53 protein-coding genes, 1 tRNA gene and 3 pseudogenes (1 of these 57 only partly in view) are annotated in these 52,913 nt (G+C 29.9%); 39 read left to right on the top strand and 18 right to left on the bottom strand.

Annotation, left to right across the window (positions count from 1 at the left end; genetic code table 11):
• On the bottom strand, positions 1-795 hold the full coding sequence (locus H2277_RS01300; protein WP_337200604.1) for an AAC(3) family N-acetyltransferase: 795 nt from the start codon (positions 793-795) through the stop codon (positions 1-3).
• A gap of 122 nt (positions 796-917) precedes the next feature.
• On the opposite strand from H2277_RS01300, the gene H2277_RS01295 reads away from it, so the two are divergent.
• Positions 918-1,727, top strand: a complete 810-nt coding sequence (locus H2277_RS01295; RefSeq protein ID WP_337200603.1) for an AAC(3) family N-acetyltransferase — start codon at positions 918-920, stop codon at positions 1,725-1,727.
• On the opposite strand, the pseudogene H2277_RS01290 reads toward H2277_RS01295, so the two are convergent.
• The 4 genes and pseudogenes from H2277_RS01290 to dcd all read right to left on the bottom strand — a co-directional run bounded on the left by H2277_RS01290 (position 1,710) and on the right by dcd (position 5,790).
• Positions 1,710-3,030 (bottom strand): annotated as a pseudogene (locus tag H2277_RS01290) (DUF4910 domain-containing protein). The gene H2277_RS01295 and the pseudogene H2277_RS01290 overlap by 18 nt on opposite strands.
• Positions 3,023-4,153 carry a UDP-4-amino-4,6-dideoxy-N-acetyl-beta-L-altrosamine transaminase gene (pseC, locus tag H2277_RS01285; RefSeq protein ID WP_337200602.1) on the bottom strand — a complete coding sequence of 377 codons (1,131 nt, stop codon included), beginning with the start codon at positions 4,151-4,153 and terminating at the stop codon, positions 3,023-3,025. Before pseC ends, H2277_RS01290 begins: the two are co-directional and overlap by 8 nt.
• The gene (gene pseB / locus H2277_RS01280; protein ID WP_337200601.1) at positions 4,153-5,157 is read right to left on the bottom strand and encodes a UDP-N-acetylglucosamine 4,6-dehydratase (inverting); all 1,005 of its coding nucleotides are present in this window, start codon (positions 5,155-5,157) and stop codon (positions 4,153-4,155) included. The genes pseC and pseB overlap by 1 nt, the downstream gene beginning before the upstream one ends.
• Positions 5,158-5,229: 72 nt before the next feature.
• Positions 5,230-5,790: a dCTP deaminase gene (gene dcd, locus H2277_RS01275; protein ID WP_337200600.1), complete on the bottom strand. Its 561-nt coding sequence runs from the start codon at positions 5,788-5,790 to the stop codon at positions 5,230-5,232.
• 139 nt (positions 5,791-5,929) lie between these two features.
• Between dcd and accB the strand changes: the two genes are divergently transcribed.
• Both accB and H2277_RS01265 read left to right on the top strand, forming a co-directional pair.
• Complete coding sequence (gene accB / locus H2277_RS01270) at positions 5,930-6,385, top strand: acetyl-CoA carboxylase biotin carboxyl carrier protein (protein ID WP_337200599.1); 456 nt, start codon at positions 5,930-5,932, stop codon at positions 6,383-6,385.
• 2 nt (positions 6,386-6,387) lie between these two features.
• Positions 6,388-7,719, top strand: a complete 1,332-nt coding sequence (locus H2277_RS01265) for an acetyl-CoA carboxylase biotin carboxylase subunit (protein ID WP_337200598.1) — start codon at positions 6,388-6,390, stop codon at positions 7,717-7,719.
• Positions 7,720-7,749: 30 nt separating this feature from the next.
• Here the strand turns inward: H2277_RS01265 and H2277_RS01260 are convergent, their stop codons facing one another.
• The gene (locus tag H2277_RS01260) at positions 7,750-8,565 is read right to left on the bottom strand and encodes a hypothetical protein (RefSeq protein WP_337200597.1); all 816 of its coding nucleotides are present in this window, start codon (positions 8,563-8,565) and stop codon (positions 7,750-7,752) included.
• 64 nt (positions 8,566-8,629) lie between these two features.
• Between H2277_RS01260 and gltX the strand changes: the two genes are divergently transcribed.
• Genes gltX through H2277_RS01240 form a run of 4 tightly spaced genes read left to right on the top strand, consistent with a single transcriptional unit; the run spans position 8,630 to position 12,553 of the window.
• Positions 8,630-10,021, top strand: a complete 1,392-nt coding sequence (gltX, locus tag H2277_RS01255; protein WP_337200596.1) for a glutamate--tRNA ligase — start codon at positions 8,630-8,632, stop codon at positions 10,019-10,021.
• A complete protein-coding gene (locus H2277_RS01250; protein ID WP_337200595.1) occupies positions 10,018-11,253 on the top strand; it encodes a malic enzyme-like NAD(P)-binding protein in 1,236 nt (411 codons plus the stop codon). Before gltX ends, H2277_RS01250 begins: the two co-directional genes overlap by 4 nt.
• Positions 11,250-11,879: a uracil phosphoribosyltransferase gene (gene upp / locus H2277_RS01245; protein ID WP_337200594.1), complete on the top strand. Its 630-nt coding sequence runs from the start codon at positions 11,250-11,252 to the stop codon at positions 11,877-11,879. Before H2277_RS01250 ends, upp begins: the two co-directional genes overlap by 4 nt.
• A gap of 2 nt (positions 11,880-11,881) precedes the next feature.
• Positions 11,882-12,553, top strand: a complete 672-nt coding sequence (locus H2277_RS01240) for an MqnA/MqnD/SBP family protein (RefSeq protein ID WP_337200593.1) — start codon at positions 11,882-11,884, stop codon at positions 12,551-12,553.
• Here H2277_RS01240 and H2277_RS01235 read toward each other — a convergent pair.
• A complete protein-coding gene (locus H2277_RS01235) occupies positions 12,550-13,200 on the bottom strand; it encodes a TrkA family potassium uptake protein (protein ID WP_337200592.1) in 651 nt (216 codons plus the stop codon). The two genes, H2277_RS01240 and H2277_RS01235, sit on opposite strands and share 4 nt — an antisense overlap.
• A gap of 9 nt (positions 13,201-13,209) precedes the next feature.
• A complete protein-coding gene (locus H2277_RS01230) occupies positions 13,210-14,553 on the bottom strand; it encodes a TrkH family potassium uptake protein (RefSeq protein WP_337200591.1) in 1,344 nt (447 codons plus the stop codon).
• A 155-nt stretch (positions 14,554-14,708) separates the two neighbouring features.
• On the opposite strand from H2277_RS01230, the gene H2277_RS01225 reads away from it, so the two are divergent.
• The 8 genes from H2277_RS01225 (at position 14,709) to mnmH (ending at position 19,528) form a co-directional block, all read left to right on the top strand.
• Positions 14,709-14,784, top strand: a tRNA-Phe gene (locus tag H2277_RS01225).
• A gap of 93 nt (positions 14,785-14,877) precedes the next feature.
• The gene (locus H2277_RS01220; RefSeq protein ID WP_337200590.1) at positions 14,878-15,021 is read left to right on the top strand and encodes a hypothetical protein; all 144 of its coding nucleotides are present in this window, start codon (positions 14,878-14,880) and stop codon (positions 15,019-15,021) included.
• Between the two features lies 1 nt (position 15,022).
• A complete protein-coding gene (locus H2277_RS01215) occupies positions 15,023-15,727 on the top strand; it encodes a methyltransferase (protein WP_337200589.1) in 705 nt (234 codons plus the stop codon).
• Positions 15,717-16,091, top strand: a complete 375-nt coding sequence (locus H2277_RS01210) for a YkgJ family cysteine cluster protein (protein ID WP_337200588.1) — start codon at positions 15,717-15,719, stop codon at positions 16,089-16,091. The genes H2277_RS01215 and H2277_RS01210 overlap by 11 nt, the downstream gene beginning before the upstream one ends.
• Positions 16,064-17,341: an ATP-dependent nuclease subunit B gene (locus tag H2277_RS01205; RefSeq protein WP_337200587.1), complete on the top strand. Its 1,278-nt coding sequence runs from the start codon at positions 16,064-16,066 to the stop codon at positions 17,339-17,341. The genes H2277_RS01210 and H2277_RS01205 overlap by 28 nt, the downstream gene beginning before the upstream one ends.
• On the top strand, positions 17,326-18,039 hold the full coding sequence (locus tag H2277_RS01200; protein WP_407928548.1) for an indole-3-glycerol phosphate synthase TrpC: 714 nt from the start codon (positions 17,326-17,328) through the stop codon (positions 18,037-18,039). Before H2277_RS01205 ends, H2277_RS01200 begins: the two co-directional genes overlap by 16 nt.
• Positions 18,040-18,048: 9 nt before the next feature.
• On the top strand, positions 18,049-18,534 hold the full coding sequence (locus H2277_RS01195) for an HIT domain-containing protein (RefSeq protein ID WP_337200586.1): 486 nt from the start codon (positions 18,049-18,051) through the stop codon (positions 18,532-18,534).
• Entirely contained in the window at positions 18,524-19,528 is a 1,005-nt protein-coding gene (mnmH, locus tag H2277_RS01190; RefSeq protein WP_337200585.1) for a tRNA 2-selenouridine(34) synthase MnmH, read from the top strand. Before H2277_RS01195 ends, mnmH begins: the two co-directional genes overlap by 11 nt.
• Here mnmH and hemH read toward each other — a convergent pair.
• Genes hemH through H2277_RS01175 form a run of 3 tightly spaced genes read right to left on the bottom strand, consistent with a single transcriptional unit; the run spans position 19,518 to position 22,357 of the window.
• On the bottom strand, positions 19,518-20,423 hold the full coding sequence (hemH, locus tag H2277_RS01185) for a ferrochelatase (RefSeq protein ID WP_337200584.1): 906 nt from the start codon (positions 20,421-20,423) through the stop codon (positions 19,518-19,520). The genes mnmH and hemH overlap by 11 nt on opposite strands.
• Positions 20,420-21,280 (bottom strand): Gfo/Idh/MocA family oxidoreductase, encoded by an 861-nt coding sequence (locus H2277_RS01180; protein WP_337200583.1) that lies wholly within the window; start codon positions 21,278-21,280, stop codon positions 20,420-20,422. Before H2277_RS01180 ends, hemH begins: the two co-directional genes overlap by 4 nt.
• A 3-nt stretch (positions 21,281-21,283) precedes the next feature.
• Positions 21,284-22,357, bottom strand: coding sequence for a DegT/DnrJ/EryC1/StrS family aminotransferase (locus H2277_RS01175; RefSeq protein WP_337200582.1), 1,074 nt, complete (start codon positions 22,355-22,357; stop codon positions 21,284-21,286).
• Between the two features lie 114 nt (positions 22,358-22,471).
• On the opposite strand from H2277_RS01175, the gene alaS reads away from it, so the two are divergent.
• From alaS to H2277_RS01160, 3 genes are read left to right on the top strand one after another with little or no spacing between them, the layout of a single operon-like run.
• Complete coding sequence (alaS, locus tag H2277_RS01170; RefSeq protein WP_337200581.1) at positions 22,472-25,006, top strand: alanine--tRNA ligase; 2,535 nt, start codon at positions 22,472-22,474, stop codon at positions 25,004-25,006.
• Positions 25,000-25,551 carry a septum formation inhibitor Maf gene (gene maf / locus H2277_RS01165; RefSeq protein WP_337200580.1) on the top strand — a complete coding sequence of 184 codons (552 nt, stop codon included), beginning with the start codon at positions 25,000-25,002 and terminating at the stop codon, positions 25,549-25,551. The genes alaS and maf overlap by 7 nt, the downstream gene beginning before the upstream one ends.
• Positions 25,548-27,470 (top strand): penicillin-binding protein 1A, encoded by a 1,923-nt coding sequence (locus tag H2277_RS01160; protein ID WP_337200579.1) that lies wholly within the window; start codon positions 25,548-25,550, stop codon positions 27,468-27,470. The genes maf and H2277_RS01160 overlap by 4 nt, the downstream gene beginning before the upstream one ends.
• Before the next feature lie 23 nt (positions 27,471-27,493).
• Here H2277_RS01160 and H2277_RS01155 read toward each other — a convergent pair whose 3' ends face one another.
• On the bottom strand, positions 27,494-30,073 hold the full coding sequence (locus tag H2277_RS01155) for an AAA family ATPase (RefSeq protein WP_337200578.1): 2,580 nt from the start codon (positions 30,071-30,073) through the stop codon (positions 27,494-27,496).
• 125 nt (positions 30,074-30,198) lie between these two features.
• Positions 30,199-30,486: a metal-sensing transcriptional repressor gene (locus H2277_RS01150; RefSeq protein ID WP_337200577.1), complete on the bottom strand. Its 288-nt coding sequence runs from the start codon at positions 30,484-30,486 to the stop codon at positions 30,199-30,201.
• Between the two features lie 233 nt (positions 30,487-30,719).
• On the opposite strand from H2277_RS01150, the gene H2277_RS01145 reads away from it, so the two are divergent.
• The 10 genes and pseudogenes from H2277_RS01145 to H2277_RS01100 all read left to right on the top strand — a co-directional run bounded on the left by H2277_RS01145 (position 30,720) and on the right by H2277_RS01100 (position 38,460).
• Positions 30,720-31,976, top strand: coding sequence for a S41 family peptidase (locus H2277_RS01145; protein ID WP_407928550.1), 1,257 nt, complete (start codon positions 30,720-30,722; stop codon positions 31,974-31,976).
• A complete protein-coding gene (gene purC, locus H2277_RS01140; protein WP_337200576.1) occupies positions 31,973-32,683 on the top strand; it encodes a phosphoribosylaminoimidazolesuccinocarboxamide synthase in 711 nt (236 codons plus the stop codon). The genes H2277_RS01145 and purC overlap by 4 nt, the downstream gene beginning before the upstream one ends.
• A 10-nt stretch (positions 32,684-32,693) precedes the next feature.
• Positions 32,694-32,939 (top strand): phosphoribosylformylglycinamidine synthase subunit PurS, encoded by a 246-nt coding sequence (gene purS / locus H2277_RS01135; RefSeq protein WP_337200575.1) that lies wholly within the window; start codon positions 32,694-32,696, stop codon positions 32,937-32,939.
• Positions 32,939-33,650 (top strand): annotated as a pseudogene (purQ, locus tag H2277_RS01130) (phosphoribosylformylglycinamidine synthase I). Before purS ends, purQ begins: the two are co-directional and overlap by 1 nt.
• Positions 33,586-34,776: a hypothetical protein gene (locus H2277_RS01125; RefSeq protein ID WP_407928549.1), complete on the top strand. Its 1,191-nt coding sequence runs from the start codon at positions 33,586-33,588 to the stop codon at positions 34,774-34,776. The pseudogene purQ and the gene H2277_RS01125 overlap by 65 nt, the downstream one beginning before the upstream one ends.
• Positions 34,754-35,458 carry a lysophospholipid acyltransferase family protein gene (locus H2277_RS01120; RefSeq protein WP_337200572.1) on the top strand — a complete coding sequence of 235 codons (705 nt, stop codon included), beginning with the start codon at positions 34,754-34,756 and terminating at the stop codon, positions 35,456-35,458. The genes H2277_RS01125 and H2277_RS01120 overlap by 23 nt, the downstream gene beginning before the upstream one ends.
• The gene (gene crcB, locus H2277_RS01115) at positions 35,446-35,814 is read left to right on the top strand and encodes a fluoride efflux transporter CrcB (protein WP_337200571.1); all 369 of its coding nucleotides are present in this window, start codon (positions 35,446-35,448) and stop codon (positions 35,812-35,814) included. Before H2277_RS01120 ends, crcB begins: the two co-directional genes overlap by 13 nt.
• A gap of 62 nt (positions 35,815-35,876) precedes the next feature.
• The gene (gene htpG, locus H2277_RS01110) at positions 35,877-37,706 is read left to right on the top strand and encodes a molecular chaperone HtpG (protein WP_337200570.1); all 1,830 of its coding nucleotides are present in this window, start codon (positions 35,877-35,879) and stop codon (positions 37,704-37,706) included.
• Positions 37,703-38,011, top strand: coding sequence for a rhodanese-like domain-containing protein (locus tag H2277_RS01105; RefSeq protein WP_337200569.1), 309 nt, complete (start codon positions 37,703-37,705; stop codon positions 38,009-38,011). The genes htpG and H2277_RS01105 overlap by 4 nt, the downstream gene beginning before the upstream one ends.
• An 8-nt stretch (positions 38,012-38,019) precedes the next feature.
• Complete coding sequence (locus H2277_RS01100; RefSeq protein WP_337200568.1) at positions 38,020-38,460, top strand: hypothetical protein; 441 nt, start codon at positions 38,020-38,022, stop codon at positions 38,458-38,460.
• Here the strand turns inward: H2277_RS01100 and H2277_RS01095 are convergent.
• The 5 genes from H2277_RS01095 to mltG form a co-directional block, all read right to left on the bottom strand.
• The gene (locus tag H2277_RS01095) at positions 38,457-40,262 is read right to left on the bottom strand and encodes a penicillin-binding protein 2 (RefSeq protein WP_337200567.1); all 1,806 of its coding nucleotides are present in this window, start codon (positions 40,260-40,262) and stop codon (positions 38,457-38,459) included. The two genes, H2277_RS01100 and H2277_RS01095, sit on opposite strands and share 4 nt — an antisense overlap.
• Positions 40,263-40,268: 6 nt before the next feature.
• Entirely contained in the window at positions 40,269-40,568 is a 300-nt protein-coding gene (fliE, locus tag H2277_RS01090; protein WP_337200566.1) for a flagellar hook-basal body complex protein FliE, read from the bottom strand.
• A gap of 6 nt (positions 40,569-40,574) precedes the next feature.
• On the bottom strand, positions 40,575-41,069 hold the full coding sequence (gene flgC, locus H2277_RS01085) for a flagellar basal body rod protein FlgC (protein ID WP_337200565.1): 495 nt from the start codon (positions 41,067-41,069) through the stop codon (positions 40,575-40,577).
• A gap of 9 nt (positions 41,070-41,078) precedes the next feature.
• Entirely contained in the window at positions 41,079-41,510 is a 432-nt protein-coding gene (gene flgB, locus H2277_RS01080; protein ID WP_337200564.1) for a flagellar basal body rod protein FlgB, read from the bottom strand.
• A 65-nt stretch (positions 41,511-41,575) separates the two neighbouring features.
• On the bottom strand, positions 41,576-42,577 hold the full coding sequence (gene mltG, locus H2277_RS01075; protein ID WP_337200563.1) for an endolytic transglycosylase MltG: 1,002 nt from the start codon (positions 42,575-42,577) through the stop codon (positions 41,576-41,578).
• On the opposite strand from mltG, the gene H2277_RS01070 reads away from it, so the two are divergent.
• The 11 genes and pseudogenes from H2277_RS01070 to H2277_RS01020 all read left to right on the top strand — a co-directional run.
• Positions 42,492-45,038, top strand: coding sequence for an AsmA-like C-terminal domain-containing protein (locus tag H2277_RS01070; RefSeq protein ID WP_337200562.1), 2,547 nt, complete (start codon positions 42,492-42,494; stop codon positions 45,036-45,038). The genes mltG and H2277_RS01070 overlap by 86 nt on opposite strands.
• Positions 45,039-45,263: 225 nt before the next feature.
• Positions 45,264-46,051: pseudogene (locus H2277_RS01065) on the top strand (malate dehydrogenase).
• Between the two features lie 84 nt (positions 46,052-46,135).
• Positions 46,136-46,447: a 4Fe-4S binding protein gene (locus H2277_RS01060; protein ID WP_200280883.1), complete on the top strand. Its 312-nt coding sequence runs from the start codon at positions 46,136-46,138 to the stop codon at positions 46,445-46,447.
• A gap of 10 nt (positions 46,448-46,457) precedes the next feature.
• Complete coding sequence (locus H2277_RS01055; RefSeq protein ID WP_337200561.1) at positions 46,458-47,582, top strand: 2-oxoglutarate synthase subunit alpha; 1,125 nt, start codon at positions 46,458-46,460, stop codon at positions 47,580-47,582.
• On the top strand, positions 47,583-48,428 hold the full coding sequence (locus H2277_RS01050) for a 2-oxoglutarate ferredoxin oxidoreductase subunit beta (RefSeq protein WP_337200560.1): 846 nt from the start codon (positions 47,583-47,585) through the stop codon (positions 48,426-48,428).
• Positions 48,425-48,985 (top strand): 2-oxoacid:acceptor oxidoreductase family protein, encoded by a 561-nt coding sequence (locus tag H2277_RS01045; RefSeq protein ID WP_337200558.1) that lies wholly within the window; start codon positions 48,425-48,427, stop codon positions 48,983-48,985. Before H2277_RS01050 ends, H2277_RS01045 begins: the two co-directional genes overlap by 4 nt.
• Before the next feature lie 109 nt (positions 48,986-49,094).
• A complete protein-coding gene (locus H2277_RS01040; protein ID WP_337200557.1) occupies positions 49,095-49,358 on the top strand; it encodes a DUF2018 family protein in 264 nt (87 codons plus the stop codon).
• Positions 49,358-49,888 carry an exporting protein gene (locus H2277_RS01035; RefSeq protein WP_337200556.1) on the top strand — a complete coding sequence of 177 codons (531 nt, stop codon included), beginning with the start codon at positions 49,358-49,360 and terminating at the stop codon, positions 49,886-49,888. The genes H2277_RS01040 and H2277_RS01035 overlap by 1 nt, the downstream gene beginning before the upstream one ends.
• Positions 49,889-49,906: 18 nt before the next feature.
• On the top strand, positions 49,907-50,800 hold the full coding sequence (locus H2277_RS01030; protein ID WP_337200555.1) for a polyprenyl synthetase family protein: 894 nt from the start codon (positions 49,907-49,909) through the stop codon (positions 50,798-50,800).
• Entirely contained in the window at positions 50,800-52,095 is a 1,296-nt protein-coding gene (gene hemA, locus H2277_RS01025) for a glutamyl-tRNA reductase (protein WP_337200554.1), read from the top strand. Before H2277_RS01030 ends, hemA begins: the two co-directional genes overlap by 1 nt.
• Positions 52,085-52,913: the beginning of a proline--tRNA ligase gene (locus H2277_RS01020; protein WP_337200553.1), read on the top strand. It continues 878 nt past the right edge of the window; only the first 829 of its 1,707 coding nucleotides appear in the window; the start codon lies at positions 52,085-52,087; its stop codon lies beyond the right edge, outside the window. Before hemA ends, H2277_RS01020 begins: the two co-directional genes overlap by 11 nt.

Below are 52,913 nucleotides of genomic sequence, written 5' to 3'. Positions count from 1 at the left end.
CTAAAATTCCTTTGGAAAAAGTAAATAATTTTCATTTTTTGTCAATTTATCAAAAATAAAAGTATAAAATTTTTCTATTTCAAAAGAAACAATTTGAGCGCCACCAAAATTAAGCTTATTGGTAAGTTTTTGAGAGTCTAATATATTAAAAACTTTTTCTTGATCGATAATGTTGTATTTTCTTGTTAAATCTCTGCAAAAAAATTGAATTTCTTTATCAATTTGGATACCATTTTCATCTATAATATTTCCTTTAAAAGTTTTATGATAGCGATAAGTTATTTTCGCCTTTTCTTCTATATAATGAAAATAAGTAAAACCCAAATGTTCACCTCCAAAAAGGATAGCTTTAGCATTATTTTTGGTAAGTTCATCATAAACGCTATTTTTACCAAAACAACTGGTTGTTTCTTTTAGAAATAATTCTTCTTTGTTGCCCTTAACAGCAAAAGAAAAAATAGGATCGTTCGTTCTTTTAACTCCTTGTTGCAATCTGAAAAATTCGTTAAGTGCTCCTACTGTGCATTTTGAATTTAACTTATCATAAACTTCATTATTGCAAAAACTATAGGTAAAAGTAGGCATAACTAAAGTTCCATCTTTACCTATAACTTCAAAGAAACATTCAATCAAGGCTTTTAAAAGTTCTTTTATGGGCAAAAGCGGTATTCCAAAATTATAAATTTCACTATGGATATAAATTATGTCTCCATTTTTAATGCCCAATTTTTCTAAAGTTTCTATGAGATCTTTTTGATTATAGGTTTGATTTTTATAGCGAAATAATTCCTTCATAGCGCCTATACTTTATTAATAATTTTTAAAATATTTTTTTTACATTAAATTATACCAGCGTATTTCTTTAATTAAACTTTTAATAGAATTTTGTTATTTTAAAATGTTTATGAAAGTTTTTGATGATTACTAAGGTTGGTTTTATGTTGGAGCAATTTATTGAAAAATTAGAGTTAGGTAATGTGAAATGTATTATATTGACGGGCAATTTTATGCGATTACTTCAAAGGTTAGATGGAAGTGCTAGAGAAAATTTAAATTTATTGCTTGATATTTTTTCTCAAAAATATTTAACTACATCTTATAATCAGCAGAGAGATTTTTTTGATCGGGGGGGGGGGGGGACTTTAGCAATACAAACTTTTAATTGGGATTTTTGTAAATCTTTATCTTATGATATTTTAAATTCAAAATCTCAAACCGGTGCTTTGGGTAATATTGCTTTAAAAAGAAGCGAATTTAAACGCACAAAACATCCTATCTATTCTTTTGCAGTCGCTGGAAAATTTCAAGATGAATTAATTGGGCTTGAAAACAAAGGAGCTTTTGATTCTAGTTCACCTTTTGATTTTATGTATAAGAAAAATGCCAAAATGATTATTATTGATTTACCTTTACAAGATTCTTTTACTTTTGTCCATTATGTTGAACAATGTTTTAATGTTGATTATAGACATAATAAGAGTTTCAAATCTTATTATATAGATGAGAAAGGAGTTAAAAAAGTGGCAACTTACGATATGTTTGTTCGCAATGACGGAGTTTTGACAGATATTAATCCACTAGAGAATATTTTTTTAGAAAAACAAGTGATGCAACTTGATTTTTTTGATGATATATGTATTAAAAAGATTGATTTAAAAAAAGCTTTTGAAATTATAGCTAAAGATATAAAAGAAAATAAAGGAAGAAATTTATATAGAAAGCTTTAAAAGTTTAAATTCCAATATTTTTTTTAAGAGATCTTTAAATTCATAAGCTTGCATATTTAAAATTGTGGCAATATCGATAATATCGTTTTTACCATCACAATAAGCTAAAAAATTACAAGCCAAAGGGATATCATTAGCCGTGCTAAGTGTATGATAAAGCCCTCGTTTTCCAAGATTTGGTTCGCAAAAAGTCGTATTTTCATAAACTTCATTGATTTCTAGATTTAAAATGATTTCTTGCATGGCCTTAAGTCCTCCTGTTAAACCTTTAGAGCTGATGAAATTTAAATCGTCTTTGGAAGTATGATATCCATTATAATCACTATATCTTGTGCGACAAATTCCCGCAACACCTAAATTTACGAGAGGAGCATTGTATTGTCTCTCATCGGATCCACGATCTAAAAAGCTATATTCTTTAAAATTTTCTTTATTTTTTAAAGTGTGCAAAGCAACTTTATCTGAAAGGGTATTTTGAGAAGGTGAATGTATAAGCGAGTAAGCATTATCATCACCTAAGCAAGAGAGTACAAAACCTGCCTTAGTGTATTTTTGCAAATGTTTTAAATGTTTATGGATATAAACGATAGAGCCTATGGTTTCAGGGATGATAACAAAACGATAATTATATTTTCTTTCTTTTAAATTAAAAAGCCATTTGGCAAGATAGATTGCCACTATTGGACCACTTAATTCATTATTTGCCATTGATGGATGACAAAGATAAGAAGAGATTAAAATTTCTTCTTTAGAGTTTTGAGTGCTAGGGATGATAAAATCTGCGTAATTTAAAACACCATTTTCATCGTGCTTAGCATCAATAAAAACGCGGTATTTTCCTTGTTTGAGCTTTTTTCTTTCATTGTGTGTGATGCAAAATCCCCAACGCTTTTTATAATAACTCGTTACATAAGGAATAGCATCTGGTTTTTCTTCAAGTGAGTAAAGATGATTTTGCAATTCATCAAGTTCTATTTCTTTATCAACACCTTCACTATAGTTTAAAACATGCAAATTATGCTTTTTAAAATCACAAATTTTTTCTCTATTAGGAGTAATGATATAGGCATCTTTTATATGCCATTCAGGTGGAACTATCCAGTCAAAAACTTTTGTTCCACTTTCAATAGAGTGAATTTGTAAAATACCCCCCCCCCGCCAGAGCATCATTTAAAATTTGCAAACTATCTCTAAAGCCTTGCCCAGTTATACTTCTGCAGATTGGGAAAAGTTCTTTAGCGAGTTCATACATCGCTTTGCCAGTATTTTCAAAATCAGCGCTTCTAAAATCAAGGTTATCCACAATAGCCCTTTTTAGTTTTTTCAAGTATATCAAACAAAGTATCTTTTACAAATTTAGCATCTTGCAAATTCATTTCTTGATGACAAGGGATGCTAAGTTCTGCTTTGTAAAAATTATCCGCATTTTCAAGTCTTATTTGCCCTAAAAGTTTTTGATAAAAACTAAATTCATAAGTGGGCTTGTAATGCACCTGCACACCAATACCTTTATCTAGCAAAGCCTTAAAAATATCTTCTTTTTGACAATAAAATTCAGGAAAAAGCAAAATAGGATACAAATGCCTTGAACTTTTTTTATAGTCTTTAATTTTAATAGTAGAAAAATAAGGATTTCTTTCAAATTCTTTATCGTAAAATTGAGCAATTTCCTCTCGTTTTTTTAAATTACTGTCTAATTTTTTAAGTTGATTGATCCCTAAAGCACAAGCGACATCACTTAAACGGTAATTATAACCAAGATCGATCATATCGCTATCCCAAAGTCTTTTTTTGACTATGCCATGACTTCTTAAAAGTTTAATTTTTTTTATAAGCTCTTCATTATCGCTTGTAACAGCACCACCTTCAAAAGTAGTGATGGGTTTTACCGGATGAAAAGAAAAAATGCTTAGATCGGCTTTTTTACCAACTTTTTCATCTTTATAATAAGCTCCTAAGGCATGGCTTGCATCATCGATTAAGGGAATATTATAATCTTTGCAAAGTTTATAAATTTCATCCATTTCGACACTATTACCCGCATAATCAACAACGCAAATCGCCCCTATATCATCGCTTTTTGTTTTTAATCTTTGTTCTATTTTTTTTTCATCGATATTGCCATCGCTTTTAATATCGATAAATTCAACCTTTGCTCCAGCCATTAAAGCTGCATTAGCTGTCGCTGCAAAAGTAAGAGGTGCAGTAAGAACGGTTTTATTTTTTACATTTAAAGCACTATAAGCCAGATGTAAAGCTGAGGTGGCAGAATTTAAAACACAGGCATATTTTACACCCACATACTCACATAAAGCCTGTTCAAATTCTTCAACCTTTTTTCCACCGGTTAAAATTTCTCCCTTTAAGGCATCAATAACCGCTTCAATGTCGCTTTGATCGATATTTTGATGAGAGTAGGTAAGCATTATTCAAATTCCGTATGATCGATGATATCTAAAAGATCTTTTTCACTTACCCATTCTTTGTTGTTATCCGAGCTATAAGAAAAACCATCTTTGACTTTTTGTCCTTTTTCTCCTTTAGCATTAATACTAAAATCACTTTTAACATTTGTAAATTGAATACTTGGACTAATAACATAATATTGATCAAATTCGTAAGTTAAATGACTATCATCGCTTGAGATCATTGTTTCATGTAATTTTTCCCCAGGTCTAATGCCTATAATTTTTGTTTTCAAGTCAGGTGCTAAGGCATGAGCTAAATCTGTAATTTTCATCGATGGGATTTTTGGAACAAAAACTTCTCCTCCATGCATGATTTCAAAATTGTTTAAAACGAATTTAACCCCATCTTCAAGACTAATCCAAAATCTTGTCATTCTCTCATCTGTAATAGGTAGTTCTTTAACACCTTCTTTAATTAGCTTTTTAAAAAATGGCACTACAGAACCCCTTGAACCCACGACATTTCCATATCTAGCGACGCTAAATTTTGTATTTTTATTTCCAGCAATATTATTAGCTGCAACAAAAAGCTTATCGCTTGCAAGCTTGGTTGCGCCATATAAATTAACCGGATTACATGCTTTATCTGTAGAGAGTGCGATACATTTTTCAACATTATTTTCCAAACAAGCATCGATCACATTTTGTGCACCGTTAATATTAGTTTTGATACATTCCATAGGATTGTATTCAGCTACAGGAACATGTTTCATAGCAGCTGCATGAATAACAAAATCAACATCATTCATAGCATAACTTAGTCTTTCTCTATCTCTTACATCACCTATGAAATATCGCATACAAGGTTGATTAAAGGATATTGCCATTTCAAATTGTTTTAATTCATCTCTTGAAAAAATAATGATTTTATTCGGCTTGTAATTTTGGAGTAAAATTTTAGTATAAGCCTTTCCAAAGCTTCCTGTTCCACCTGTTATAAGAATATTTTTTCCGTTAAACATTTATCCTCCTTTATAAATATTTTTATTTCAATGTTTTTTAAGAATTTTAAGCAATAAATGTTCCATAAAAATTTATTTTAAAATTCTAGGCAAGGTTATACCTGTTTGGGCTTGGTACTTACCTTTTTTATCGCGATAAGTTGTATCGCATTTTTCATCACCTTGTAAAAATAAGACTTGGGCTATGCCTTCATTGGCATAAATTTTAGCAGGTAAAGGAGTGGTGTTTGAAATTTCTATGGTGATATGCCCTTCAAACCCAGGTTCAAATGGGGTTACATTGACTATAATTCCACATCTTGCATAAGTGCTTTTACCAAGACAAATAGCTAAAACATCATCAGGCATTTTAAAATACTCTATCGTTCTTGCTAACGCGAAAGAATTAGCTGGAACGATACATTCATCGCCTACAAAATCAACCACATTTTCCTCTAAAAAATTTTTAGGATCAACTACGGTAGAATTAACATTGGTGAAAATCTTAAATTCGCGTCCTACACGTATGTCATAACCATAGCTTGAAAGTCCGTAGCTTACAACTCCTTTGCCTATATTTGCTTCGCAAAATGGCTCGATCATTTTATGTTCAAGTGCCATTTTTCTGATCCAGTTATCTGCTTTTAAACCCATATCCAAACCTTAAATAAAATTTTTATTAGAGATTATAACTTATTTTTTTATATTTTTAGGAATTTTTTGTTTTTTTAAAGTTAAATTTTAAGTTTTTCAATATAATACTAGATTAAGTTCTTAAAATCAGGAGAAATTTATGACAAAAGAAGAGATTAAAGAATTAGTCAATTTATTTGCAGAAGCTAATATTAGTAAAATTAAGATTAAAGAACAAGATGGTTTTGAAATTGAACTTGAAAGGGATATATGTTGTGATATTCCGGCTCCGGTTTGTCCTACAACTCCAGCTCCACAGCCTATTAATGTGAATGTTGTAAATGAAACACATTCTTCTAATCATACAAAATCCAATAATCCAACTATCAATAGCCCTATGGTAGGGACATTTTATCAGGCTCCAAGCCCAGGTTCTGCTCCATTTGTAAAAGTGGGTAGTACTGTAAAAAAAGGCGATGCGATTGCTATTATTGAAGCTATGAAGATTATGAATGAAATTGAAGCTGAATTTGATTGTAAAATTATAGAAATTTTAGTTGCTGATGGACAGCCTGTAGAATTTGGTATGCCTTTATTTACAGTGGAGAAATTATAATTATGGAAATTAAAAGCGTTTTAATAGCCAATAGGGGAGAGATTGCTTTAAGAGCTTTAAGAACGATTAAGGAAATGGGCAAAAAAGCAATTTGTGTATATTCTGAAGCAGATAAAGATGCTTTATATTTAAAATATGCTGATGCGAGTATTTGTATAGGAAAAGCAAGAAGCTCTGAAAGTTATTTGAATATTCCAGCTATTATTACCGCGGCTGAAATTGCTGAAGCAGATGCTATTTTTCCAGGTTATGGTTTTTTAAGTGAAAATCAAAATTTTGTTGAAATTTGCGCCAAACATAATATTAAATTTATAGGTCCTTCTGTAGAAGCTATGAATTTAATGAGTGATAAAAGCAAGGCAAAGCAAGTGATGCAAAGAGCAGGTGTGCCGGTAATCCCAGGAAGTGATGGGGCTTTAGCGGGTGCTGAAGCGGCTAAAAAACTTGCTAAAGAAATTGGTTATCCTGTGATTTTAAAAGCTGCAGCTGGTGGTGGTGGTCGTGGGATGAGAGTTGTTGAGAATGAAAAAGATCTTGAGAAAGCTTATTGGTCTGCTGAAAGTGAAGCGATGACAGCTTTTGGAGATGGTACTATGTATATGGAAAAATATATCCAAAATCCACGTCATATAGAAGTACAAGTGATCGGAGATAGTTTTGGAAATGTGATCCATATAGGAGAAAGAGACTGTTCTATGCAAAGACGCCATCAAAAATTAATTGAAGAATCCCCAGCAATTTTACTTGATGAAAAAACACGTTCAAGACTTCATGAAACTGCGGTTAAAGCAGCTAAAGCAATTGGTTATGAAGGAGCAGGAACTTTTGAGTTTTTGGTGGATAAAAATTTGGATTTTTATTTTATAGAAATGAATACACGTTTGCAAGTTGAACATTGCGTGAGTGAAATGGTTAGTGGTATTGATATTATTGAGCAAATGATTAGAGTTGCGGAAGGTTATACATTGCCAAAACAAGAAGATATTGTTCTTAAAGGACATTCTATAGAATGCAGAATCACCGCTGAAGATTCTCAAACCTTTTTGCCTTGCCCAGGTAAGATCACAAAATACATCGCTCCAGCTGGACGTAATGTTAGAATGGAAAGCCATTGCTATCAGGATTATTCTGTGCCACCTTATTATGATTCTATGATAGGAAAGCTTGTTGTTTGGGCAGAAGATCGCAATAAGGCCATCTCTAAAATGAAAGTAGCTTTAAATGAGCTTATCGTTGGAGGTATTAAAACGACTAAAGATTTTCATCTTGCTATGATGGATAATGAAGATTTTATTAAAAATAATTACGATACAAATTATCTCTCTAGACATTGATTAAATTTAGGATTAAAATCCTAAATTTAATTATCTCAAATATTCTATATTTATTTTTGAACGCAATTTATCAAAATAATCTTGAATATAATTTTGTCTTTGCTCGCTAACATAAGCGTTTAAAATATCATTTTTAACTTGTTCAAATTCTGGAGTTTGTATGCCATTTTTATTCTCTACTCTATAAATTTGATAGCCACTTTTAGAATTTAAAATCGGAGAAAAATCACCTATAGAAACTTGAGATAAAAGGCTTAAAAGTCTAGGATCTGCATTTTCTGGATTTAAAATCGCATCCTCGCCTTTAAGCATGGTTTTTTTACTAGTTTTTAGAGATTCTAAAAATTTTATATTCTTAGAGGTATAAATTTTTGCAGTAATTTCTGTAAAAATACTGAATTTATCTTGATGTTGTTCAAAGTATTTTTTAGCGCCTATATCACTATAATCTATCTTAGCTGTACTAAGTATTTGATCATATAGTTTTCTTTTTTCTAAATCTTTTTTAAAATTTTCTCTAAATTGTTCGTAGGTTTGCCCTTTGGTTTTTAGATCGGCTTTAAGCATATCAAGAGTAATATTGTTTTGAGAAAGCATATTATTAATAGCATTATCAAGCTCTAATTCACTTGTAAAAATTCCAAATTTTTTCATTTGAGATTTTTCCATTTTTTCATTGATTAAAATTTGCAAGGCTTCATTTTTAGAAAGGTGCAATTTTTCCATTTTTTCATTGATATCGTAAGTTGTAATTGGCTCTTTATCGACAACTATGGCGATAGCATCAATAGTATTTGCACTTGCTAAATTTGCAAAAAAGCAAAAACTTAATAAAATTTTTTTCATTTCAAACCTTTATTTAAGTGTAAATATCGCATTATATCAATAAAAATTTAAGAAAAGGCAAAAAATGGAAGAAAAACTTGTAACTCGTTTTGCACCAAGTCCTACTGGGTATCTGCATATAGGAGGGTTAAGAACTGCACTTTATAGTTATTTGTATGCTAGAAAAAATAAGGGTGAATTTTTACTTCGTATTGAAGATACCGATCTTAAAAGAAATTCCAAAGAAGCTACACAAGCAATTCTTGAGGCTTTTAAATGGTGTGGGCTTGATCATGATGGAGAAGTGACTTATCAGTCTGAACGCTTTGATATTTATAAAAAATATATTCAAAAACTTTTAGATGAAGATAAAGCTTATTATTGTTATATGAGCAAAGAAGAATTAGAAGAATTACGAGCTAAGCAAGAAGCAGCCAAAGAGCGTCCAAAATATGATGGGAGATATAGAGATTTTAAAGGCACACCACCCCAAGGAATAGAACCTGTTGTCCGTATTAAGGCGCCACAAAGTGGAGAAATTTGTTTTATGGATGGTGTTAAAGGTGAGGTTAAGTTTAAAGTTGAGGATATTTTAGATGATTTTATTATCGCAAGAAGTGATGGAACGCCTACTTATAATTTTACTGTTGTCATTGATGATGCTTTAATGGGAGTTAGTGATGTTATTCGAGGAGATGATCATCTTTCTAATACCCCAAAGCAAATCATTCTTTATGAAGCTTTAGGCTTTAAAATTCCAAAATTTTATCATGTGGCTATGATTCATGGAGAAGATGGAAAAAAACTTTCAAAACGTCATGGTGCTACTGATGTTATGGAATATAAAGCTATGGGAATTCTACCTCAAGCTTTGCTGAATTTTCTCGTGCGTTTAGGTTGGAGTCATGGAGATGATGAAATTTTTTCACTTGAAGATTTAAAAAAAGTTTTTAATCCAAATCATATCAATAAAAGCGCATCTTGTTATAATTTTAAAAAACTAGAATGGCTTAACGCACATTATATTAAAACTTTGCCTTTTGAAGAGATCAATCACCAACTTAAAGAGCTGGAATTTGATTTGTCAGTTTATGAAAAAGCAGAATTTTTACTTGATCTTTTAAGAGAACGTGCTAAAACTTTACTTGAAATTATCAACGGGGCTAAAAGCATTATAGAAGTTCCTAAAAATTATGATGAACAAGCTATTAATAAATTTGTAAATGAAAAAAATCTTGATTTATTAAAAAAATATGCAAACGAATTAAGCAATCAAAGCCTTGCGAGTGATTTTGAAAGTTTTACTAATGAATTCTTACAAAAAAATGATGTAAAATTAAAAGAACTTGCTCAGCCTATACGTATTGCTTTAACCGGTACAGCTGTAAGCCCTAGTATTTTCGAGGTTTTAGAGTTTTTAGGAGTTGAGGAATGCAAAAAAAGAATGGAAATTTTTTTAAAAAGGATGATAAAATGAATTTAAAAGAAGAGGCCTTAAAATATCATTTAGGTGGTAAAGTTAGTATTACCCCTTTAAAACCAATGGATACAAGTCATGATTTATCCCTAGCTTATAGTCCAGGTGTAGCTGAACCTTGCTTGGAAATTGCTAGAGATAAAGAATTAGCATATCTTTACACAAATAAGGCGAATTTAGTAGCTATTGTGAGTGATGGTTCTGCGGTTTTAGGACTTGGAAATATTGGAGCACAAGCTTCTAAGCCAGTTATGGAAGGTAAGGCTTGTTTATTTAAGAAATTTGCTAATGTTAATGCTTATGATATAGAAATCAATGCTCATAGTGTTGATGAAATTGTTACTTTTTGTAAAGCTTTAGCCCCAACGGTTGGTGGAATTAATTTGGAAGATATTGCAGCGCCAAAATGTTTTGAGATAGAAGCAGCTTTACAAGATCTTGGAATTCCTGTCATGCATGATGACCAGCATGGAACAGCGATTATATCGACTGCTGGGCTTATGAATGCGATGGAGATTAGTGGAAAAAAATTTAAAAATATTAAAGTGGTGGTAAGTGGTGCTGGTGCTGCTGGAATTGCTAGTGCCAAAATGTATCGAAATTTAGGAGTTGAGCATATTGTTTTAGTTGATAGTAAAGGTGTGGTTAGCAAAGATAGAAATGATTTAACTCCACAAAAACTTGAATTTGTTGTAGATTCTAAAGAAAGAACATTAAAAGAGGCCTTAAAAGGCGCAGATGTCTTTTTAGGACTTAGTGCTCCAAAAATTCTTGATGATGAGATGATTTTATCGATGGCTAAAGATCCTGTTATTTTTGCCTTGGCAAATCCTATTCCAGAAGTTATGCCTGAAGATGTTGCAAGACTTAGAAAAGATGCGATTGTGGGTACTGGAAGAAGTGATTATCCTAATCAAATCAATAATGTTTTAGGTTTTCCTTTTATTTTTAGAGGTGCTTTGGATGTAAGAGCGACTAAGATCACTGAAAATATGAAAATAGCTGCAGCAAGAGCTTTGGCTGATTTGGCAAAATTGCCTGTGAGTGATGCGGTTAAAAAGGCTTATGAAATTGATTCTTTGGAATTTGGTAGAGATTATGTGATTCCAAAACCTTTTGATGAAAGAGTAAAGGCAGCAGTAAGTACTGCAGTAGCAGTAGCAGCTATTAAAGATGGGGTAGCTTTGATTAAAGAATTCGATGAGAAAGCTTATTTTGAAAGTTTAAAATGAATAAAGTTTTTTGCATCAATCATCCTTTAATAGAACACAAATTAGGCCTTTTACGTGATCAAAGCACCAAGCCTTTTCAATTTAGAATGTTGATTGATGAAATTTCAACTTTTTTACTTTTTGAAGCAACTAAGGATTTGAATTTAAAAGAAATTCAAATCCAAACTCCTGTTTCAAATGCTAAGGTAAAAAAGTTAAATGAAAAAATTATGATTTGCCCTATTTTAAGAGCTGCTTTGGGTATGCTTGAGAGTGTTTTTAGATTGATTCCTGATGCTAGTGTAGGTTTTTTGGGTTTTGTAAGAAATGAAGAAACTCTTAAGGCGGATTTTTATTTTGAAAAAATTCCACAAGATGCAGCTAAACGTGTAGCTATTGTTATAGATCCTATGTTTGCCACGGGTGGAACTGCAATAGAGGCTTGTAAATTTTTAAAATCAAAAGGCGTGAAAAAAATTAAATTTATTTCAATACTTGCCACACCTAAAGGGATTGAAAATTTTAAAAAAGTGCATGAAGATATAGAAATTTATGTGGCTGCTATTGATGAAAATTTAAATGAAAAAGGTTATATAGTTCCAGGACTCGGAGATGCGGGAGATAGGGTTTTTAACACTCTAAGCTAGTGATGGTTTTTGGTAAATTTGATTATATTAATTTATTGCCTTTAAGTGTTTATCTTAAAAAATATCCTTTGCCTAATGGCTTTAAAGCAACGCTTTTTTATAAAAAAGGTGAGCCTAGTCATTTTAATAAGGAGTTATTTTATCGCAGGGTTGATGGTGCTATGACTTCAAGCATTGAAAGTGTTAAAAAAAAATATAAAAATTTAGATGTTGGAATTTGCGCTAATAAAAAAGTTTTAAGCGTTTTGGTTGAAAAAAATTCATCCAAGGCTAAAGATCCTAGCTCGGCTACATCAAATGCGCTTTCTCAAGTTTTAAGCCTAAAAGGTAAGGTTATCATAGGTGATAAGGCTTTAAAGCTTTATATAAAAGATCCTAATGCTTATATAGATTTGTGTGATTTATGGTATAAAAAAACTAATTTACCTTTTGTATTTGCCCGTTTTTCATGCATGCAAAAAAAGATTTATTTTTCTAAAATTTTAAATAAATTTGCTAGAGAAAAAATCAAAATTCCACAATACATACTTCAAAAATATGCCAAAAAAAAGGAAATATCAGCTAAGGATATTAGATATTATTTAAGTGAGATTATTTATTATAATATAGCTCACAAGGAAAAAAGGGCTTTAAAACGTTTTGTTGATGCGGTTAAATTTAAAAAAGAAATTTAATACTCAAAATTTCTTAATTCCTTAACCGTTCCTAATAGTATAATCACATCCCCACTATAAGCTATGGTTGTTTCAAAATCAGGTAATATTTCCCAATCGTTGTTTAATTTTTTATAAGCGATCACTCTCATATTTTGTGCGATGTGTTTGAGTGAATTTCCGGCTAATTTTTCATCCACATTGATTTTAATAGCCCGAATGGTATTTGCTGATAAATCAAATACTTCAAATTCAGCCTCTCTAACAAGAAATTCTTTCACCAATCTTTTCGCGCTTTCTTTTTCGGGATAAATAACTTTTGTGGCTCCAAGTTTGGATAAAATTTGTCCATGGATATTTGAAGTGGCTTTTGCGATGATATTATTAACCCCTATATCTTTAAGAGCCATTAAAGTAAGAATGGATTTTTCAACATTATCTCCAATACTTACAATAACCACTTCAACATCGTGAAATCCTGCTTCTTTTAAAGCTGTCACATTTGTAGAATCAAGTATATAAGCATAACTTGCAGGATTGGATATATTTTTTAAAGCTTCTTCGTCTTTATCAGCAACGATTACGGTGTTTCCTGCAGAGATCAATTCTTCTGCTACAACTGATCCAAATTTTCCAAGACCGATAATTCCATAACTATTATTTTTCATAATTTGCCTTTATAGATTAATTTTTCCTTCAGGAAATCTAATATGTATTGCCTTATCTTGTTTAAAAACAGAGAGTAAAAATGCAAAAACCCCAATCCTTCCGCTAAGCATCATAATAATGATAATAATTTTGCTTGGATTGGAAAACAAGGCACAAAGAGAAAGTGTTCCTCCGTTGCCAACTGAAATTCCAACGGTTGCAAACGCTGAAGAGGTTTCAAATAATAAAGGAAGAAAATTGAAATGAGATTCCAATAAAGAAAGTAAAATAACAGTGACTGTGATATAAACTGCTGATCCTATTGCTATAACAAAAGCTCTTGATATGGTTTCTTGTGAAATTTCATATCCAAAGATCCTTACCCTTCCATCTCTAATGCTCCAATACGCATAGAGTAAAAGTGTAATCACTGTAGTGATTTTCATCCCTCCAGCCGTACCTCCAGGTGCTCCACCTATAACCATAAATAAAGCACCAAAAAATAAACTTGCATCGTTTAAATGATTGATATTTAGAGTGTTAAAACCTGCCGTGCGGTAATTGATCGCGGTAAAATATGAACTTAAGATTTTATCAAATAAAGAAAAATGCCCCATTGTTTTAGGATTAGAATATTCTAGGGCAAAGATGATTAAAGTTGAGGAGATAATTAAAATAATAGTTGATAAAACAACGACTTTTGTATGCAAACTAAGACTAGGTAAACGTTTTTTTTGAAAAAAATAAAGCTCCACTAAAACAAAATATCCAAGACCTCCAATGATAATCAGGCTAGTAATAATGAAATTAATTGCAATATCATTTTTATAGGTGGAAATTCCATGCTCAAAAACGCTAAAGCCAGCATTATTAAATGCACTAATGGAGTGAAATATCCCAAACCAAAGAGCTTTTTTAAAATTCATATCAAGGGCAAATCGCATGGTTAAAAGTAAAGCACCTGCTAATTCTATAATAAAAATAAAAAGTAAAACTTTTTTAAAAAATTTAAAAAGTCCATCCATGCTTGGATAAAATAGGGATTCTTTTAGTAAATTTCTACCACTAAATCCCACTTTTTTTCTTATGAGTAAATATACAAAAAAACCTATACTCATATATCCCAAACCGCCAATTTGGATGAGTATTAAGATAATAATTTGCCCCAAAAACGTAAAATCTGTCGCAGTATTTTTTACAACTAATCCTGTCATACTGATTGCTGAAGTGCTTGTAAAAAAAGCATCGAGAAAGCTAATAGGAGTTGTATGAGCCCAGTTTGAATACAAAAAGGCAGCTCCGATTAAAGCAATAATGATGTAACCAACTAATAAAATTTTAAAAGTTCGCCTATCTAGTCCAAATTGTTTCAAAAAACCCTCATCATAAATTTTTAAAGCAAGAATTCTATCTGATAAAAACTTTAAGGCAAATAAATTTTTAACCTTATGTTTAAACTTAGATTAAAGAAAAAAAGATAAAATTACATTTTTTAAAACTTCAACTTTAAAAAAGGAAAACATTTTTTGGTTGGATAGCTCAGTCGGTAGAGCAGCAGACTGAAAATCTGCGTGTCGGCAGTTCGATTCTGCCTCTAACCACCATTTTCTTTATTATAAATCTTTCTTTAAATTTTTAGCATAAATTTTAAATTTCTAGTGTATTATTTTAAGAAAATAAAATTTCAAGGTTTGTTAATGAGATTATTGTTTCTTATTTTCTTTTTAAATTTAAATCTTCTAGCGGAAAATTTTTTAGATTTTGCTAAAAACAATATTAAAAAAGAGCAAAATACAAGTCTAGAAAATCCTACAAAACGTATTAAAATTCCTACTCATTAAAATGCAACAAGAAAGTATTTTATTGGCACAATTAAAAGATGGCTATCGTTATAATAGTGATTCTTTAATTTTGGCTGATTTTATTTTAGATTGTGGGATAAAAAATGAATTATTGGATGTTGGATCTGGATGTGGAATTTTAGGTATTTTGATTAAAAAATTTAATGAAAAAATCAAGCTATCAATGATCGATATTCAAGAAAAAAACATACAACTGATCAAACAAAACTTAAAATCCAATCACGTAGAAGCTGAGGTTTTTTGCGATGATTTTTTAAAATTTAATACCCCAAAAAAATTTGATTTTATCATATCTAATCCACCTTTTTATAGACAAGAAATTCATAAGAGTCAAAATTTGCATAAAAATATCAGTAAATTTCAATCCTATTTGCCTTTGGATGAATTTATTTCTAAGGCAAATTCTATGCTTAAACCAAGAGGTGTTTTGTATTTTTGTTATGAGGTTTTAGCGTTTGATAAAATTTGTGTGGCTTTAGAAAAGAAAAAGCTAAAAATGACTAAAATTTGCTTTGTGCATAGTGATAAAAATGAAAAAGCTAGACTTGTTTTGATTGAGGCTAGAAAAAGCGTAAAATCTTTTTGTGAGATATTGCCTCCATTTTTGGTCTATGAAAATGGAAATTTGAGTCAAAAAATGCAAAAAATTCACTCTAGGTTTATATTGGAAAGTTATGATTTTTAAAAAAGATTTTTCTTATTGTTTTGATGAAAATGCGTGTCAAAAATGTGGTGGAAAATGCTGCATTGGGGACAGTGGTAATATTTTTGCAAGTAAAGAAGAGCTTAAAAATTTAAGAGAATATTTGGGCTTAAGTGAAGAAGAATTTATTTTAAAATATCTTAGAAAAGTGGGTTTTAAAATGAGCTTTAAAGAGGTTGAATTTGAAGGTGGATATGCGTGTATCTTTTTTGATCCTATAAATAGAAATTGTTCAATTTATGATTATCGTCCAATGCAATGTCGCACCTTTCCTTTTTGGGAATATTTTAAAACACATCAAGAGGAATTAAAAAAAGAATGTATAGGAATTACTTATTTATCTTAATCGTTATTTTATTGAGTGCTTGTGCTGGTTCTAAAATTGTCGTTACTTATCCTGATTATAAAAAATTTAAAAGTAATGAATTTGATTTAAGGGTGATGAAAGCTTATAATTATGAATATTTTCACCAAAATAAAGAAGCTAGAGATGAGTTTTTAAAGCTTTTTAAGGATTATAATAATACTCATTTTTTAGAAAATGCATTTTTAATTACTTTAGTCAATGATCTTGATCAAAAAAAAGAAATCAACAAAATGGCAAAGCCTTATTTAAATCAAAATGATAATCTTAAGCGTCTTAGTGCCCTTTATGATCTTAACTCTCATGACCTTAAAAATGCTAAAAAATTAGTGCAAGAGCTTTTAAAAAAGGAAAAGAATGATCCAAGAAATTTAGAATTATATGGTGATATTTTGGTGAAGCAAAATGATCTAAAAAGTGCTGAAAAATATTATCATTTGGCTTATAATTATGCTTCAAATGAGGAAATTTTATTAAAACTTGTAAGTGTTTATGTGATTTTAAATAATACAGCTAGTATTAAAGAATTGTTAGAAAATTCTAGAAAAACAAATGGCTGTACTTTAAAAACTTGTATTTTGCTCGCAAAAATTTATAACGATGAAAAAGACTACAAAGCCTTAGTAGGGGTTTATATTCAGCTTTATGAAATCACTAAAAGCAAGAATTTTATTTTATCTGCAGTTGATCTACTTAATTCTGAAAATCAAGTCAAACAAGCTTTAAATATCGCCTTAGAATACAATTTAGATGATGATATTAAATTATATTTATATCAAAAGTTAAAATATTATAATCAAGCTAAAGATTTAAGTATGCAAGTTTATCAACGCACTCACAATAAAGAATACCTTTTACGTGCGGCAATTTTTGAATTTGAAGATGCGAGTTTAAAGAAAAAAATTACACCCAAAATCATACAAGCTGTCAAGGAAAAATTTGAAAAAGCGATTGATGAAAATACTAATGATTTGTATTTAAATTATTATGGATATTTACTGATTGATTATGATTTAGATGTTAAAAAAGGGATTAAATTTGTAGAACTTGCTTTGAAAAAAGATCCGCAGAATTTATATTATTTAGATTCTTTGGCTTGGGGATATTATAAGTTTGGAGATTGTCATAAGGCTTGGGAAATTTTGAAAAAAACTTTTAAAGATAAAGAGTTTTCAAATTCCAAAGAAAGTAAAGCTCATATAAAGGCAATAAAAAAATGTTTAAAGTTATAAAACGAGATGAAATTTATAAAAAAATTCAAAAAGAACTTGAGGAAAGAAAAAAGATTTTACCTTATGACATGCTGGGTCGATCTTTAGCCTCAAATCCTTTTTTTCCCAAAGATGTGTATAAGGCTTTAAAAAGAATAGATCAAGAGATAAAATTGATCCCTCAAATGAAAGAAGATTTAAATCAAAATTTATCCTTGGCCTTAGAGAGTGAAAAAAAAGGAGCGGTTGCTCTTTCTATATCTACTTGGCCGTATTTTAACGGCGTGCTTGAAAATTTAAGCATGATACGCCGCTATACTCAAATTCCTTTATTAAGAGAAGATTTTATTATTGATGAGTATCAAATTTTAGAAACCTTAGTTTATGGTGGAGATTTTATTTTATTGATTGCTAAAATGCTAAGCACCAAAGAGCTTAAAAAATTGCTTGAATTTGCAAGACATTTAGGACTTGAAGCTTTGGTTGAAATTTGCGATAAAGAAGATTTAAGCAAGGCGATTTTAGCTGGAGCTGATCTTGTAAGTATTTGTAATAAAGATGAAAATTTTTCAAACTACGTGCAATTATGTGAAAAACTCATAGGTCAAATTCCAAATTCTAAAGTTATTATTGCTAGTGTAAATGATGAAGAAAATTTACAATACTTGCAAAAATTAGGCATAGATGCTTTTTTAATAAGTAATATAATAAATCATTAAGGAAATTCAATGCAATACTTATACGCGCCTTGGAGAAGTGAATATTTTGAGAAAGAAAAGAGCAAATGTCCTTTTTGCGATTGTGCTAATAAAATAGATGATGATGAAAAATTAGGCGTTATTTTTAGAGCCAAACATTGTTTTGCTGTGATGAATCGCTATCCTTATTCTGCGGGACATTTTATGATCATACCTTATTTACATGAAGAGCATATAGAAAATTTGGATGAGATGATTTGGCAAGAAATGAGTTATTGGGTAAGAGAAGGCGTTAAGATTTTAAAAAACGAACTTCACGCAAGTGGTGTTAATATCGGGATGAATTTAAGTAAAGATGCAGGAGCTGGCATTGCGATGCATTGTCATTATCATTTGGTACCTCGTTGGTTTGGAGATACTAATTTTATTACAACTATAGGAGAAACTAGGGTTTGTGGTACAGATTTAAAAGATGTGTATTATAAATTAGTTAATGCTTTTAACAATGTTAAGTGAATTAGAATTTGAAAATTTTAATCAAGAAAAATTTGATCTTTTAATCGATGCAAGAAGTCCAAAAGAGTTTGCCCATTCACACCTTCAAGGGGCTTTAAATTTTTATGCTTTAAACGATGATGAACATAAAAAAATAGGGACACTTTATAAACAAAATCAGGCTCTAGCTAAAGCGGAGGGCGCAAGCTATATTTGTGCTAATATGGCTTGTCATATTCCTGTAATCACTCAAGAATTTCGTATAGGATCTAAGGTTGGAATTTATTGCGCTAGAGGTGGGTTGCGTTCTAAATCTATAGCGGTTATTTTAAGTGAATTAGGCTATAGAGTAGTGCGTTTAAAAGGAGGTTTTAAAGCTTATAGGACTTTTTTACTGAATTTTTTTGATCAATCTTTAAATTTAAAATTATTTTCGCTTTGTGGAAACACTGGATGTGGGAAAAGTGAGCTTTTAGAATCTTTACCCCATGCCATTCATTTGGAAAAAATGGCAAATCATTTAGGATCTTCTTTTGGAAATATTTTGGGTGATCAACCCACACAAAAAGCTTTTGAATCTTTGCTTTTTAATAATCTTAGCAAGATTAATGATTTTGCCTTTATTGAAAGCGAAAGTCGTAAAATCGGAGAAATAATCTTACCTTTGAGGCTTTATGAGAGTATGCAAAATGCTTTTAAAATTTATTGTTTTTGTTCTTTGGAAAATCGTATTAAAAGAATTGAAAAATTTTATAAAAATAAAATGACTCCTTTAAAATTTAAAGAATGTGTTGCAAAAATCACTCCTTATATCAGTACTAATTTTAAGCAAGATTTATTTCAAAATTACGAAAAAAAAGAGTGGAATAAACTTATTACAATGCTTTTAGAATATTATGATAAAACTTATAAACAGCCAGAAAAAATAGATTTTAAACTCAATACCGATGATATTCAAAAGGCTAAAGAAGAGCTTTTAAATTTATTAAAAACTAAACATAAGTTTAATTTTTAAGAGATTTTAAAATAAAGTCAATAAATTCATCACTATCGTTTGGACAAGAAATTAATGCATAATCTTGCGTAGCTAAATGCTTGTATTCCATACCTAGTTCAAAGATGGTTTCAGAACAATCGATACAAAAAGATATAGGATAAATTAAGGCTTTATTTTTAAGTTTTTCCAAAATATCACTTGTGCTAGGTTCTAGCCATTTTACGGGTCCTAGCTTCGATTGATAAGAAAGAATGATTTCTTCAAAATGATTTTTGAGTTTTTCTTTTAAAATTTGAACATGCTCATTAATATGCTTTTCATATAAATCCCCTTTTTTTATAAGAGAAATTGGCAAAGAATGAGCTGAAAAAATAAGAGTTTTAGCATCAAATTGATTTTTTTTATCTAAGATATGAGAAACAATCATTTGATTATAATTTGCATCTTTATAAAAAATATCCATAATTTTAATCTTGCTTGTGATGTTTAATTTTTTAATTTCTCTTTGTAAAACTTCAAGTGAAGAAGTTACTGTAGTGCAAGAGTGGTGAGGGTAGAGCGGATAAAGGATGATTTCATCTTTTGAATTTAAGGAATATTTTTTTAAAACTTCATTAGCATAAGGCGGGACGTATAAATTGACAAAATCAAAATTAAATTCATTTTGTAAGGAATTGAGTTTGTGACATAAATTTTGTGTAGTTTCATTTAAAGGAGATTTTCCACCCATTTTAATATAATTTTTTTGCATGGTTTTAGTGCGTGATAAGGTTATTATCCAAGCTACAAATCGCCTTAAAAATCTATTTTTAATTCCTAAGATATAAGGATCATTAAACATATTTTTTAAAAAAGTTTTACAATCTTTTAAATGAGTGACTCCGCCCATGTTTAAAAATAAAACTAATTTCATTTTTTTTCCTCTAAGATTTTTTGGACTTTATAGGCATCATCAATGTTTGCTAGGAAATGTTCTTTATTGTTGATTAAATTCGCTAAAGCTTGATGCTCACTAAATAAAGGAGAATTTTTTTCTATTTGAATTTCTTTGCCATCTTTAAGTAATTTAAAATCAGCCAAATTAGCTTCAAAAAAATGTTTTTCTGTTATAAGGTGAATTTTTCTAAGTTTTAAAGAACAATTCCAACTTTGATGTAAAGAAGCTATAATTTCTTCAAGCTCACAAGTTAAAATACTTTCACTTTCTTTATTTTTATCTTGGATAAAACGTTTAATAATTTTGGTTTTTGTGATATTTTTTTGGCTTAAAAAGCGAATCAAATCAAGATCATGCACGGCTAGATCATGTAAAATCCCAACATCGTTAATTCTTTGTGGATAGGGTGAAAATCTTTGTATGTCTATGCTGATAATTTTTTCATCTTTTAAATTTTGTTTTAAGGCTAAAACAGCAGGGTTAAAACGCTCACAAAAGCCCACGGCTATTTTTTTATTTTGTGCTATTTGTTTTAATTCTTCAATTTGTGCCAAATTTAAAGCTAAAGGTTTTTCTATAAGCAGTGCTTTTGCGGAGTTTAAAACTTTTTTTGCAATATCTAAGTGTGAATTTGTAGGCGTTGCGATAATGATAATATCATTATCTTGTTTTATAAATTCATCTAAATTATTGAAAAAAATATCATCAAATTGGCTTAAATTTGAATTTTGATAAAGATCAAATAGGGCATTGATTTTAAAATGAGGATTTCTAGCAAGTTCATTGAGATGATTTTGCCCCATTTTTCCAAGACCTATTATACCGATTTTCATTTTTTAATCCTTGAAAAGATCGATAACTTGCTCTTGCTCTTTTTCTTCTAGAAAAGCTGAAAAAGGTAGAGATAAAATGTGTTCACTCGCATAGCTTGAATTTGTAATTTCTAAATGATTTGCCTCTTTAAAACAAGGTTGTTTATGAAGCGGGGTTGGATAGTGAATCGCATAAGGTATATTAGCTTTTTCAAATTTTTGCAAGATATTTGCTCTATTTTCCACTAAAATACTATATTGTGCATAAACACTTTTAGCATGAGTGTCGATTTTTGGAATCACGCAATTTTTTAAATTTTCATTATAAATTTTAGCTAGATTTTGTCTTTTTTCAATTTCTTGTTCAAGATGTTTTAATTTCACATTTAAAATGGTTGCTTGAAGAGTGTCAAGACGTGCATTAATACCTATAAATTCATGCTTATAACGCTCGGTTTGTCCGTGATTGAGTAAAATTCTTATTTTTTGTGCTAAAGCATCATCATGGCAAAAAATAGCCCCTCCATCTCCATAAGCACCCAAAGGCTTAGATGGAAAAAAGCTGGTGCAAGAAATAGGTGCAATGGAACAAGATTTTTCCCTTTTAAAGCTCGCACCAAAACTTTGCGCCCCATCTTCGATAAGAGTGATATTTTTATTTTTTAGCATTTCATTTAAATTTTTTAAATCACTCATTTGCCCAAACATACTCACAGCAATAACTGCTTTTGTTTTAGATGTGATGGCTTGTTCTACGGCTTTAAAATCAAGATTGTAATTATCAAGGTTGATATCCACAAAAACAGGTTTTGCACCTACTAATGCTACAGCTTCAGCTGTTGCAATAAAGGTAAAATCAGGAACGATCACTTCATCATTTTCTTTAATATCTAAGGCTCTTAAGGCTAAATATAAAGCACTGGTTCCACTTGAACATCCTATGGCATGTTTAATGCCTACAAAATTGGCTAAATTCTTTTCAAATTCATTCAGTTTTAATCCACCTATAAAAGAAGAACTTTGTAAAACGCTTTGAATTTCAGCGTCAATTTCATCTTTATAGGCTAAATATTGTGCATTGAGATTAATGAAATTCATATATACCTTTATATTTTAAAAAGTTTTTAAAACATTTATTGTAGTTTAGTTTTACTTAATTTAAAGTAATTTTGGTATTATATGGTTTTATAAAAATTCTTTTAGGAAGTCTTTATGGATATTAGAAAAGCTTATTTGGATTTTTTTGCTTCTAAAGGACATGAAATCGTCCCTTCAAGCCCTTTAGTTCCTGATGATGCAACTTTACTTTTTACTAACGCAGGTATGGTGCCTTTTAAAAGTATTTTTACCGGAGAATTTCCTCGTCCAAATCCTCCTAGAAAAACAAGTTGTCAAACTTGTATTAGAGCAGGTGGAAAACATAATGATTTAGATAATGTTGGTTATACAGCACGCCACCATACTTTTTTTGAAATGCTTGGAAATTTTAGCTTTGGAGATTATTTTAAAGAGCAAGCGATTTCTTATGCTTGGGAGTTTGTTACTCAAATTTTAAAACTTCCTAAAGATAGACTTTATGTAACCGTTCATCAAGATGACAATGAAGCTTTTGAAATTTGGCAAAAGCACATAGAAAAAGAAAGAATTTATAAATTTGGAGATAAGGATAATTTTTGGCAAATGGGCGATACAGGCCCTTGTGGTCCTTGCAGTGAAATTTTTTATGATCAAGGCGCTGAACATTTTAATAGCGATGAAGATTATATGGGTGGAGATGGAGATAGATTTTTAGAAATTTGGAATCTTGTTTTCATGCAATATGAAAGAAGCGCTGATGGGACTTTAAGTCCTTTACCAAAGCCAAGTATCGATACAGGAATGGGTCTTGAAAGAGTTATGGCGATCAAGGAAGGAAAATTCAGTAATTTTGATAGCTCTTTATTTATGCCAATTATTGATGAAATTTCCAAACTTTGCAAAAAAGAATATATATATGAAAGTGGTGCAAGCTTTAGAGTGATCGCTGATCATATACGCTCTAGCGTGTTTTTACTTGCCCAAGGGACAAATTTTGATAAAGAAGGTAGAGGTTATGTTTTAAGACGAATTTTGCGTCGTGCTCTAAGACATGGTTATTTGTTGGGATTTAAAAAGCCTTTTATGTATAAATTAGTCGATATAGTTTGCCATTTGATGGGAGATCATTACACTTATTTAAATGAAAAAAAAGAATTTGTTAAAGAGCAAATTCGACTTGAAGAAGAAAGATTTTTAAGCACTATAGAAAATGGAATTGAAATCTTTAACGAAGAGCTTAAAAACACTCAAGAAATTTTCAGCGGAGAAGTTGCTTTTAAGCTTTATGATACTTATGGTTTTCCGCTTGATCTAACTCAAGATATGCTTAGAGAAAAAAATCTTAAAGTAGATGAGGAAAAATTTGAAGCTTTAATGCAAGAACAAAAAGAACGTGCTAAGGCTTCTTGGAAAGGAAGTGGAAGTAAAAATGCAAGCGGTGATTTTAAGATTTTGCTTGAAAAATTTGGAGAAAATGAATTTGTTGGTTATGAAAAAATAGAATGCGAAACTAAAATTCTCGCTCTTTTGGATGAAAATTTTAAAGAAATTTCATGCCTTAAGGGTAAAGGTTGGGTGATGCTTGAAAAAACGCCTTTTTATGCAACAAGTGGTGGGCAAAGTGCTGATGTGGGATTTTTAGATGATTGTGAAGTTTTAGACACTCAAAAATTCTTTGGACTTAATCTTAGTTTTGTAAATGCTAATAAAGAATTAAAAATCAATGATCATATAAAAGCAAAAATTGATTTTGAAAAAAGAGAGCAAATCGCACGTCATCACTCAGCAACCCATCTTTTACATCATGTTTTAAGAGAAATTTTAGGCAGTCATGTTTCTCAAGCAGGCTCTTTGGTGGAATTTAATAAATTAAGATTTGATTTTACCCATCCTAAGGCTTTAAGTAAAGAAGAACTAGAATGTATTGAAAAAAGAGTCAATGAAATGATTATACTTTCAAGCGATGCAGTGCTTGAAAGTATGTCTTTAGATGAAGCAAAAAAAAGCGGAGCTATAGCTTTATTTAATGAAAAATATCAAGATAATGTTCGCGTATTAACTCTAGGAGAAAGTAAAGAGCTTTGTGGTGGAACTCATGTTTTAAATACAGCACAGATTGGTAGTTTTTATATCGTTAAAGAAAGTGGTGTGAGTGCAGGCATAAGACGCATAGAAGCGGTTGTATCTAAAGCGGCTTTAAATTTTGTAAAAAATCAGCTTGATGAAATGGCTAAAATTAAAGAAGAATTAAAAAATAATGATGTTTTAAATGGGATAAAAAAACTTAAAAACGAAATTATTACCCTAAAAGAAGAATTAAGAAATTCAAACAAAATAGAATTAAAATCAAAAAATATCAACGGGATACAAATTTGCGTTGAAAGTATCCAAAACGGCGATATTAAAGCTATGATTGATGATTTTAAAAATAAATTTAGCAAAGCTGTGATTTTACTTGCTCAAGTAAAAGAGGGTAAAGTTCTTCTTGCTGCTGGGGTAAAAGACGCTCCTTTAAAAGCTGGAGTTTTAGTCAAAGAAGTGGCGCAAATTTTAGGTGGAAATGGTGGTGGAAGAGATGATTTTGCCACAGCAGGTGGTAAAGATATAATTAAACTTGATGAAGCTTTAAAGCAAAGTTTGGATCATATAGAAAAAGCAATTCAATGTTAATTCTCGCATCAAGTTCTTCTTCGAGGGCAAAATTGCTCCGAGAGGAAAATATTGAATTTAAACAAATTACTTTTAATTATGATGAAAATTTAAATAAAAATATTTTAGCAAGTTTATATGTTCAAAATGTTGTTCTTCAAAAAGAAAAACAATTTTTTGCTGCTTTTGAAAAAGACTTTGAAAATGAAACCGTGCTTTTTGCTGATAGTATTGTTTGTGTAGGGGATAAAATTTTAACCAAAGCGAAGGATAAAAATGAAGCTTATGAAATGCTCGCTTTGCAAGATGGTAAAAGTGTGAGTATTTTGAGTGCTTTTTTATTGGTTAATACTCAAAAAAGAGTTTTTTCTCTTTCTAAAACAACGCTTTATTTTAGAAAATTTGATGAAAATGCTTTAAGAGATTATGTTGAAAATAATCTTTTTCAAGGCAAAGCAGGTTGTATTATGCATGAAGGTTTTCATGGACAATTTATAAAAAAACAAATAGGAAATTCAAGTACAGCTTTAGGGCTTGATATCCAAACTTTAAAGGCTTATTTATGAAAATTTTAAGATATATTTTTTCATTTTTTGGTTTATTGTTAATCGCAGGTGTTGTTTATGTTGGATATCTTTTTACAAGTGTAGATACTCAAGATTATACTTTTAAAGAATATAAACCACCTCTTACAACGCAAATTTTCGATCGAAATGGAAAATTAGTCGCCAATATCTTTGAACAGCATCGTTTTTATGCAAAGTATGATGAATTGCCTCCGCGTTTGATTGAAGCTTTGGTGGCGATTGAAGATACGAGTTTTTTTGAGCACAATGGTGTTAATATCGATGCTATTTTTAGAGCAGGATTGAAAGTGATAAAAAATGTTGGTAAGCCTGTAGAAGGTGCTTCTACTCTTACTCAACAACTTATAAAAAATACAGAATTAACTCCAGAAAAAACCATCACAAGAAAAATCAGAGAAGCTTTGCTTGCCTATAAAATTGAAACCTTGCTAACTAAAGAGCAAATTTTAGAAAGGTATTTGAATTTTATCTTTTTTGGACATGGGTATTATGGTGTAAAAACTGCTGCGCAAGGCTATTTTCATAAAAATTTAAGCGAATTAAGTCTTAAGGAAATTGCAATGCTAGTTGGTATTCCTAAAGCACCAAGCAGCTATGATCCAACCAAACATTTAGATCTTTCTATTTCACGGGCAAATAATGTTTTAACAAGAATGTATAGTTTGGGCTGGATTTCTAAAAGTGATTATGATAGTGCTATGAAAGAGGTGCCTAAAATTTATAATGACACTTTAACTCAAAATGCCGCTCCTTATGTTGTTGATGAGGTGATGAAGCAACTTAATTCTAGCATTAAGGATTTAAAAACGGGTGGCTATAAGATCACTTTAAATATTGATTTAGATGTTCAAGAAATGGCTCAAAATGCTTTAAAATTTGGCTATGATGAAATTGTAAAGCGTGATAAAGATGCAAATTTAAGCACTTTAAATGGTGCTATGGTGGTTGTTAATCATCAAAGTGGTGATGTTTTGGCACTTGTTGGTGGAGTGGATTATGAAAAAAGCAATTATAATCGTGCTACCCAAAGTATGCGTCAGCCAGGAAGCTCTTTTAAGCCTTTTGTGTATCAAGTAGCGATTAATTTAGGTTATTCTCCTATGAGTGAAATTGCGGACATTTCTAGGATTTTTTCAGGTGGTGATAAGGTTTGGAAACCTAAAAATGATGGTGGAAAATTCCTAGGTTTGATTACCCTTAAAGAAGCTTTAACGCGCTCTAGAAATCTTGCTACGATTAATCTCGCGCTTGATATCGGGCTTGATGTGCTTTATTCTAAATTAATGGAATTTGGTTTTAAGGATATTCCGCCAAATTTATCTATAGTTTTGGGAAGTTTTGGAATTTCTCCTTTGGAATATTCTAAATTTTATACCATGTTTGGAAATTATGGGGTGATAAAAGAACCTCAAATTATAAGGCAAGTTCAAGATAAAGATGGCAAAGTGATCATGAAATTTGACTCAAGTGAACATAGAGTGAGTAATCCAGAGCAAAGCTTTTTAGTGCTCGATATGATGAGAAATGTTGTAGAAAGCGGTACAGGTCGCAATGCTAAGATTAAAGGTATAGATATAGCTGGAAAAACGGGAACGACAAATAAAAATGTCGATGCTTGGTTTTGCGGGATTACCCCAGAAATTGAAGCATTGATTTGGTATGGAAATGACAATAATAAACCAATGCGTTATATAGAAAGTGGAGCTAGAACTGCAGCACCGGTATTTAAGAACTTTTTAACTCAATATATAGAGAAATTCCCAAATACAACAAGAAAATTTAGCATTCCAAATGGAGTTTATCAAGGAACTTATAAAGGCAAAAGTGCTTACTATACAGATAAATCACCTTTGCCAAGAAATAATATCAATTTAAATGAAAATGAGATTTTGTTTTAAATTGAAAGTAGAAATTTCTACTTTCAATTTTGTATTTTTTTGATTATAATTTCATCATTTTCAGCATCGATTAAAATGTTATCATTTTCGTTAAGTTCATCAGTTAAGATCATATTACTTAATTTATCCTCTATCATATCATAAATAGCTCTTTTTAATGGTCTAGCTCCAAAGTCAGGATCAAAACCATTTTTTGCGATTAAAAGCGCTCCATTTTCGCTTAAATTTGCTTTGATACCTTTGTTTGATAAGCTATTTTGCAAATCTTTAAATAAAAGTTTGACAATTTCATAAGCCTCATCTTGTCCTAAAGGATTAAAAGTAATGATATCATCTAAACGATTTAAAAATTCAGGTTTAAAGAAATTTTTTAATTCATTTTTGATCGCATTTTCTTTCTCTTCTCCATTTAGCGTCATGATTGCGTTTGAAGCGATATTGGAGGTTAAAATAATAATGGTATTTTTAAAATCCACCGTTACGCCTTTGCTATCTGTTGCTCTTCCATCATCTAAAATTCCTAAAAGTACATTAAAAACATCTTTATGAGCTTTTTCAACTTCATCAAATAAAAGAACGCTATAAGGTTTTCTACGCACTGCTTCGGTTAGTTCTCCACCTTCTTCATGCCCTATATATCCTGGAGGCGCTCCTAAAAGTCTTGAAACGCTATGTTTTTCCATAAATTCACTCATATCAAAGCGTATCATAGCCTTTTCATCATCAAATAAAAATTTTGCCAAAGCTTTAGCTGATTGGGTTTTTCCTACTCCAGTTGGTCCTAAAAATAAAAAACTTCCTATAGGTTTATTGTCTGCATTAAGTCCTGCTTTATTGCGTTTAATAGCTCTTGCTAAAGCATTTAAGGCTTTATCTTGCCCTATAACGCTTTCTTTTAAGTGCTTTTCAACCTCTAAGAATTTTTGTTTTTCAGAAGTAAGCATTTTCTGCACGCTAATACCTGTCCATTTGCTCAAAATTCCAGCGACCAAGTCTTCATCCACTTGATTTTTAAGTAACACGCCATTTTCGCTCATTTTTTTCCATTTTTCTTCTAAGTTTTGCACTTCTTTTTCAAGGCTTGGAATTTTTCCATATTCTAATTCAGCTGCTTTTTGAAATTCGCCTTTATTTTTAGCTAAATTGGCTTCATTTTTTAAAAGATCAATTTCTTTTTTCTTGGTACTGATTTCATTAAAAACGCCTTTTTCGTTTTCAAATTGTGAATTTAATGCGCTTTGTTTTTCTTTTAAATTGGCTAATTCTTTGATGATTTCTTCTATTCTTTTTTCATTTTTTTTATCATCTTCCATTTTTAAAGCTTCATTTTCAACTTCTAAAGTTTCAATGTCTTTTCTTACTTTTCTTAAAGAACTAGGTTCGCTTTCAATTTGCATCTTAAGTTCAGCAGCGGCTTCATCGATCAGATCAATAGCTTTATCGGGCAAAAAACGATCGGCTATATAGCGTTTTGAAAGCTTAGCAGCTGCGACTAAAGCACTATCATTGATTGTAACATTATGATGAATTTCTAATTTTTCTTTGATCCCTCTTAGCATCGCTAAAGCTTCATTGATGCTAGGTTCAGGAACATTTACAGGTTGAAAACGGCGTTGTAAAGCCGCGTCTTTTTCAAAATATTTGCGGTATTCTTTCAAAGTAGTAGCGCCTATGGTATGAAGTTCACCTCTGGCTAAAGCAGGTTTTAAGATATTAGCTGCATCCATACTCCCTTCACTCGCTCCAGCTCCTACTATGGTGTGAATTTCATCTATAAATAAGATGATATTTTTATTTTTAATTACTTCATTAACTACTGCTTTTAAACGATCTTCAAATTCGCCACGGTATTTTGCACCTGCTATTAAAGCACTCATGTCAAGCGCAATAACTTTTTTATTTTGTAAAGAAGTTGGCACATCTTTTTTAATTATTCTTTGTGCTAAAGCTTCAACAATTGCGGTTTTTCCAACTCCAGGTTCTCCAAGTAAAATAGGATTGTTTTTAGTTTTTCGGATAAGAATTTGCATAAGTCTTTCTATTTCTTCTTCTCTTCCAATAACTGGATCTAGTTCTCCTTGAGTTGCTTTTTGAGTTAGATCAATACCGAATTTATTTAAACTATCTAAAGTTTCATCGCTTGTTTTATTATCAATCTTTCTTCCAGCTCTTAAATTTTGTAATTCTTTTTGAAATTCTTTACGATCTAAAAACTTAGATAAAATTTCTTTAATCGGATTCTTTTCACTTTCGCTAATAAGCCAAGTATCTACGGATAAATAACTGTCTCCATTTGCACTCATTAAACCTTTAGCACTTTCTAAAGAGTTGATAAATTCATTTGAAAATCTAATGGTTTCTTTAGTAACATTTGAACTTGTTGGTAATTTAGAAATTTTGCTTTTAATTTCAAGTTCTAAGGCTTCTTTGGAAATATTTAACTTATTAAGTATTTGATTAAGTAAACTTGAGCTATCAACACACAAAGCCCAAAAAAGATGCAAAGGAACAATTTCATTATTTTTAGAATATATTGCCAAAGATGCTGCACTTTCAACATTTGAAAGCATAGAGTCTGTTAAATAATCTTGTATATTTGCCATATTGATTCCTTTTTTATTAATTTATATAAGATGTATTATATAACTTTAGTCATATAATGTCAAGTTATTTTATATTATTTTATAAATATATTTAAGTTAATTTTTGTAAAGTTTAAATAAAAACCCTATTTTACAAACATATCAATAGCTTTATTAAGATCTTCTATGCTTTGTTTATTTTCTTCAGAGCATGTATGATGGATGCAATGAGCTAAATGTTCTTTTAAAACAGCTTTTGCGGTATTATTAACCGCTGCTTTAATGGCGGCAAGCTGTATTAAAATTTTGCTACAATCCTCATCTCTTTCTACCATGTTTTTAACTGCCTCTAAATGTCCTATTGTTCGACTAAGTCTATTGCTGATCGCTTTAATATGTTTTTGAGAATGTTGATGTTTTTTTACATTTTGCATTTATCTTCCTAAAAATCTTTTGATTTTTTTCAAAGTAAAAATTTAAAATCATTCTAGCATAAAAAATAAAAGAAAAGACAATGTAAATTTTTATGTTTAATTTACGATTTCTTAAGTATTTTTTATTAAAATTTGCTTTTAGAATATGATAAAAAATTTTAACGGAGTTTCACTTGAAGATAAAACGATCTTTAGCCACTTTATTAGGTTTTGTAAGCTCTTTGGCTTTTTGTATTTTTTTTGTTGGAAATTTACATGCCAAAGCTGACGATAATAAAAAATTAGAACAACGTTTGCAAGCTTTAGATAAGCTTACAAAAACTTTAGCTATAGTTGAGCAATATTATGTTGATGATGAAAATATAAGTGATTTGGTTGATAAATCTTTATCTGGACTTTTGAGCAATCTTGATGCACATTCTTCTTTTTTAAACGAAAAAGATTTCAATGATATGAAAATTCAAACTAATGGTGAATTTGGAGGACTTGGAATTACGGTAGGTATGAAAGATGGAGCTTTGACTGTTGTTTCTCCTATGGAAGGAACTCCTGCAGATAAAGCAGGAATAAAATCAGGCGATATCATTTTAAAAATAAACAATGAAGCAACCTTGGGTATGAATTTAAACGATGCTGTGGAAAAAATGCGTGGCAAACCAAAAACTGAAATCACTTTAACCATTTTTAGAAAAGGTTCTACTAAGCCTTTTGATGTAATTCTTATGAGAGATATTATAAAGGTTGAGAGCGTTTATGCAAAATTGATCCAAAAAGAGAATATTTTGTATTTAAGAGTGACCAATTTTGATAAAAATGTAGTCGATTCTGCAAGCAAAGAGCTTAAAAGATATCCTAATGTTAAAGGGGTTATTTTAGATCTTAGAAATAATCCAGGCGGACTTTTAAGTCAGGCTATAGGATTAGTTAATTTATTTGTAGATAAAGGTGTGATCGTTTCTCAAAAAGGACGCATGGTTAGTGAAAATCAAGAATATAAAGCAGAAGCAAAAAATAAAATTTCCAATGCTCCTTTAGTGGTGCTTGTCAATGGTGGAAGTGCAAGCGCGAGTGAGATTGTTAGTGGGGCTTTGCAAGATTTAAAAAGAGCTGTAATTGTTGGCGAAAATACTTTCGGAAAAGGCAGTGTGCAGCAAATCATCCCTATTAATAAAACCGAAGCATTAAGATTGACTATAGCAAGATATTATTTGCCAAGTGGCCGTACTATCCAAGCTATAGGTGTAAAGCCGGATATTGAAGTTTTTCCTGGAAAAGTAAGCACCCAAGAAGAAGGCTTTAGTCTAAAAGAAAGTGAATTAAAACAGCACCTAGAAAATGAACTTCAAAAAACTGATAACAAAAAAGAAGAGAAAAAAGAAGAGAAAAGTGATAAAAACATCATTACATCGAAACAAATTTATGAAGATGCACAATTAAAATCTGCTATTGATGCGGTGAAAATATTAAATATTAAGGGTGGTACGTTATGACAAAAAAAGATTTAATGTATGAGGGAAAAGGAAAGAAGCTTTTTAAAACTGATGATGAAAATTTATTAATCAGCGAATTTAAAGATGATTTAACAGCTTTTAATGCTGAAAAAAAAGGAAACGAAAGCGGTAAAGGGGCTTTAAATTGTAAAATTAGCACAGAAATTTTTCATTTGCTTGAAAAAAATGGTATTAAAACTCATTTAGTTGATTGTATTAGCGATACAGAACAATTAGTAAAAAAATGCAAAATCATCCCTATAGAAGTAATAGTGCGCAATGTTGCCACAGGTTCGATCGTAAAAAGATTAGGCTTAGAGGATGGTAAGGTTTTACCTTTTGCTTTGGTTGAATTTTGTTTAAAAGATGATGCTTTAGGCGATCCTTTTATTAATGATGATCATTGTTTGATTCTAAATTTAGTTCAAGATGAAGTGCAAATTCAAGAGATTAAAAATATCGCTAAAAAGATCAATTCCATCTTAACTCCATTTTTTGATTCTAAAAATTTAAGATTAATTGACTTTAAAATAGAATTGGGTATAACTAAAGATAATGAGCTTGTTTTAGCTGATGAAATCAGTCCAGATAGCTGTAGATTTTGGGATAAATTTAGCAATGAAAAATTAGATAAAGACAGATTTCGTCAGAATTTAGGTAGCGTAAAAGTTGCTTATGAAGAAGTTTTAAAAAGAATTTTAAGTTAGGGTATATTTAATGAAAATAGTGGTAAATATTTTTTTAAAAAATGGGGTTTTAGATCCTCAAGGTAAAGCTATTGAAAAGGCTTTGCATTCTTTAAATTTTAACGAAGTTAAAGAAGTGAGAATGGCTAAACAACTCATCATTGATTTAGATGAAAAAGATAAAGCAAGAGCTAAAGAACGTATTGCAAAAATGTGCGAAGAATTACTGGTTAATAATGTAATTGAAGATTATGAACTGAGTATAAGTGAGAAATAATGAAAGTAGCAATTATTCGATTTCCTGGAACAAATTGTGAATTTGATACAGAATATGCATTTAGCAAACTTGGAGCTAAAACCGAAATAATTTGGCATGAGCAAAAAGAATTTACAGCTGATTTGGTTGTTTTACCTGGTGGATTTTCTTATGGAGATTATTTAAGATGCGCAGCGATTGCTAAACTTGCTCCTGCGATGCAAGGTGTTTTTGAGCACGCTAAAAAAGGAGGCTATATTTTAGGAATTTGTAATGGATTTCAAATTCTTTTAGAGAGTGGTCTTTTAAAAGGTGCAATGAAACACAATGAAAAATTAAGTTTTATTTCAAAAAATCAAGATCTAAAAGTGGTTTCAAATCAAAATGTTTTTTTAAGGAATTTTCAAAAAGATGATATTATTAATTTACCAATTGCACACGGAGAAGGAAATTACTACGCAAAAGAGGATGTTTTAAGAGAATTAGAAGATAAGGACTTAATCACATTAAAATATCAACCAAACCCTAACGGTTCTGTTTGCGATATTGCTGGAATTTGTGATGAAAATAAAAAGATTTTTGGTCTTATGCCACATCCTGAAAGAGCTTGTGATAATGTTTTGGGTAATGAAATAGGCTTAAAAATGTTAGAAGGTTTTATGTGAGAATATTATTTTTTATAATTTTATTTTCTTGCAGTCTTTTTGCTCAAAAAGAAATCTCTGTTTTTGATGCTCAAAAAGTGCAAAAAGAGTTAGAAAAATTACCAAAAGAAGAGCAGCAAATTTATCAAAATATTGCTCCAAGTGATGAAAATACCGACATCGATACGAGTAATATTGAAGATCCTTTTATCCCGCAAAGCTCTTTGGTACTTACAAATGATGAATATCCACACAAGGTTTATGTTGGAGAAGTTTTTCCAATTACCATTCATGCAAAAACAACTGAAAATACTAATTTTGATTTTAAGATCAATGTAAAAAAGAATGATGACTTGCTTTTTTTAAATTCTGATGCAAAGTGGAAAAATATACAAGGTGAGTATGTAGCAACTTTATGGTTTGAGGCTAAGACTTCCAATGCCTCTTTAGAGCAAATTTCAATTCAATTGCTCAGAAATGGAGAAGCTTTTCAGCAATCTGCTTTAAATTTAAATCCAATCAGATATGAAATCACACCAAGTGATAATCATTTTTCACACTTAGTAGCAAGCTCTTTAGAAGTAAAAAAGATAAAAACTAAAAATTTTGATAATAATAGCATCATTGTTATGCTTGAATTAAATGCTACCAATACAAATCTTAAAAGTTTTTATATCGATGGTGTTCAAAAACAAGGAGTTGAAAATTTAAAAGGTGATTTTAACGCTTCTACTGGTTTTTATTATGCTTTATTTCCATCATCTAAAACCCATTTTGATTTTTCTTATTTCAATAAAGATACTAAAAGTCTTGAAAATATGAGTTTTGGACTTGTTATTAGTGATGATGAAATTAGCACTCAAAGTGATTTAAATCCTACCAATAAAGATTTTAATATTTATAAACAATATGCACTTTGGTTTTTTACATTTGTTTTTGCACTTTTGTTTGTATGGAGAAAAAATTATATTATTTTAGCTTTAGCAATAATATGTTTCATATTAAGTTTTTTTATAGATACAAGCGTAAAAAGCGGTATTTTAAAAGCAGGTTCAAGGGCAAGAATTTTACCAACAGAGCCTTCAACTTTTTTCTATACAGCTCATTCTAATGAAAAAGTTAAAATTTTAGGAAAAAGATTAGATTATATCAAAGTAATTCTTAAAAATGGTCAAATAGGATGGGTGCTTCGTGAAGATTTACAAAAAAATTAAAGCTTTATATTTTTGGATTTTTTTTATTTTTAGTATTTTAATTGTAGTATGTTGCTTTTGTTTTGTAAATTCCCAAAATACCCTTTGGAAGATTCGTAGAATTTGGGCTAAATTTCAAAAATATACTATTTTTTATAAAACAGAGCTTGTGGGTGAATTTAATCCCAATGCAAATATGATTTTAATGAATCATCAAAGCGCATTAGATATTATTGCCTTAGAGGAATTATACCCTAAAAATTTATGCTGGATTGCAAAAAAAGAACTTGGAGAAATTCCACTTTTTAAAATCACTATAAAAAAACCAAAATTGCTTTGTATTGATAGAAAAAATCCAAGAGATTTAGTACGCGTATTAAAAGAAGCTAAAGAAAGGCTAAGCGAAGATAGAGTTTTAGCCATTTTTCCTGAAGGAACGCGTTCAAAAACAGAAAAAATGCTTAAATTTCAAAGTGGGGCTAAAGTTTTAACTGAAAAATTGAATTTAAAAGTTCAGCCTATTTTGATCGTAGATTCTGCTAAAATTTTAGATACAAAAAGTTTTAGCGTAGGAAGTGGTGGAAATTTAAGGATTATTTGTATGGATTTAGTAGATACTAGTGATGAGAGATGGCTTGAAAATACTAGAAAAAAAATGCAAGAAATACTAGATCAAGAAAGAATGAAATCATGCTCAATATGATTTTAATTGTAGGCATAGGCGGCTTTTTGGGTTCTGTATTTAGAATGTTAAGTATTAATTTTATCAATAAAATTTTTCCACATGCTATTGGCTTTGGTACTCTTTTTGTAAATGTTTTGGGCTCATTTGTTATAGGACTTTGTTTTTCTTATGCACAAAATAAAGGTTTATCTCCGTTACTTAAAAATTTTATCAATACAGGATTTTTAGGAGCTTTTACAACTTTTTCTACTTTTTCTTATGAAAATTTAATGCTTTTGCAAAATGGAAATTATTTTCATCTTTTTCTCAATATTGTTTTTAATGTCATTTTGTGTTTATTGGCAGTTTGGCTTGGTTTTATAATTTTTAAATAAATTTTTTACAATTATGTATTTTTTGCTAAAATAACGCATTTGAAAAATACAAAGGAGAAAAAATGCAATTTCAAACTGAAGTTAATCAACTTTTACAATTGATGATTCATTCTTTATATTCAAATAAGGAAATTTTTTTAAGAGAGCTCGTTTCTAATGCTAGTGATGCTTTAGATAAATTGAATTTTTTAAGTGTCAGTGATGACTCTTATAAGAGCTTAAAATTTGATCCTAAAATAGAAATTACAATAGACAAAGATAAAAAAACTTTAACTATTGGTGATAATGGTATAGGTATGAATAAAGAAGATTTGATTAATAACCTAGGAACCATTGCAAAGAGTGGTACAAAAAGCTTTTTAGAGAATTTAAGCGGTGATGCTAAGAAAGATTCTCAACTTATAGGGCAATTTGGTGTTGGATTTTATTCTGCTTTTATGGTGGCAAATAAAATTGAAGTTTTAAGTAGAAAAGCTTTGGATGATAAAGCTTATCTTTGGACTTCTGATGCAAATGGTTATGAAATTGAAGACGCTAAAAAAGAAGAGCAAGGAACCATGATCACGCTTTATTTAAAAGATGACGAATTTGCTAATTCTTATAAAATTGAAAGCATTATAGAAAAATATTCAAATCATATACAATTTCCAATTTTTATGGAAAAAGAAGAGTATATCCCAGCTAAAGAGGGTGAAACAGAAGGAAAGAGTGAAGTAAAAATCACTCAAATCAATAAAGCCAATGCTCTTTGGAGAATGCAAAAAACAAACCTTAAAGTTGAAGATTATGAAAAATTTTATGAACAAAATTTCCATGATTCTAATAAGCCTTTGTTATATCTTCATACCAAAAGCGAAGGAAAACTAGAATATAGTTCTTTATTTTTCATTCCAAAAAATGCTCCTTTTGATCTTTTTAGAGTGGATTATCAAAGCGGACTTAAACTCTATGTAAAACGTGTTTTTATTAGCGATGATGATAAAGAACTCTTACCGACTTATTTGCGTTTTGTTAGAGGGATTATCGATGTTGAAGATTTGCCATTGAACGTAAGTCGTGAAATTTTGCAAGAAAATCAAATTTTAAAAGCAGTTAAAGAAGCGAGTGTTAAAAAAATACTTAGCGAACTTGAAAAATTAAAAAATAAAGACAAAGATAAATATTTAGATTTTTTTAAAACTTTTGGAAAAGTTTTAAAAGAAGGGCTTTATGGTTTTGGAACAGAAAAAGAAAGTTTGTTAAAACTTATGTTTTATAAAAGCACCAAAGGTGAAAATTTGCGTTCTTTGGAAGAATATAAAAATGATTTACAAAAAGATCAAAAAGAAATTTTTTATATTACAGGAAATAATGAAAGTCTACTTAGAAATTCACCTTTATTGGAAGAGTATAAGCAAAACAATATAGAAGTACTTTTAATGGATGATGAGATTGATTCTTTGGTAACTCCTATGCTTGGAGAGTATGAAGGGTTAAAATTTATAGCCATTAATCAAGTTGAAGATAAAAACGAATTAAGTGATGAAGAGAAGAAAGAATATGCTCCACTTGTAGCTAAATTTAAAGAACTTTTAAAAGATGAGGTTGAAGATGTAAGATTAACTAGTCGTTTAAAGGATAGTCCAAGTTGTATTGTTTTTGATAAAAATAAACCTGATTTTGCTATGCAGCAGCTTTTAAAGCAAATGGGACAAGAGCAAAATATAAAGCCTATCTTAGAAATCAATCCAAAGCATGCGATTTTTTCAGGACTTAAAAATAATGAAACATTCTATAGCGATATTGCAATTTTGGTATTAAATATGGCTAAACTTAGTGAAGGTATGGGGATTGAAAATGCTTCTGAATTTAATACAAGTTTGGCTAAAATCATCACAAAGGCTTTTTCATGATAGAGAATATTCCAGCTAGTGTTTGGACAAAACAAGATTTAAGCGAATATCAAATTTTTGATGTTCGCACTCCTTTGGAATGGGAGGAAGGTGTACTACCTAATGCTGAGTGCGTTTCATTTTATGATCATAAGGGATTTTTAAATGAAAATTTTTTGCGAGAATTTCAAACTAAACAAAAATCTGATAAAAAAATAGCTTTTATTTGTCGCAGTGGCCATAGAAGTATGTTGGCTGCACAGTATATCAAAGATCAGCTTGGTTTAGATAGTGTGAATTTAGATGGTGGAATGTTAGCGCTTTAAGGAAATCAATGATAGGAATATATTTATTAATAGCTGCTTTGTCTTTTTTATTTCTTTATTTTGCTGTAAAAAAAATCATTTTAAATGTTGATAGAAAAGCGTTATTAGAGCCTATAAAGATGGATATTTATCCAGAATTTTGCGAAGTGATTAATGATAAAATCAGAGCTTTTAAGGATCGCATAGAAGAAATAAAATTGAAAAATCAAACTGATAAAGATCAATTTTTAGAAAAACTCAGTGATGCAAGTAGAGAACTTACTTTTATCCAAACAATGAATTTGAGCAATAAAAATAATAATATTTGGGAAAATGAACTTTTTGAATTTTTAGAAAAAATAGAAAATATTTTAATTCATTTTTTAGAAAATGGCGAAGAGGAATCAGAAAATTTAAGAAAATTTTTAATGCAAGAATTTCAAAGATTAAAATTTAAATCAGGCAACTAATTTGTAGTCGTTTGATTGTTATCAAGTACTGGTTTTAAAAAATCTTCATTAATTAAAATATTAACCACATCTTTAAACATTGGCAAAGCACTTTGAGCCGCATAATAACTATAAGGCTTGGTAGGATTTCTTACTAAAACTCCTACGGTATAAGCGTGTGTAGCGTCATTGGCAAAGCCAAAAAATGAAGCGTTGTAGCGGTTTGAAGTATAACCTTGTCTTTCGGCAATTCTAGCTGTTCCTGTTTTGCCTCCCAAAGTAACTCCTTTTGTGAAAGCTTTTCTTCCGGTTCCTTTTTCGATAACGTCGATTAATATTCTTTGCATAAGTTGAGCTGATTGTGGGTTTAAAATAGTTTCTTTTTTTATATCATTATCTAAACTAACAAAACGTCCATCTTGATAATATTTTTCAGCTAAACGCGGAGTAATATAAACTCCATTATTGTTAAAAACATTATATGCAGCCAGTAATTGCATAAAAGTGGTCTTAAGTCCATAGCCATAGCTTAGTACCGATTTTTCTATTTCTCTTAGATGCTTAGGGTTTGGAATTTCTCCTTTTTGTTCATAAGGAAGATCAATACCGCTTTTATTTCCAAAATTAAAGGTTTTTAAACCTGTGATAATTTCTAAATTGCTAAGTCTTTGCGCGATTTGAATCATCCCTATATTTGAAGAATATCTTATAACCTCCTCAGCGGTCATTTTATCCATTCTGTGATCATCTCTAATGGTAAATCGTCCCAATTTATAGGATCCGCCATAAGTATCAATGATTTCATCAAGAGTTATTTTATTAAGTCTTAATGCAGTGATAAAAATAAAAGGTTTGATTACCGATCCTGCTTCATAGCCGTATTCAATGGCGCTAGCATTTAACACCGATAAATCTTTACTACGATTTTCAGGATCGTAACGTCTTGAGCTTGCTAGGGCTAAAATTTTTCCCGTTTTACTATCCATAACTCCTACGATAATTTCATTAGCCTTTAGATCTTCATTGCGTTCATCAATGGCTTTTTCAATACTTTTTTGAAGTTTTAAAGAAACATTAAGATATAAATCACAACCATTGATTTTTTTTTGCTGTAGTGATTTTAAATTTAAAATGATATTTCCACCGATATCTTTTAAACCTTGAATTTTTTCATTTTGCAAGGGGCTTAAGCATTGATCATAGTATTTTTCTAAGCCTTTAACACCGATATTTTTTAAAATCCCACTTTCTGGATCCAAGACAACTTTTGTATAGCCTATGGCAGGAGTGAGTGCATCGTGTGACATATAAATTCTATCTTCTTCATGTTCGATAATATTTAAACCTCTAGTTTCAACTTTACCAGCATTATTGGCAAATGCTTTAAAAAATCCTTGTATATATAATTTTTTTGCAAGATCTTTAAGATAGTTGGCTTGCTTAGAGTCTAAATTTTGAGAAAGGATAAAATTATAGGAGCGTTTTTTTTGATTTTGCATCCTTTTTCTTATATCTGCAATTTCTTTATCGCTAAATCCACTATAGATTTGAAAAAGTTTTAAAAAAAGATCAAACTTATCTCTATCAATACTTCTTAAATCAATTTCAGCACGATAAATTTGCTTTGAGGTTGTAACGGTAAAATTATCTTTTGTGATAATATTACCACGTAAAGCTAAAGAATATTGATCTTTTTCGGTATTGGGAATATGACGTTTAGAAGTGAGTATAAAGGTTGAGCTTAAAAAAATAATCATAAACAAAAGTGCCATACAATAAGCAAAGGCAACTTTTGAAACACGATTTTTTTTATTTTCTTGCATAGAAATTTAAATTTGAGTTCTTGTAATTTCTTTATAAGCACTAATAGCTTTATTTCTAACCTCTAACATAAATTTCATACTGCTTTCAGCTTTATTAATAGCAATAGCAGCTTGGTGTAAATCTTTAACTTGTCCTGTAGCAATATCTGTCATAGCAGCTTCGCCAGTTTTTTGAGTTTTGTTTAAATCATCGATTTCATTTTTAAGCATTTTAGCAAATTCATCACCAATGTTATTTTGCTGTATATTTTGGTTTGCACTTGCTTTTGAAATATTATTTAATCTTAAATCATTAATATTATTCATTCGTTATTATCCTCTTAATAAATCAATTGCGCTTTGCGCGATAGTTTTTGCACTTGTAAAAGCACTGACATTTGCTTGATAAGCTCTTGTTGCTTCGATTAAATCAGCCATTTCAATTACAGGATTGATATTAGGATAAGCCACATAACCTTCAGCATTTGCATCAGGATTGCTTGGATCGTATTTCATTCTAAAATCTTTATCATCTCTTACAACTTTATCCACAACTACACTTTGAATAGCTGGTTTAGCTTCTTCTGGAGAGTCTAGATCGTTTAAAGGATTTTCATATTTTAAAAAATTATTATCCTTACTGATTTGTTCGTTTAAAAGTTTATCAAAATCCGTTGCTTTAAAGATCACTTCGCGTCTTCTATAAGGTCCGCCTTCTGCCGTTCTAGTTGTATTTGCATTAGCTATATTGGAGCTAATAACATTCATTCTAAAACGTTGAGCGCTTAAACCATATCCGCTAATATCAAAATCACTTAAGTATGCCATAATTTACCTTTAACTTAATTTAGAACTTGCATCAAGTATGGAGCTAAATATATTACTTTGTCTTCTTAAAACCCCATCAAGAGCTGTAATCATAACTGTATTTTTACTCATTTCTGTAGTCTCAACATCCAAATCTACGGTATTGCCATCATTTCTTGCTAAGTGTCCGTCTCTTAAATAAATGGTTGATTTATTAGGATCTGGAAATTTCCAAGGTTCTTGATGTCCTTTTTCTGTTACAGCTAATTTTAATTCTTTATCATCGCTCTTTTTAAAAATTTCATTAGCGCGATGTACTAAAGCAGTTTCAAATTCTATATCTCTTGATTTATAAAAAGGAGTGTCGACATTTGCGAGGTTAGAATTGATCAATTGATTTCTAAGATTTCTACCTGCTAAAGCACTAGTAACAAGTTCTTTTGATTTAAATGGATCAATCATCTTTTATCCTTTTTATTTATAATTTTAAAATTAATAAGCAAATATTGTTCCAACTTTGCAAATTTTTATCTATTTTTTTGTAAATTGATGGCTTTATTATGATCGTTTAAATTACTTGTAAAAATATGCACTCCAGTATTTTTGTCGCGTACAAAATACAAATAGTCTGTTTTTGCTGGAAAAATAGCTGCACGAATTGCAGCTAAAGAAACATTACAAACTGCTTCTTTTGGCAAGCCTTCAAATTTATAAGTATTATAAAAAGTTTTATCTTGCCTGATTCTTTGAGGTGTAACTTTTTCATGAGAATAAATTCCATAATTTAAAGTCCCATCCATTTGTAATTTCATACCTTTTTTAAGACGATTGTAAATTACACTAGCAACTATAGGCATTTCTGATTCATTGGCAGCTTCTTTTTGAATAACAGAAGCTATAATGATATATTGATGCCATTTTTTGGGATTGTATTGTCCAAAAATTTTCTTAGAAGTGGTTTGATTTGATTTTTCAGAGATAGCAAGTAAATTTTTTATCAATAAGCTTTCTGAAATTCCTTTTGGAATTTCATAGGTTTCTGGTAAAAAAACCCCTTCTAAATAAGGAGCTTGGTTTTGAAATTCGGATAAAAGTATTTCTTTATTAAGTCCTAATTTTTTAGAAATTTGATCTAGGAAAACAACACTTGTTTCTCCAGGAATCAAAGTGATTGTTTCAAGCGCAGCTTTAGCGATGGTTAATTTGTATAAAAATTCAATTCTATTTAGTTTTTGGGCATTCATATCAATCCATCCAGATTGCGGGTGCCCTAAAAAAAATAAAATATATTTATCAATAGTGCTCATTTCATATTTTTTTTCTTTAAGATATGATATAATCTGAGTAATAGAGCCTTTTGGTATAAAAATAACAGAATCGCTTTTTAAAGGTTGAGTTAAATAATAACAAATTCCCAAAATCAATATCAATAAGAAGTTGCGCATGAAAAAGAAAATATTATATACACTAGCAGTATTATTTGTATTATTATCAATTATATTTTTAGTGCTAAAAAACGGAATATTCATTTCTAGTATCCAATTTGATTTTTTAAAGGTTCAGCAATTATATATTAAATTAGATAAAAAACTTATTTTTCGAGCAAAAAATATTGCTTTAAATTTAAATAATACCTCAAATGATAATTCTAATTTTGACTCTAAAGCTTTGTTAAAGGTAATGAAAAATCTAAAATATTTGTATTATTTGATCGAAGAGGTGAATATTGAAAATTTATCTTTTAAGAATCAAAAGTTAAAAATTTTATTTAAGGATGGTGATTATTTTATCGATAGTGATGATGTTTTTTTAAAAGCTTCTTTTACTGTAAATAAAGGTGGTTTGTTAGGAATGATTAATTCCTTAAAACTTAAAAAATATGATTTAAATTTAAATGGTGTTTTAGAAATAAAAACAAAAAGTAATTTTTATAATTTAAATTTAAATGCAAATGGTAGTAATTTAGCTTTTAAAAGCACGATAAGTTATAAAGATAATAAATTACTTTACAAAATTAATGATCTAAATGTAACAAATATACAAAATATAGCAGCTATGATTAGAAAAGATTTTACCTTAGATAAAACTTTAGATGATTGGTTGTTTAAAAATGTTATTGGAGAATTTTATCATTTAGATTTTTTACAAGGTTTTATAGACTTTAAACAAAATAATTATTACTTAGATAATATTAATGCTTTAGGATATATTAGTAAAGTTAAGGTGCTTTTGGATAGCAATATGAATGCTATTGAAATTACAAGAGTTGATTTAAATTTAAGTCAGCAAAGATTAGACTTTCAATTTGATAAAGCCTCTTATAATGGATCAGATTTGAGTGAAAGTAAGGTTTATTTGTACAATCTTTTTAACGAGGAAAAAGCTGGAATTTATTTGCGTATAAAATCTGATAATTTAAAATTGGATGAAAAACTTGAAAAAGCTTTGCAAAATTATCATCTTAACTTGCCTTTTTATCAAAAAAGCGGATCTATTAAGACGGATTTGGAACTTAAAATTGATTTTCATGAGAAAGGGCGATTTCTTTATAATGGAATTTTTTATTTAAATAATGCCAATATATCTTTAGCTGATATGAATATTTCTAAGGGCTTGATTAGATTAGCGCAGGATAATTTAAATATAGAAGATGCTAATGTAGAAAATCAGTATTTTAAAGCCAATATAAATGCCAAAATCAATCTAAAAGACAAACAAGGAATTTTTAATATTCAGCTTTATAAGTTGCATTTTGATGATGATTTGTTGGATGTTAAAAATCAAAATATCACTCTTAATTTGGATTTTAATCAAGATGTGCTGACTATACCAGAATGGAGTTTGATAACTAATTTTAAAAATGGATTAGAAATCAATTTAAACAATCCCAATGTTTTAATTTCTTATTCTAAAGCTCTTAAAGATTTTGGTTTTAGCGAGGTTAAGAGTGTTTATTTTAAAACTTTAGATTTTAAAGATTTTGATTTGCAAGCACAAGAAGTTAGTTTTAACCATGATTTATTTATCAATAATCAAACACCTTACAATAAAGATAGTTTTAGTGTTGTAAGAAAAAATGATATTATATATATTAATACTCAAAGTGATCTCATAAGCGCTACAATATCTTCACTTAAAAAAGAAATACAAATAAAAAATCTAACTTATGTTTATAAAAAAGACAAAGATTCTTCAAATAGTTTTGATATTGGCAAAAATAAACAAAATATTATTTTTAGTGGGGCTAATTGCGCTTTAGTATTGGCTGATATGAATAAAACTTTAGCTTTTGATAAATTGGAAGTGGATTTAAATGGAAATGTTTTAAATGTGCAAGGTTCAAGGGGGAGTACAAATTTAAATTTTTATTATAGTCCGGATGATTTAAAACTTTTTGTTAAAAATATAAACGATCAATATTTAAACGAATTCTTACAGAAGCAAACAGTGCAAGATGGAATTTTTAACTTAAGCATTATTGGAAGTGGGGTTGATTATTTTGATGGAGAATTTGATTTTAAAAATACTTTTGTGAAAGATTTAAAAGGTGTCAATCAGCTAATCTCGTTTATCGATACGGTTCCTAGTTTATTGATGTTTAAAACTCCAACCTTTAATAAAAAAGGTTTAAAATTTCAAAATGGAAAAGTTATTTTTAATCGAAAAAAAGATTTATTGAGTTTTAGTGCTATTAATTTAGATGGAGATAGCGTTGATATTTATGGTTTGGGTAGCGCGAATTTACGTCTTGATACTATAGATTTGAATTTAGAGCTAAAAACTTTAAAATCAGCCTCTGAAACTATTTCAAAAGTTCCGATTTTAAATTATGTTATTTTAGGAAAAAATCAAGAAATAAGTACAAATATTAAGGTGAATGGAAAGCTTGATGATCCAAAATTTCATACCCAAATTTTAACCGATACTTTAAAAACTCCATTTAACTTGATTAAAAACATTGTACAGTTGCCTAAAAATTTATTTGAATAATTAAAGTTTATTTTTAAGTTAAAATAAACTTTAATTATATCTTTGCAATTTTTTATATTCGCAATGTATTTTTAATAATTAAAGATAATAATTTAAGAAAGTCCATCTTTTGATGGTTATTATCAAAATTTTTATTAATATTTTAAAATTGCTTATTATTAAGTGAATTAAAATAAAAACAATGTGTTACAAAATTACCCAAAAGCTAAAAATTAGGATGAAAAAATTACAATTATTGGTTCAGGAAATATAGGTTTAAGTCTTTCTTATGGTTTGATTTTACGTGAATTAGTTAGTAAAATTGTTATGATTGATAAATGAAAAAATGTTGATTGTAAAAGAATTGGAGTCATTTTAAAGCATAGCTGCTTTTAATTTAGATCTTAAATTAATTTGTACTCAAGAATATACATATACTAAAAATTCTGATACCATTATTTTAGCGTGGGATTTACTTAAAAAGATCAAGGCGGAGAATAGCTTTAAAACCTAATTCCAATATTTTTGCTTAATTATCTTGTACAAAAGCAAGCTTTTTTCATCTAAAAAATGTTGCTATGGTAGGAGTTTTTAGATAATGCACATTTTATTATAAGTTGGCTAAAAAATTAAAGATTAAAATATTCAATAGACCAAACTTATATGCTTTCATAATGATGATATGATTTTGGTTAAATCTCATACAAAAATTAATGGTAAAAATATAGATGAGTTTTTAAGATGAAAAGAATTTGAAGATTTGGAAAATGAAGTTAAAACAGGTGGATTAATATCTACTTCAGCTTATTTGGCTCCGACTTGTGCTTGTATTAGAATGATAGAACCAATAAGAAGTAGAGAATTGGCGCCTATGAGTGTAATTAATTTTTGGGATTAAAAATAAAGTCTTTGGAGTGATGGTAAGATTAAGTCTTAAAGGCGTGGTTAAAATTATGGTTATTAAATTAAGTGCCAAAGAAAAACAAAAATTAGAATTATCTTTGCTCAAATATTATTATAAAAAAGAAAATTAAAAAAAAGTTTTATAAATTTCTTAGTTGAGTTTGAATTATTTTAGATATAATAAATCAAGAATTAAATAAAAAAGGAAAGAAATAATGAGTCTAAAAGCTCCAAAAGATACTCCAGTATGGGTAGATGAGCATCGATGTAAAGCTTGTAATATTTGTGTAAGTTATTGTCCAGCAGGTGTTTTAGCTATGCGTGATGATGTGCATGCTGTTTTAGGACAAATGATAGAGGTGGTTCATCCAGAATCTTGCATAGGTTGTACTGAATGTGAAACGCATTGTCCCGATTTTGCTATTATGGTGGCTAAAAGAGATGAATTTAAATTTGCCAAACTTACACCAGAAGCTAAAGATAGAGCTTTAGCTGTTAGAAATAATCAATATAAAAAATTAGCTTAGGAAAAAAACAATGAGAGAAGTTATAGCAACAGGTAATGTTTTAATTGCACAGGCTACCATTGATTGTGGTTGTAAATTTTTTGGAGGTTATCCTATTACCCCAAGTAGTGAAATTGCTCACGAATTAAGTCATTTGCTTCCAGCTAATGATGGAACTTTTATACAAATGGAAGACGAAATTTCAGGGATAAGTGTTGCTATTGGCGCAGCAATGAGCGGAGTAAAGGCTATGACGGCAAGTAGTGGTCCAGGAATTTCTTTAAAGGCAGAGCAAATTGGACTTGCATTTATAGCTGAAATTCCACTAGTAATAGTCAATGTTATGCGCGGCGGACCTTCAACAGGTTTGCCAACTCGCGTAGCACAAGGGGATTTGTTTCAAGCAAAGGCTCCAACTCATGGAGATTTTGCAAGCATAGCCATTGCACCCGCTTCGCTTGAAGAGGCTTATTTAGAAACCATTAGAGCCTTTAATTTGGCTGAAAAATACATGACTCCTGTGTTTTTACTCATGGATGAAACAGTGGGACATATGAATGGTAAAGCGATATTGCCTGATTTAAAAGACATTAAAATTTATAACCGTAAAAAATTTGAAGGCGATAAAAAAGATTATAAACCTTATGCAGCTGGCGAAAATGAAGCTGCAACTCTTAATCCTTTTTTTACAGGCTATCGCTACCATGTGACAGGGCTTCATCATGGTGATATCGGTTTTCCAACAGAAGATGGAGCTATAGTAAAAAAAAATATAGAAAGACTTATAGGTAAAATTAATAATAATCGTGAAGATATTTGCACTTATGAAGAATACATGCTTGATGATGCTGAATTTTTAATTATAGCTTATGGAAGTGTAAGTCGATCGGTGAAAGAAGCTATTCAAAGGCTTAGAGAAGATGAGATTAAAGTAGGTCTTTTTCGTCCTATCACTCTTTATCCTGTAGCAGAGAAAAAAATTGCTAAAGTGGTGAGTCAATTTGAAAAAGTTATGGTAACGGAATTAAATATGGGTCAATATCTTGAAGAGATTGAAAGGGTGAGTTCGCGTCGCGACTTTATCAGTTTGCATCGTGCAAATGGGCGTCCTATTACCCCTAGTGAAATTATTGCTAAAGTGAAGGAGAATATATAAATGGCATTTAATTATGATGAATATTTAAGAACTGATAAACTCCCAACTCAATGGTGTTGGGGTTGTGGGGATGGCGTTGTTTTAAAATGTATTATCCGCGCAATTGAAAAACTTGGTTGGAGCATGGATGATGTATGTCTTGTTTCAGGGATTGGTTGTAGTGGTAGGATGAGTTCTTATGTTAATTGCAATACTGTACATACTACACATGGTAGAGCCATTGCTTATGCAACGGGGATAAAATTAGCAAATCCAACCAAACATGTCATTGTAGTCAGCGGAGATGGCGATACTTTAGCAATTGGCGGAAATCATACTATACATGGTTGTCGTAGAAATATAGATTTAACGCATATAGTGATTAATAATTTTATTTATGGACTCACAAATTCGCAAACTTCTCCAACAACTCCTAAAGGTTTTTATACCGTAACTGCACAATTTGGAAATATTGATCCAAATTTTGATGCTTGTAAATTAACAAAAGCTGCAGGAGCTTCATTTGTTGCAAGAGGGAATGTAATAGAGGCAAATAAACTTGAAAATTTAATTTATAAAGCTTTAGCACACAAAGGTTATAGCTTTGTTGATGTTTTTTCAAATTGTCATATCAATCTAGGAAGAAAAAATAAGATGGGAGAAGCAACTGCAATGCTTGATTGGATTAAAAATCGTGTTGTAGAAAAAGCTAAATTCGAAAATATGGATTTTGAAGAAAGAAAAGATAAATTTCCAACTGGGGTTTTGCATGAAGATAATTCTCAACCAGAATATTGTCAAGCTTATGAGGAAGTGCGTCGTGCAGCCAAAGAAAAAAGAATGGTTGATTTAGGAGCTTTGAAATGAAATATCAATTAAGATTTGGCGGTGAAGGTGGACAAGGAGTCATCACTGCAGGAGAGATTTTAGCTGAGGCTGCAATCAAAGAAGGACGTCAAGCTTTTAAAGCATCAACTTATACTTCTCAAGTAAGAGGGGGCCCTACAAAAGTAGATATTATCATAGACGATAAAGAAATTCTGTTTCCTTATGCTGTAGAAGGAGAAGTTGATTTTATGCTTTCAACTGCTGATAAGGGTTATAAAGGTTTTCGTAGTGGCGTAAAAGAAGGTGGAATTATCGTTATAGAGCCTAATTTGGTGCATCCTGAAAATGAGGATTATAAAAGATGGCAGATTTTTAAAATTCCAATTATTGCTATAGCTAAAGATGAAGTGGGTAATGTTGCAACCCAATCTGTTGTAGCTTTGGCTATCGCTGCTTATATGAGTAAATGTATTAATTTAGATGTTTTAAAGGAGACAATGTTGCATATGGTTCCGCCAAAAACTCGCGACGCAAATTCAAAAGCTTTTGATTTGGGTGTTAAATACGCTAAAGAGAGCAAGCCTGTTCAATTATAGTTTTTTTGGGGTTTTTATCCCAAATTTTATTAATTAAAGATTTTGTAGTTTAGCTACTTTTAACGATTAAAATTTTATAATCAAAAACTTACTATTTTCAAGGAAAATAATGGATATCTTTGATGAAATGTTTAATAAAACCCCTAAAGAAAAATTTTTAGAAATCATACAAAATGGGAATTTAGGAGCCTTAGAAAAAGTATTTGAAAATTTTTTTGCTGAATATATAAGTATGATTGAGCTTTTAGAGAAACAAGGCTTAAATGAAATGGATGTTAAAAATTTTATATTTGAAAATGGAGATTTAATCAAACAAAGATTAGATGATATTTATATAGATTTGGGTGCTCAAATTTTAGGACATGAGGGTTAATGCAAAGATTGTTAAAATTATTTTTTCTTTCATTGTTTATTTTAGTGTGTGAGAGTCATTTAAATGCAGCTCCAGTCTTTGAATACACTTATAAATTTGTTCTTAAAAAAGATCAAAGAGCAAGTGTGCAAATTAAAGAAGTTGGCTATGAAAATAAGGTTCAAAATTTTGATTTTTATTGGACTTTATTTGACAATACAAACATCATCGTTCAATCTAAATTCCGTAAATATCCAAGGCAATTTGTGATGAGTTTGCGAAGAAATTTAGATTGGGTTACTCAAACTTTAATTCCTGATTATACAAATCCAAATATAGATAGAGCAAGGCTTATTTTAGAATTTAGTGGCTATAATAAAGGCTTAGCAACTTTTACGGTTTATATTGAAGATAAGGAATCTCGCGTGATGGTAGAATTTTTAGATCCAAGAAAAACACCGCTTCCAAATCCACCGCAAAATAATCAAGTTGTTCCTATGATTGATTTTAATCAACCACAAGTTAAACCATTGACAAGTTGGGATAAATAGCAAAAAAAGGAAATAAATATGCAAGCAATAGATGATTTGATACAAAAATTTTTAAAAGAGTTAAATTATCAACCCATATTAGAAATGCTTTTGCATGTTAAATCAGGAAAAAAGTTGCGTTCTAAATTACTTTTAGCTATTTCAGGAGAAAACAAAGGGGCATTAATCATTTGTGCAGCTATTGAACTTATACATTTAGCAAGTTTGTTGCATGATGATATTATTGATGAGAGTGAGTTAAGAAGAGGGTCAAAATCTGTTAATTCAGAATTTGGAACAAAAAATGCTTTAATGTTAGGAGATATTTTATACTCTAAAGCCTTTTATGAATTAAGTCAAATGAACACTCAATTTGCAAGTATTATTTCTGATGCAGTTATCAAGCTTTCTGTAGGTGAACTTATGGATGTTAATCTAAGTCAAGGTTTTAATACCGATAAAGATAAATATTTAAGTATGATTTATAATAAAACAGCAGTTTTGATCGAAGCAAGTGCAAAATGCGGAGCTATTTTAGCCGGTTTGGATGAAAAATCTTTTGGAGAATATGGAAAAAATTTAGGATTTGCTTTTCAAATGATTGATGATATTTTAGATATCAAAGGAGATGAAAAAACACTAGGAAAACCTTCTATGGCAGATTTTAAAGAAGGAAAGGTTACTTTGCCTTATATATACCTTTTTGAAAATTTGGATAAAGAGGGAAAAAAACAATTAAAATCAATGTTTAAAAAAGATTTAAATGAGCAAGAAAAAATATGGATAAATACTCAATTTAAAGAAAAAGAAATTTTGGAAAAATCAATTTTAGAGGCTAAAAAATATGCTAAAAAAGCAATTAATGCTATAGAAAAATATTCTAATCAAAAATTAAAAGATATTGTTGAAGCAATGATAGATAGGAATTTTTAATGTATTATTGCGTTTCTTTTACTCATAAAAATACTGATCTTGCTTTAAGAGAAAAATTAAGTTTTGCAGATGAAACAAAAAAATATGAATTTTTACGCATGATCAATGCGCATGAAAATATCGAAGAAAGTTTGATAATTAGCACCTGTAATCGTGTGGAGATTCTTGCTTTTGTTAAAAATGCTTGTTCAGAATATATTATCAAAACCTTAGCTTTATTGTGTGATGTTGATCAAAATGAGTTGCTAAAAAAAGCCGATATATTTGAGGATAGTGGAGCAATACACCATCTTTTTTCAGTGGCAAGTTCTTTAGATAGTCTTGTTGTGGGTGAAACTCAAATTGCAGGACAAATTAAAGATGCTTTTTCATTTGCCCTAAAGAATGAATTTTGCAAAACTCATATTTCAAGGGCATTGCACTGTGCTTTTAAGTGCGCTGCTAAAGTCCGCACAGAAACTCAAATTTCAAAAAATCCTATTTCAGTTTCTAGCGTTGCTGTAGCTAAAGCAAAGGAACTTTTAGATTTAACTCAAAAAAGAGCTGTGATTATAGGGGCTGGAGAAATGGCTGAGCTTGCAGCTAAGCATTTGATTGCCAGTGGAGCTAGGATTATTATTTTAAATCGCGATATACAAAAAGCAAAATTACTTTGTGAAAAATTAGGCAATTTATATCAATATGATAGCTTAGAGAATTTAAAGCTATATTTAAATCAGTATGAACTCTTTTTTTCAGCCACTAATGCGACCCATGCTATTATTACTAATGCTTTAATCGAAGAAGTTTCCCATAAAAGATATTTTTTTGATATTGCCGTACCACGTGATATTGATATTAAAGAAAATGATAAAATTTTTGTTTTTGCCGTTGATGATCTACAAGCTGTTGTTCAAAAAAATTTAGCTTTAAGGGAAAATGAAGCACGTATGGCTTATGGTATTATAGGGCAAGAAACATCGGATTTTTTTAGATATTTAAATGATTTAGCTTTAAATCCAATCATTAAGGCTATACGTTTAAAAGCAAAAGAGTGTGCAGATAAACAACTTGACATTGCTTTAAAAAAAGGTTATTTAAAACATTCTGATAAAGATGAGGCAAGAAAACTGATCCATCAAGTTTTTAAAGCTTTTTTACACAATCCAACTGTAAATTTAAAGCACCTTCAAGGAAAAATTCAAAGCGATACAGTGATTAATGCTATGCGTTATGTTTTTGATTTGAAAAATAATCTTGAGGGTTTAAATCAATACAAATGCGATTTTAACATGGAGAATAACGATGAAATTTAGTCAATTATATGCGCCAAGCACAAAAGAGACTCCCAAAGATGCAAGTTTGCCAAGTCATATTTTTTTAGTTCGATCTGGTTTTATTGAACAAATTGGTAGCGGGCTTTATAATTTTTTGCCTTTAGGGAAAAGAGTTTTAGACAAAATTCGCGCCATAGTTAAAGAAGAAATGGATAAAGCTGGAGCACAAGAGGTAAATCTTAGTTTTGTTACCCCAGCTAGTTTATGGCAAGAAAGTGGGCGTTATAATGTTTTTGGAAAAGAGCTCTTGCGTTTTAAAGATAGGAAAGAAAATGATTTTGTTTTAGGTCCAACTCATGAAGAAGCAATGGTTTCTTTGGTTAAAAATAAAATTACAAGTTATAAGCAACTTCCTTTGCATTTGTATCAAATCGGTTGGAAATTTAGAGATGAAGCGCGTCCACGTTTCGGGCTTTTAAGATGTAGAGAATTTTTAATGAAAGATGGTTATAGCTTTCATAAAAATGAAGAAGATTTGGATCGTGAATTTGATTTAATGCATGAAACTTATTCTTGTATCTTAAAAAGAATGGGGCTTGATTTTAGGGCTGTTGAGGCTGATAGTGGATCAATAGGTGGAAGTGGCTCTAAGGAATTTATGGTTTTAGCAAAAAATGGCGAAGATGATATCTTGCTTTGTGAAAATTGTGATTATGCTGCGAATATTGAAGCGGCAAAAAGAGCTAAAAAAACTTGCGATAAAGAGCGCCCAGAAGCTAGTTATGCGAGTAAATTTCACACCCCTAATGTTAAAAGCATTAAAGAATTGGCTGATTTTTTTAAGATTGATGAATTTT

It is taken from the genome of Campylobacter sp. W0014 (genome assembly GCF_020135975.1).
In the GTDB taxonomy this organism is placed as follows: Bacteria; Campylobacterota; Campylobacteria; order Campylobacterales; family Campylobacteraceae; genus Campylobacter_D.
The sequence above is the reverse complement of the archived record's forward strand: the minus strand, read 5'-3'. Positions and strand labels throughout refer to the sequence as shown.

What these genes read in the sequence shown, in the direction of transcription:
- flgC (WP_337200565.1), bottom strand. Translation starts at nt 41,069, where the DNA reads ATGGCATACTTAAGTGATTTTGATATTAGCGGATATGGTTTAAGCGCT.
- pseC (WP_337200602.1), bottom strand. Translation starts at nt 4,153, where the DNA reads ATGCTTACCTACTCTCATCAAAATATCGATCAAAGCGACATTGAAGCG.
- H2277_RS01175 (WP_337200582.1), bottom strand. Translation starts at nt 22,357, where the DNA reads ATGAATTTCATTAATCTCAATGCACAATATTTAGCCTATAAAGATGAA.
- H2277_RS01240 (WP_337200593.1), top strand. Translation starts at nt 11,882, where the DNA reads ATGGTTTTTGGTAAATTTGATTATATTAATTTATTGCCTTTAAGTGTT.
- H2277_RS01260 (WP_337200597.1), bottom strand. Translation starts at nt 8,565, where the DNA reads ATGAAAAAAATTTTATTAAGTTTTTGCTTTTTTGCAAATTTAGCAAGT.
- pseB (WP_337200601.1), bottom strand. Translation starts at nt 5,157, where the DNA reads ATGTTTAACGGAAAAAATATTCTTATAACAGGTGGAACAGGAAGCTTT.
- H2277_RS01060 (WP_200280883.1), top strand. Translation starts at nt 46,136, where the DNA reads ATGAGTCTAAAAGCTCCAAAAGATACTCCAGTATGGGTAGATGAGCAT.
- mnmH (WP_337200585.1), top strand. Translation starts at nt 18,524, where the DNA reads ATGTTAAGTGAATTAGAATTTGAAAATTTTAATCAAGAAAAATTTGAT.
- maf (WP_337200580.1), top strand. Translation starts at nt 25,000, where the DNA reads ATGTTAATTCTCGCATCAAGTTCTTCTTCGAGGGCAAAATTGCTCCGA.
- H2277_RS01195 (WP_337200586.1), top strand. Translation starts at nt 18,049, where the DNA reads ATGCAATACTTATACGCGCCTTGGAGAAGTGAATATTTTGAGAAAGAA.
- H2277_RS01295 (WP_337200603.1), top strand. Translation starts at nt 918, where the DNA reads ATGATTACTAAGGTTGGTTTTATGTTGGAGCAATTTATTGAAAAATTA.
- H2277_RS01215 (WP_337200589.1), top strand. Translation starts at nt 15,023, where the DNA reads ATGCAACAAGAAAGTATTTTATTGGCACAATTAAAAGATGGCTATCGT.
- H2277_RS01250 (WP_337200595.1), top strand. Translation starts at nt 10,018, where the DNA reads ATGAATTTAAAAGAAGAGGCCTTAAAATATCATTTAGGTGGTAAAGTT.
- crcB (WP_337200571.1), top strand. Translation starts at nt 35,446, where the DNA reads ATGCTCAATATGATTTTAATTGTAGGCATAGGCGGCTTTTTGGGTTCT.
- H2277_RS01070 (WP_337200562.1), top strand. Translation starts at nt 42,492, where the DNA reads ATGAAAAAGAAAATATTATATACACTAGCAGTATTATTTGTATTATTA.
- H2277_RS01265 (WP_337200598.1), top strand. Translation starts at nt 6,388, where the DNA reads ATGGAAATTAAAAGCGTTTTAATAGCCAATAGGGGAGAGATTGCTTTA.
- gltX (WP_337200596.1), top strand. Translation starts at nt 8,630, where the DNA reads ATGGAAGAAAAACTTGTAACTCGTTTTGCACCAAGTCCTACTGGGTAT.
- H2277_RS01155 (WP_337200578.1), bottom strand. Translation starts at nt 30,073, where the DNA reads ATGGCAAATATACAAGATTATTTAACAGACTCTATGCTTTCAAATGTT.
- flgB (WP_337200564.1), bottom strand. Translation starts at nt 41,510, where the DNA reads ATGATTGATCCATTTAAATCAAAAGAACTTGTTACTAGTGCTTTAGCA.
- H2277_RS01205 (WP_337200587.1), top strand. Translation starts at nt 16,064, where the DNA reads ATGTATAGGAATTACTTATTTATCTTAATCGTTATTTTATTGAGTGCT.
- hemH (WP_337200584.1), bottom strand. Translation starts at nt 20,423, where the DNA reads ATGAAATTAGTTTTATTTTTAAACATGGGCGGAGTCACTCATTTAAAA.
- purS (WP_337200575.1), top strand. Translation starts at nt 32,694, where the DNA reads ATGAAAATAGTGGTAAATATTTTTTTAAAAAATGGGGTTTTAGATCCT.
- purC (WP_337200576.1), top strand. Translation starts at nt 31,973, where the DNA reads ATGACAAAAAAAGATTTAATGTATGAGGGAAAAGGAAAGAAGCTTTTT.
- alaS (WP_337200581.1), top strand. Translation starts at nt 22,472, where the DNA reads ATGGATATTAGAAAAGCTTATTTGGATTTTTTTGCTTCTAAAGGACAT.
- H2277_RS01045 (WP_337200558.1), top strand. Translation starts at nt 48,425, where the DNA reads ATGAAATATCAATTAAGATTTGGCGGTGAAGGTGGACAAGGAGTCATC.
- H2277_RS01200 (WP_407928548.1), top strand. Translation starts at nt 17,326, where the DNA reads ATGTTTAAAGTTATAAAACGAGATGAAATTTATAAAAAAATTCAAAAA.
- H2277_RS01105 (WP_337200569.1), top strand. Translation starts at nt 37,703, where the DNA reads ATGATAGAGAATATTCCAGCTAGTGTTTGGACAAAACAAGATTTAAGC.
- dcd (WP_337200600.1), bottom strand. Translation starts at nt 5,790, where the DNA reads ATGGGTTTAAAAGCAGATAACTGGATCAGAAAAATGGCACTTGAACAT.
- H2277_RS01030 (WP_337200555.1), top strand. Translation starts at nt 49,907, where the DNA reads ATGCAAGCAATAGATGATTTGATACAAAAATTTTTAAAAGAGTTAAAT.
- H2277_RS01300 (WP_337200604.1), bottom strand. Translation starts at nt 795, where the DNA reads ATGAAGGAATTATTTCGCTATAAAAATCAAACCTATAATCAAAAAGAT.
- H2277_RS01220 (WP_337200590.1), top strand. Translation starts at nt 14,878, where the DNA reads ATGAGATTATTGTTTCTTATTTTCTTTTTAAATTTAAATCTTCTAGCG.
- mltG (WP_337200563.1), bottom strand. Translation starts at nt 42,577, where the DNA reads ATGAATATTCCGTTTTTTAGCACTAAAAATATAATTGATAATAATACA.
- H2277_RS01035 (WP_337200556.1), top strand. Translation starts at nt 49,358, where the DNA reads ATGCAAAGATTGTTAAAATTATTTTTTCTTTCATTGTTTATTTTAGTG.
- H2277_RS01210 (WP_337200588.1), top strand. Translation starts at nt 15,717, where the DNA reads ATGATTTTTAAAAAAGATTTTTCTTATTGTTTTGATGAAAATGCGTGT.
- H2277_RS01040 (WP_337200557.1), top strand. Translation starts at nt 49,095, where the DNA reads ATGGATATCTTTGATGAAATGTTTAATAAAACCCCTAAAGAAAAATTT.
- H2277_RS01050 (WP_337200560.1), top strand. Translation starts at nt 47,583, where the DNA reads ATGGCATTTAATTATGATGAATATTTAAGAACTGATAAACTCCCAACT.
- H2277_RS01160 (WP_337200579.1), top strand. Translation starts at nt 25,548, where the DNA reads ATGAAAATTTTAAGATATATTTTTTCATTTTTTGGTTTATTGTTAATC.
- H2277_RS01055 (WP_337200561.1), top strand. Translation starts at nt 46,458, where the DNA reads ATGAGAGAAGTTATAGCAACAGGTAATGTTTTAATTGCACAGGCTACC.
- H2277_RS01235 (WP_337200592.1), bottom strand. Translation starts at nt 13,200, where the DNA reads ATGAAAAATAATAGTTATGGAATTATCGGTCTTGGAAAATTTGGATCA.
- H2277_RS01180 (WP_337200583.1), bottom strand. Translation starts at nt 21,280, where the DNA reads ATGAAAATCGGTATAATAGGTCTTGGAAAAATGGGGCAAAATCATCTC.
- H2277_RS01100 (WP_337200568.1), top strand. Translation starts at nt 38,020, where the DNA reads ATGATAGGAATATATTTATTAATAGCTGCTTTGTCTTTTTTATTTCTT.
- hemA (WP_337200554.1), top strand. Translation starts at nt 50,800, where the DNA reads ATGTATTATTGCGTTTCTTTTACTCATAAAAATACTGATCTTGCTTTA.
- H2277_RS01150 (WP_337200577.1), bottom strand. Translation starts at nt 30,486, where the DNA reads ATGCAAAATGTAAAAAAACATCAACATTCTCAAAAACATATTAAAGCG.
- H2277_RS01095 (WP_337200567.1), bottom strand. Translation starts at nt 40,262, where the DNA reads ATGCAAGAAAATAAAAAAAATCGTGTTTCAAAAGTTGCCTTTGCTTAT.
- accB (WP_337200599.1), top strand. Translation starts at nt 5,930, where the DNA reads ATGACAAAAGAAGAGATTAAAGAATTAGTCAATTTATTTGCAGAAGCT.
- fliE (WP_337200566.1), bottom strand. Translation starts at nt 40,568, where the DNA reads ATGAATAATATTAATGATTTAAGATTAAATAATATTTCAAAAGCAAGT.
- htpG (WP_337200570.1), top strand. Translation starts at nt 35,877, where the DNA reads ATGCAATTTCAAACTGAAGTTAATCAACTTTTACAATTGATGATTCAT.
- upp (WP_337200594.1), top strand. Translation starts at nt 11,250, where the DNA reads ATGAATAAAGTTTTTTGCATCAATCATCCTTTAATAGAACACAAATTA.